The 54,315-nt window shown below is 66.4% G+C and carries 61 protein-coding genes and 5 tRNA genes; 57 read left to right on the plus strand and 9 right to left on the minus strand.

The genetic code is table 11. The annotated features are described in order from the left end of the window. Positions 1 to 282: 282 nt before the first annotated feature. The 6 genes from B0E52_RS01945 to wrbA form a co-directional block, all read right to left on the minus strand. Positions 283 to 774 (minus strand): asparaginase domain-containing protein, encoded by a 492-nt coding sequence (locus B0E52_RS01945; RefSeq protein ID WP_077481237.1) that lies wholly within the window; start codon positions 772 to 774, stop codon positions 283 to 285. A 57-nt stretch (positions 775 to 831) separates the two neighbouring features. After that, on the minus strand, positions 832 to 2,469 hold the full coding sequence (locus tag B0E52_RS01950; protein ID WP_077481239.1) for an acyl-CoA dehydrogenase family protein: 1,638 nt from the start codon (positions 2,467 to 2,469) through the stop codon (positions 832 to 834). Positions 2,470 to 2,552: 83 nt separating this feature from the next. After that, on the minus strand, positions 2,553 to 3,254 hold the full coding sequence (locus B0E52_RS01955; RefSeq protein WP_077481241.1) for a DUF4328 domain-containing protein: 702 nt from the start codon (positions 3,252 to 3,254) through the stop codon (positions 2,553 to 2,555). Between the two features lie 106 nt (positions 3,255 to 3,360). Then, positions 3,361 to 3,828, minus strand: coding sequence for a cupin domain-containing protein (locus B0E52_RS01960; RefSeq protein WP_077481243.1), 468 nt, complete (start codon positions 3,826 to 3,828; stop codon positions 3,361 to 3,363). A gap of 35 nt (positions 3,829 to 3,863) precedes the next feature. After that, on the minus strand, positions 3,864 to 4,202 hold the full coding sequence (locus B0E52_RS01965) for a DUF2069 domain-containing protein (protein WP_077481245.1): 339 nt from the start codon (positions 4,200 to 4,202) through the stop codon (positions 3,864 to 3,866). Then, complete coding sequence (gene wrbA, locus B0E52_RS01970; RefSeq protein ID WP_077481247.1) at positions 4,199 to 4,795, minus strand: NAD(P)H:quinone oxidoreductase; 597 nt, start codon at positions 4,793 to 4,795, stop codon at positions 4,199 to 4,201. The genes B0E52_RS01965 and wrbA overlap by 4 nt, the downstream gene beginning before the upstream one ends. A 67-nt stretch (positions 4,796 to 4,862) precedes the next feature. On the opposite strand from wrbA, the gene B0E52_RS01975 reads away from it, so the two are divergent. The 3 genes from B0E52_RS01975 to B0E52_RS01985 are packed head-to-tail and all read left to right on the plus strand — an operon-like array spanning position 4,863 to position 6,873. Continuing rightward, positions 4,863 to 6,131, plus strand: coding sequence for a YihY family inner membrane protein (locus tag B0E52_RS01975; protein ID WP_077481249.1), 1,269 nt, complete (start codon positions 4,863 to 4,865; stop codon positions 6,129 to 6,131). Continuing rightward, on the plus strand, positions 6,128 to 6,607 hold the full coding sequence (locus B0E52_RS01980; protein ID WP_077481251.1) for a TlpA disulfide reductase family protein: 480 nt from the start codon (positions 6,128 to 6,130) through the stop codon (positions 6,605 to 6,607). Before B0E52_RS01975 ends, B0E52_RS01980 begins: the two co-directional genes overlap by 4 nt. Continuing rightward, the gene (locus B0E52_RS01985; protein WP_077481253.1) at positions 6,607 to 6,873 is read left to right on the plus strand and encodes an acylphosphatase; all 267 of its coding nucleotides are present in this window, start codon (positions 6,607 to 6,609) and stop codon (positions 6,871 to 6,873) included. Before B0E52_RS01980 ends, B0E52_RS01985 begins: the two co-directional genes overlap by 1 nt. Positions 6,874 to 6,877: 4 nt before the next feature. Here B0E52_RS01985 and B0E52_RS01990 read toward each other — a convergent pair whose 3' ends face one another. The 3 genes from B0E52_RS01990 to hemA form a co-directional block, all read right to left on the minus strand. Beyond that, positions 6,878 to 8,980 carry a tetratricopeptide repeat protein gene (locus B0E52_RS01990; RefSeq protein ID WP_139351550.1) on the minus strand — a complete coding sequence of 701 codons (2,103 nt, stop codon included), beginning with the start codon at positions 8,978 to 8,980 and terminating at the stop codon, positions 6,878 to 6,880. 93 nt (positions 8,981 to 9,073) lie between these two features. Beyond that, a complete protein-coding gene (prfA, locus tag B0E52_RS01995) occupies positions 9,074 to 10,147 on the minus strand; it encodes a peptide chain release factor 1 (RefSeq protein ID WP_077481255.1) in 1,074 nt (357 codons plus the stop codon). 93 nt (positions 10,148 to 10,240) lie between these two features. Continuing rightward, complete coding sequence (hemA, locus tag B0E52_RS02000) at positions 10,241 to 11,509, minus strand: glutamyl-tRNA reductase (RefSeq protein WP_077481257.1); 1,269 nt, start codon at positions 11,507 to 11,509, stop codon at positions 10,241 to 10,243. 149 nt (positions 11,510 to 11,658) lie between these two features. On the opposite strand from hemA, the gene B0E52_RS02005 reads away from it, so the two are divergent. From B0E52_RS02005 to rplQ, 54 genes are all read left to right on the plus strand, one after another. Next, positions 11,659 to 13,374: a tetratricopeptide repeat protein gene (locus B0E52_RS02005; RefSeq protein WP_077481259.1), complete on the plus strand. Its 1,716-nt coding sequence runs from the start codon at positions 11,659 to 11,661 to the stop codon at positions 13,372 to 13,374. Next, complete coding sequence (lolB, locus tag B0E52_RS02010; RefSeq protein WP_077481261.1) at positions 13,371 to 13,976, plus strand: lipoprotein insertase outer membrane protein LolB; 606 nt, start codon at positions 13,371 to 13,373, stop codon at positions 13,974 to 13,976. The genes B0E52_RS02005 and lolB overlap by 4 nt, the downstream gene beginning before the upstream one ends. A gap of 27 nt (positions 13,977 to 14,003) precedes the next feature. Beyond that, the gene (ispE, locus tag B0E52_RS02015) at positions 14,004 to 15,401 is read left to right on the plus strand and encodes a 4-(cytidine 5'-diphospho)-2-C-methyl-D-erythritol kinase (RefSeq protein ID WP_077481263.1); all 1,398 of its coding nucleotides are present in this window, start codon (positions 14,004 to 14,006) and stop codon (positions 15,399 to 15,401) included. A 171-nt stretch (positions 15,402 to 15,572) separates the two neighbouring features. Then, positions 15,573 to 15,649, plus strand: a tRNA-Gln gene (locus B0E52_RS02020). Positions 15,650 to 15,706: 57 nt separating this feature from the next. After that, a complete protein-coding gene (locus B0E52_RS02025) occupies positions 15,707 to 16,645 on the plus strand; it encodes a ribose-phosphate diphosphokinase (RefSeq protein WP_077481416.1) in 939 nt (312 codons plus the stop codon). 212 nt (positions 16,646 to 16,857) lie between these two features. After that, positions 16,858 to 17,529 (plus strand): 50S ribosomal protein L25/general stress protein Ctc, encoded by a 672-nt coding sequence (locus tag B0E52_RS02030; RefSeq protein ID WP_077481265.1) that lies wholly within the window; start codon positions 16,858 to 16,860, stop codon positions 17,527 to 17,529. A 52-nt stretch (positions 17,530 to 17,581) separates the two neighbouring features. Beyond that, positions 17,582 to 18,166: an aminoacyl-tRNA hydrolase gene (gene pth / locus B0E52_RS02035; RefSeq protein WP_077481267.1), complete on the plus strand. Its 585-nt coding sequence runs from the start codon at positions 17,582 to 17,584 to the stop codon at positions 18,164 to 18,166. Between the two features lie 69 nt (positions 18,167 to 18,235). Continuing rightward, positions 18,236 to 19,327 (plus strand): redox-regulated ATPase YchF, encoded by a 1,092-nt coding sequence (gene ychF / locus B0E52_RS02040; protein WP_077481269.1) that lies wholly within the window; start codon positions 18,236 to 18,238, stop codon positions 19,325 to 19,327. 141 nt (positions 19,328 to 19,468) lie between these two features. Next, the gene (locus B0E52_RS02045; protein WP_254426670.1) at positions 19,469 to 19,891 is read left to right on the plus strand and encodes a GNAT family N-acetyltransferase; all 423 of its coding nucleotides are present in this window, start codon (positions 19,469 to 19,471) and stop codon (positions 19,889 to 19,891) included. 51 nt (positions 19,892 to 19,942) lie between these two features. Next, a complete protein-coding gene (locus B0E52_RS02050) occupies positions 19,943 to 20,443 on the plus strand; it encodes an acyl-CoA thioesterase (protein WP_077481273.1) in 501 nt (166 codons plus the stop codon). 82 nt (positions 20,444 to 20,525) lie between these two features. After that, positions 20,526 to 20,611: transfer RNA gene (locus B0E52_RS02055), tRNA-Tyr, on the plus strand. 75 nt (positions 20,612 to 20,686) lie between these two features. Then, positions 20,687 to 20,760 (plus strand) — tRNA-Gly (locus B0E52_RS02060). Between the two features lie 137 nt (positions 20,761 to 20,897). Beyond that, a tRNA-Thr gene (locus B0E52_RS02065) sits at positions 20,898 to 20,973 on the plus strand. Between the two features lie 61 nt (positions 20,974 to 21,034). Further along, positions 21,035 to 22,225 carry an elongation factor Tu gene (tuf, locus tag B0E52_RS02070; RefSeq protein WP_077481275.1) on the plus strand — a complete coding sequence of 397 codons (1,191 nt, stop codon included), beginning with the start codon at positions 21,035 to 21,037 and terminating at the stop codon, positions 22,223 to 22,225. 102 nt (positions 22,226 to 22,327) lie between these two features. After that, positions 22,328 to 22,403: transfer RNA gene (locus B0E52_RS02075), tRNA-Trp, on the plus strand. An 81-nt stretch (positions 22,404 to 22,484) separates the two neighbouring features. Beyond that, a complete protein-coding gene (gene secE / locus B0E52_RS02080) occupies positions 22,485 to 22,874 on the plus strand; it encodes a preprotein translocase subunit SecE (protein WP_077481418.1) in 390 nt (129 codons plus the stop codon). Positions 22,875 to 22,884: 10 nt separating this feature from the next. Next, positions 22,885 to 23,445 carry a transcription termination/antitermination protein NusG gene (gene nusG, locus B0E52_RS02085; RefSeq protein ID WP_077481277.1) on the plus strand — a complete coding sequence of 187 codons (561 nt, stop codon included), beginning with the start codon at positions 22,885 to 22,887 and terminating at the stop codon, positions 23,443 to 23,445. Between the two features lie 396 nt (positions 23,446 to 23,841). Next, positions 23,842 to 24,270 (plus strand): 50S ribosomal protein L11, encoded by a 429-nt coding sequence (gene rplK, locus B0E52_RS02090; protein ID WP_077481280.1) that lies wholly within the window; start codon positions 23,842 to 23,844, stop codon positions 24,268 to 24,270. Positions 24,271 to 24,273: 3 nt separating this feature from the next. Beyond that, entirely contained in the window at positions 24,274 to 24,981 is a 708-nt protein-coding gene (gene rplA, locus B0E52_RS02095; protein WP_077481282.1) for a 50S ribosomal protein L1, read from the plus strand. A 341-nt stretch (positions 24,982 to 25,322) separates the two neighbouring features. Next, positions 25,323 to 25,844 (plus strand): 50S ribosomal protein L10, encoded by a 522-nt coding sequence (rplJ, locus tag B0E52_RS02100; RefSeq protein WP_077481284.1) that lies wholly within the window; start codon positions 25,323 to 25,325, stop codon positions 25,842 to 25,844. 47 nt (positions 25,845 to 25,891) lie between these two features. Beyond that, entirely contained in the window at positions 25,892 to 26,263 is a 372-nt protein-coding gene (gene rplL, locus B0E52_RS02105) for a 50S ribosomal protein L7/L12 (protein WP_077481286.1), read from the plus strand. Between the two features lie 414 nt (positions 26,264 to 26,677). Then, positions 26,678 to 30,838 (plus strand): DNA-directed RNA polymerase subunit beta, encoded by a 4,161-nt coding sequence (rpoB, locus tag B0E52_RS02110; protein WP_077481288.1) that lies wholly within the window; start codon positions 26,678 to 26,680, stop codon positions 30,836 to 30,838. 89 nt (positions 30,839 to 30,927) lie between these two features. After that, positions 30,928 to 35,142: a DNA-directed RNA polymerase subunit beta' gene (gene rpoC / locus B0E52_RS02115; protein ID WP_077481290.1), complete on the plus strand. Its 4,215-nt coding sequence runs from the start codon at positions 30,928 to 30,930 to the stop codon at positions 35,140 to 35,142. A 178-nt stretch (positions 35,143 to 35,320) separates the two neighbouring features. Beyond that, positions 35,321 to 35,695 (plus strand): 30S ribosomal protein S12, encoded by a 375-nt coding sequence (gene rpsL / locus B0E52_RS02120; RefSeq protein ID WP_077481292.1) that lies wholly within the window; start codon positions 35,321 to 35,323, stop codon positions 35,693 to 35,695. Between the two features lie 67 nt (positions 35,696 to 35,762). Next, positions 35,763 to 36,230 carry a 30S ribosomal protein S7 gene (gene rpsG, locus B0E52_RS02125; protein WP_077481294.1) on the plus strand — a complete coding sequence of 156 codons (468 nt, stop codon included), beginning with the start codon at positions 35,763 to 35,765 and terminating at the stop codon, positions 36,228 to 36,230. 135 nt (positions 36,231 to 36,365) lie between these two features. Continuing rightward, positions 36,366 to 38,495, plus strand: a complete 2,130-nt coding sequence (fusA, locus tag B0E52_RS02130) for an elongation factor G (protein ID WP_077481296.1) — start codon at positions 36,366 to 36,368, stop codon at positions 38,493 to 38,495. Between the two features lie 152 nt (positions 38,496 to 38,647). Further along, positions 38,648 to 39,838 (plus strand): elongation factor Tu, encoded by a 1,191-nt coding sequence (gene tuf / locus B0E52_RS02135; protein ID WP_077481275.1) that lies wholly within the window; start codon positions 38,648 to 38,650, stop codon positions 39,836 to 39,838. A 435-nt stretch (positions 39,839 to 40,273) separates the two neighbouring features. After that, complete coding sequence (gene rpsJ / locus B0E52_RS02140; RefSeq protein ID WP_014402136.1) at positions 40,274 to 40,585, plus strand: 30S ribosomal protein S10; 312 nt, start codon at positions 40,274 to 40,276, stop codon at positions 40,583 to 40,585. Between the two features lie 20 nt (positions 40,586 to 40,605). Then, entirely contained in the window at positions 40,606 to 41,247 is a 642-nt protein-coding gene (rplC, locus tag B0E52_RS02145) for a 50S ribosomal protein L3 (protein ID WP_077481298.1), read from the plus strand. Positions 41,248 to 41,258: 11 nt separating this feature from the next. Beyond that, positions 41,259 to 41,861 (plus strand): 50S ribosomal protein L4, encoded by a 603-nt coding sequence (gene rplD, locus B0E52_RS02150; RefSeq protein ID WP_077481300.1) that lies wholly within the window; start codon positions 41,259 to 41,261, stop codon positions 41,859 to 41,861. Next, entirely contained in the window at positions 41,858 to 42,151 is a 294-nt protein-coding gene (gene rplW / locus B0E52_RS02155) for a 50S ribosomal protein L23 (RefSeq protein ID WP_077481302.1), read from the plus strand. Before rplD ends, rplW begins: the two co-directional genes overlap by 4 nt. A 17-nt stretch (positions 42,152 to 42,168) precedes the next feature. Next, positions 42,169 to 42,990, plus strand: a complete 822-nt coding sequence (gene rplB, locus B0E52_RS02160; RefSeq protein ID WP_077481304.1) for a 50S ribosomal protein L2 — start codon at positions 42,169 to 42,171, stop codon at positions 42,988 to 42,990. Positions 42,991 to 43,002: 12 nt separating this feature from the next. Beyond that, the gene (gene rpsS / locus B0E52_RS02165) at positions 43,003 to 43,275 is read left to right on the plus strand and encodes a 30S ribosomal protein S19 (protein ID WP_077481308.1); all 273 of its coding nucleotides are present in this window, start codon (positions 43,003 to 43,005) and stop codon (positions 43,273 to 43,275) included. Next, entirely contained in the window at positions 43,275 to 43,610 is a 336-nt protein-coding gene (rplV, locus tag B0E52_RS02170; protein WP_077481310.1) for a 50S ribosomal protein L22, read from the plus strand. The genes rpsS and rplV overlap by 1 nt, the downstream gene beginning before the upstream one ends. A 12-nt stretch (positions 43,611 to 43,622) precedes the next feature. Beyond that, on the plus strand, positions 43,623 to 44,384 hold the full coding sequence (gene rpsC / locus B0E52_RS02175) for a 30S ribosomal protein S3 (RefSeq protein ID WP_077481312.1): 762 nt from the start codon (positions 43,623 to 43,625) through the stop codon (positions 44,382 to 44,384). Positions 44,385 to 44,395: 11 nt separating this feature from the next. After that, positions 44,396 to 44,809 (plus strand): 50S ribosomal protein L16, encoded by a 414-nt coding sequence (gene rplP, locus B0E52_RS02180; RefSeq protein ID WP_077481314.1) that lies wholly within the window; start codon positions 44,396 to 44,398, stop codon positions 44,807 to 44,809. After that, positions 44,809 to 44,994, plus strand: coding sequence for a 50S ribosomal protein L29 (gene rpmC / locus B0E52_RS02185; protein WP_077481316.1), 186 nt, complete (start codon positions 44,809 to 44,811; stop codon positions 44,992 to 44,994). Before rplP ends, rpmC begins: the two co-directional genes overlap by 1 nt. A 12-nt stretch (positions 44,995 to 45,006) precedes the next feature. Continuing rightward, on the plus strand, positions 45,007 to 45,267 hold the full coding sequence (gene rpsQ, locus B0E52_RS02190) for a 30S ribosomal protein S17 (RefSeq protein ID WP_077481318.1): 261 nt from the start codon (positions 45,007 to 45,009) through the stop codon (positions 45,265 to 45,267). A gap of 15 nt (positions 45,268 to 45,282) precedes the next feature. After that, entirely contained in the window at positions 45,283 to 45,651 is a 369-nt protein-coding gene (rplN, locus tag B0E52_RS02195) for a 50S ribosomal protein L14 (protein ID WP_007513359.1), read from the plus strand. Between the two features lie 14 nt (positions 45,652 to 45,665). Then, a complete protein-coding gene (gene rplX, locus B0E52_RS02200) occupies positions 45,666 to 45,980 on the plus strand; it encodes a 50S ribosomal protein L24 (RefSeq protein ID WP_077481320.1) in 315 nt (104 codons plus the stop codon). Between the two features lie 11 nt (positions 45,981 to 45,991). Further along, the gene (rplE, locus tag B0E52_RS02205; protein ID WP_077481322.1) at positions 45,992 to 46,531 is read left to right on the plus strand and encodes a 50S ribosomal protein L5; all 540 of its coding nucleotides are present in this window, start codon (positions 45,992 to 45,994) and stop codon (positions 46,529 to 46,531) included. A 67-nt stretch (positions 46,532 to 46,598) separates the two neighbouring features. Next, positions 46,599 to 46,904 carry a 30S ribosomal protein S14 gene (gene rpsN / locus B0E52_RS02210; protein ID WP_077481324.1) on the plus strand — a complete coding sequence of 102 codons (306 nt, stop codon included), beginning with the start codon at positions 46,599 to 46,601 and terminating at the stop codon, positions 46,902 to 46,904. 216 nt (positions 46,905 to 47,120) lie between these two features. After that, positions 47,121 to 47,516, plus strand: coding sequence for a 30S ribosomal protein S8 (gene rpsH / locus B0E52_RS02215; protein ID WP_077481326.1), 396 nt, complete (start codon positions 47,121 to 47,123; stop codon positions 47,514 to 47,516). A 10-nt stretch (positions 47,517 to 47,526) separates the two neighbouring features. Beyond that, positions 47,527 to 48,054 carry a 50S ribosomal protein L6 gene (rplF, locus tag B0E52_RS02220; RefSeq protein ID WP_077481328.1) on the plus strand — a complete coding sequence of 176 codons (528 nt, stop codon included), beginning with the start codon at positions 47,527 to 47,529 and terminating at the stop codon, positions 48,052 to 48,054. A gap of 21 nt (positions 48,055 to 48,075) precedes the next feature. Then, positions 48,076 to 48,435: a 50S ribosomal protein L18 gene (rplR, locus tag B0E52_RS02225; protein ID WP_174575530.1), complete on the plus strand. Its 360-nt coding sequence runs from the start codon at positions 48,076 to 48,078 to the stop codon at positions 48,433 to 48,435. Between the two features lie 109 nt (positions 48,436 to 48,544). Then, positions 48,545 to 49,054, plus strand: a complete 510-nt coding sequence (gene rpsE, locus B0E52_RS02230) for a 30S ribosomal protein S5 (protein ID WP_077481330.1) — start codon at positions 48,545 to 48,547, stop codon at positions 49,052 to 49,054. After that, a complete protein-coding gene (gene rpmD / locus B0E52_RS02235; protein ID WP_077481332.1) occupies positions 49,047 to 49,244 on the plus strand; it encodes a 50S ribosomal protein L30 in 198 nt (65 codons plus the stop codon). The genes rpsE and rpmD overlap by 8 nt, the downstream gene beginning before the upstream one ends. Beyond that, on the plus strand, positions 49,244 to 49,681 hold the full coding sequence (gene rplO / locus B0E52_RS02240; protein ID WP_217316652.1) for a 50S ribosomal protein L15: 438 nt from the start codon (positions 49,244 to 49,246) through the stop codon (positions 49,679 to 49,681). The genes rpmD and rplO overlap by 1 nt, the downstream gene beginning before the upstream one ends. A 4-nt stretch (positions 49,682 to 49,685) precedes the next feature. Further along, entirely contained in the window at positions 49,686 to 51,008 is a 1,323-nt protein-coding gene (gene secY / locus B0E52_RS02245) for a preprotein translocase subunit SecY (protein WP_077481336.1), read from the plus strand. Positions 51,009 to 51,145: 137 nt separating this feature from the next. Further along, positions 51,146 to 51,502, plus strand: coding sequence for a 30S ribosomal protein S13 (gene rpsM, locus B0E52_RS02250; protein WP_077481338.1), 357 nt, complete (start codon positions 51,146 to 51,148; stop codon positions 51,500 to 51,502). A gap of 16 nt (positions 51,503 to 51,518) precedes the next feature. Then, positions 51,519 to 51,905: a 30S ribosomal protein S11 gene (rpsK, locus tag B0E52_RS02255; protein ID WP_007513384.1), complete on the plus strand. Its 387-nt coding sequence runs from the start codon at positions 51,519 to 51,521 to the stop codon at positions 51,903 to 51,905. 11 nt (positions 51,906 to 51,916) lie between these two features. Then, entirely contained in the window at positions 51,917 to 52,543 is a 627-nt protein-coding gene (gene rpsD, locus B0E52_RS02260) for a 30S ribosomal protein S4 (RefSeq protein WP_077481340.1), read from the plus strand. A gap of 15 nt (positions 52,544 to 52,558) precedes the next feature. Then, positions 52,559 to 53,557 (plus strand): DNA-directed RNA polymerase subunit alpha, encoded by a 999-nt coding sequence (gene rpoA / locus B0E52_RS02265; RefSeq protein WP_077481342.1) that lies wholly within the window; start codon positions 52,559 to 52,561, stop codon positions 53,555 to 53,557. 314 nt (positions 53,558 to 53,871) lie between these two features. Continuing rightward, positions 53,872 to 54,258 carry a 50S ribosomal protein L17 gene (rplQ, locus tag B0E52_RS02270; protein ID WP_077481344.1) on the plus strand — a complete coding sequence of 129 codons (387 nt, stop codon included), beginning with the start codon at positions 53,872 to 53,874 and terminating at the stop codon, positions 54,256 to 54,258. The last annotated feature ends 57 nt before the right edge of the window (positions 54,259 to 54,315 follow it).

Consider the following 54,315-nt stretch of genomic DNA (forward strand, 5'->3'; position numbering starts at 1 on the left):
CTGTTTGCGCTGGTCAACCTATGGATGGCGCGCGGGATACTGCTGCAACCGAGATAGGGTTGCTGCGTCCGCCGTGGCCTGAAAAGGCTGGCGGCGGCACGAAGAACATGGAATGGGGCTCGCGGGCGGGAGCATCTTGCCTGCCGCTGGCTCAAATACGCGCCGAGAGCATGAGGCGGTGATTGATCAGACCATCCTTAGAGCACCTTTTCCAAGACCCGTGATGCTTCAAGTCCCGCAAAAACAAGGGTCAGAGTACACCTTCCAAAGGCCCGTGGTGTTCTAGTTCTTCACTTCCTCGAACCGATTCTCCGCCCGGTTCTTGCGCACCTTGGCCGGATCCCACACGCGGCCGTTCATGGTGATGTAGACGCCGTCGGGCAGGGTCTGCACCGCGGCCACCGCGCAGCCGATGTTGAACACCGCGTCCGAACCCTGGAAGCGCGCGGGGTTCAGCGCGCCGGTGAGCACGATCACCTTGCCGGGGATGGTAGCCAGCACCTTCGCGGTTTCCACCATGGTGTCGGTGCCGTGGGTCACCAGCACGTGGCGGTGCGGTTGCGCCTCGATGGTGGAGCGGATCAGCGCGCGGTCCTCGTCGGTGACGTGCAGGCTGTCCTTGCGCAGGATCGGGATCACGTCGAACTGGAAGGCCACGCCGAGCTGGCCGAGGATCTCGCCGATCTGCGGCGCGCCGATCTTGTAGTCCGACTTGTCGTCGAAGTAGATCTTGTCGATGGTGCCGCCGGTGGTGACGATGGTGAGATGCTGCATGGTCGCTGCGCCGCAAGGGGAGTCCGCGCATTTTAGCGGGTTGCGTCCGTGTGGCGCTCAACCCAGCAACAGGCCCGTGTCATCCATGTCGATGTCGGCCAGCCGCAACAGGCCGTGGCCGAGGAAGCGGCGCAGCGCCGCCGCCGGACGCGTGTCGCCGCGCGCCTGCGCCCATGCAGCTTGCCGCGCCAGCAACGCCGCCGCCGCGCTGCGCGCGAGTGTGAGCGCCAGCCCGCGCGCACCGGCTTCCAGCGTGGCGCGATCCGTGGATGGCGCATCGAGATGGCCGGCGGCGGCATCTAGCGCGGCGTCGATCGCGAAGGCGGCGTGCGGATCGCCGCCTTGCAGCCAAGCGGCGACGACCGTGCGCAGCGCGCCGAGACCATCGCCCGCGAGTGCGCGCAGCGCGTCCAGCGACAGCACGTTGGTGGTGCCTTCCCAGATCGCGTACACCTGCGCGTCGCGCAGCAGCTGCGGCAGGCCGGTGTCCTCGATGTAGCCTTGGCCGCCGAAGCATTCCAGCGCCTCGGAACAGAGGCGCACCGCCAGCTTGCCCGTCCACAGCTTCGCCAGCGGCGTGAGCAGGCGCAGCAGCGCGGCCTCGTGCGGTGCCGCGCTGCCGTGCTCCACGCGGCCCAGCAACTGCGCCACCTCGAAGGCCAGCGCGAACGCGCTCTCGAACTCGGCCTGCATGTCCGCCAGCGTCTGTGCGTGCAGCGGTTGTTCGACCAGCGGACGGCCGAAGGCCTGCCGTCGTTCGGCATAGTCGCGGGCCAGCGCGATCGCCCGCGCCATGCTGGCGACGGCGCAGACCGCGTTCCACGTACGGGTGACGTTGAGCATCGGCGCCACCTGGCGCACGCCGTTGGCCAACTCGCCCAGCGGCCAGGCGAGCAGGCCGTCGAGGTGGATCTCGGCGGTGGGCAGTTCCTGCGTGCCCAGCTTGTCCTTGAGGCGGTCGATCACCAATTCCGGCTTGCGCTGCGCTCCGTCCATGGTCTCCACGTAGAACAGCGCCAGTGCACCGGAACCGTGGCCCGCGCCCTCGGGTCGCGCCAGCGCCAGCGCGGCCTCGCCCACCACGGCGGAGCTGAACCACTTGCGGCCGTGCAGCCGCCACTGGCCGTCGGCATCCTGTCGCGCCACGGTTTCGGTATGGCCCACGTCCGAGCCGCCGTGCGTCTCGGTCATCCATTGGCCGCTGAGCCAGAACGTGGCCGCGTCGCGCGAGAGGAAGTGCGGCAGCGCGCGTTCGATCAGTGCGCGATTGCCCGAAGCCTTCAGCGCCGTCGCCGCGCCGTCGGTCATCGCCAGCGGACAGGTATAGAACTCGCTGGCCACGTGGTAGAGGTAGACGCGGGCGAACTCCTCCAGCCGCGCGTGTTCGTGTGCCTCGTGGCCGCTGGCGAGCACGGCGTGGCGCGTGGTGATGTCGGAGCCTTCCTGCCACGCCGTGGTCAGCTCGATGCGATCCACGCGGCGTCCCCAGGCGTCCCATTGCGTGAGCACCGGCTTGCGCCGCGTGGTGACGGCGGCGCGCTGCCACGCCATCAGTGCGTAGTCGCCCAGCGCGTCGAGGTCGGACTCCAGCGCGGCGCGGCGTGCGGCGGGCAGGGCGCGATCCAGCAGCGCGTGCAGCAGGCGTTCGCCGCGCCAGGGATGCGACAGTTGCGGGGCGTCTTGCAGGAATTCCATGGGAGGCTCCAAGGATGGCCTGCCAGCAGTATAGGCAGGCTGCAGCGGGCCCCTGCGTGAAACCGATGCAGCCTGCGCGGGCCTTAGCCGGCGACTTCGGTCGTGAGCGTTGGCGCTGACGGAGGCGCGGCATGCATGGACTGCATCTGCCAGATCCGGGCGATCAACAGCGCAAAGGCCAGATTCAGCGGCATGTCGATGAGCGAACTCACCAGTTGCTCGGCATTGGTCAGCAACCAGCCTTCCGCCACGTTGCCATGGCGTGCCGTCATGCCGGCGTACGTGCCGATGAACCACGGGATGAGGAAACCCAGCAGCCACAGCAGCCACCAGAGGCGCAACAGGATTGGAGTGGCCTGTGTCTGTTGTTGCTGCGCTCCGGCGCTGGCCCGATGGATTTCCCGCATGGCCTGATACGGCTTCCAGAAATTCGCGATAGGGATGAAATACCAGCCCACGGCCCAACCGGGACTGGTCGTCATGCCCGTCGCATGGATTGCGTGCATGTTGGCGGCCGCGCGATAGATCCACACGGCGGCGAGGATGAGCGTTGCCAAGGCCACGATCATCACGGGGTAGCTGACAAACCCGCTGGCCCATGCACCGGAGTGGTCCGCAGCCTTGGCGCTCTCGGCGACGGCGACGCCCTGCGCGAGCAGGTGCCGAAACACCTTGCGCTGGTGGATGGCGCTGTCCAGCGAAAACAGTTCGATGACAACGCCGAGGTACAGCAGCCGACGCAACCACCGGGTCAACCACTCCAGGTTCCGCCAAGTGTGTTTCATGGTTCCCTCCGACTTCCTGTTCGTGTCGGGATGGTCCTGTCGCGGAGGGCGGTTGTCGAGATCCGTGCCGGCGAAACATCTTGCGCTGCAGGTTTGCGCGGGGCGGTCAGTCCGGCACGATCGCTTCGAAGTCCACCAGGTCGCCCTGCTCGCCGCGCACGTACAGGCGCTTGCGGCGGTGCGGGTAATCGCAGATGTCTTGTTCGAGCCGCTGGCCCGCCACCAGCAGCACAAGTGGGGCGTCGCCGGTGTTGGTGATCACGTGGGCCGGGCCGTTGCGTGCGAAGCCGAGGAAGTCGCCCGGGCCGATGGCGTGGGCCTGTTCGTCGATAAGCGCCTGCCCGTGCCCGGCCAGCACGTAGACGCATTCTTCCTCATAGTGATGGCGGTGGTATTCGCTGGAGTCGCGGCCGGGCATCAGCTCGATGCGATGGAAGCCGAATCCGGTGAGCCCGGTGGCATCGCCGAGCGACTTGCAGTGGCGCACCGCGTTGGCGTTTAGGCTGTGCGTGCTGACCACCGGCGTCATCGCCTCGATCTCGGCGGCCTTCAGCAGTGCGTGTGGCGAGGACATGCGGTTCTCCCGATCGATTGGTGGATGGGGCGGCATCAACGGCGCGGGCGCCGCACGCCTGCGCCCAGGGTGGCGATCAGCAGCAGGGTCAGCACGATTTCGATGATCGCCAGCGCGCGTTCGAGAGGCGCGCTCCACGCTTCGGCCACGCCATGGCAGAAGTAGAACAGCGCGAGGATGCCGACCCACAGCAAGGCGCGCCGTGGCTGGCGCAGCGCGGCGAGCGGCAGCAGCAGCGGGACCAGCGTGAGCGCCAACACCAGCGCCACCGGCATGCGCTGCGGCGGCAGCAGCCAGCCGTGCCAGGCCAGTTGCAGCGCGACGAGCGCGGCCCAGGCGGCGAGGCCGAGTTTTTGTTCGATCGGCAGGCTCATGCGGCGGCCAGCTTGCGCGCGGCGTCGGCGAGGCGGCGGCCCAGCGCGCGAGCCAGTTCGCGTTCGTGCTCGCTGATCGCGTTTTCGCCCTTGGCGCCGGCGACGTGGCTGGCGCCGTAGGGCGTGCCGCCGCTGTGCGTGGCGGTGAGCGCGGGCTCGGTGTACGGAATGCCCACGATCAGCATGCCGTGGTGCAGCAGCGGCAGTGCCATCGTCAGCAGGGTGGATTCCTGGCCGCCGTGCATGGTGCTGGTGGAGGTGAACAGCGCGGCGGGTTTGCCCACCAGCGCGCCGCTCGCCCATTCGGCGCCGGTGCCGTCGAGGAAGTGCTTGAGTGGCGCGGCCATGTTGCCGAAGCGGGTGGGGCTGCCCAGCGCGAGGCCGACGCAGTCGGCAAGATCCTGCCTGATCACGTAGGGCGCGCCGTCGTCCGGCACCGGCGGTTGCGCGATCTCGGTGACCGGCGCCACCGGCGGCACCTGGCGCAGGCGCGCGCGCATGCCGGGGATCTCCTCGATGCCGCGGGCGATCAGCCGCGCCAGCTGCGCGGTGTGGCCGTTGCGGCTGTAGTAGAGGACGAGAACGTCGTTCATGCGTGTGGGCGCCCGGCGGTGAATGCGCTAGTGTACGGGCGATCCCCGCGAGCCTGGCGAGCCGCTCATGAAACTCCGTTTCGACCGCGATCGCACGCGCAGTTTCGGCCGCTTCCTGTGGCAGCGCTTCGTCGACGACAAGTGCTTCGAGACCGCCGGTGCACTGTCCTACACCACCCTGGTGTCGCTGGTGCCCCTGATGGTGGCGGCGCTGGCGATGTTTTCGGCGTTCCCGGTGTTCGAGGGCGCCCGCGACACCTTGCTCGACTTCGTGTTCCACCATTTCGTGCCGGCGGCCGGCCACCACATCGAGCAGGCGATGCAGGGCTTTGCCAGCAACGCCAGCCAGCTCACCGGCATCAGCCTGCTGGTGATGCTGTTCAGCGCGATCTCGATGATGGTGAGCATCGAGGACAGGCTGAACCGCATCTGGCGCGTGCAGGCCCCGCGCCGCTGGAGCTCGCGGCTGCTGCTGTACTGGGCCGCGTTGACGCTGGGGCCGGTGCTGGTGGTGGGTGGTCTCGCGGTGAGTTCCTACCTCACGGCCATGCCGTTGCTGCAGGGAGCGGCAGTGTCGCTGGGGCTGGGCGAGCGTCTGCTGCGACTGGTGCCGCCCATGGTGACCTTCGTCACGCTGTGGCTGATGTACGTGCTGATCCCGAACCGGCACGTGTCGCGCCGCAATGCGGCGATCGGCGCCTTGCTGGGGGCGCTGCTGTTCGCGGTTGCCCGCTGGGGATTCCGCCTGTTCGTGCATGGCGGCCACGCCTATCAGCAGATCTACGGCGCGCTGGCGGCGATCCCGATTTTCCTGGCGTGGATCTACCTGTCGTGGATCATCGTGATCCTCGGTGCCTCGGTGGCGGCGGCCGTGTCCGCGTTCGAATACCAGCCGACCGCCGAGAAGCTGCCGCCCGGCAGCGAGCTGCTCGGCTTGCTGGTCGTGTTGCGGCACTGCGTGGACGCGCACCGCGCCGGCCGCAGCGTGGATCCGGCGGCACTGCGCGCGTGCGAGCCGCGCCTGCACAGCTTGGCGATCGCCGCGTATTTCGACGACCTGCACCGCGCCGGGTTGGTCCAGCGCGACGAGGCGGGCGCCTGGCGGCTGGCGCGCAGCCTGGACAGCACCGACCTGCGCCGCGTGTACGCGCACTGCGGCTACCGCCTGCCGCTGGACCCGGCGCGCGAGGCTGCGGCGCTGGGCTTGTCCCTGCCGGATGAACTGGTCGCCTTGCTGGACTCGCTCGCCGGTATGCTGGATGGCACGCTGGGCACCCGGCTGGATCGGGCCTATCCTGCCGCCACGTCCCCCGTTGCCGAGGAAACCACCCGATGAATGCCCGCAAATGGTTGGGGCTGTGCGTGCTTGCGCTGGCCGGCCTCGCGCCCGCCCATGCCGCGATGCCCGCGCATCCCGCGCTCCACATCACCACGCTGGACGGCAAGCCGTACGACCTCGCCGCCGAGCGCGGCCACTGGGTGATCGTGAACTTCTGGGCCACCTGGTGCGTACCGTGCATCAAGGAGATGCCGGACATCTCGCGCTACGTGGCCACGCACAAGGACGTGCGCGCGATCGGCCTGGCTTACGAGGACAGCGAGCCGGCCGACATCAAGGCCTTCCTCGCCAAGCATCCGGTGGTGTACCCGGTCGCCCAGGTCACGCTGGACAAGCCGGTGAAGGATTTCGACGAGCCGCGCGGCCTGCCCACCACCTACCTGATCGCCCCCGACGGCACGGTGGCGACGCACTTCATCGGCCCGATCGATGCCGCGAAACTCGACGCGGCGATAACCAAGGGCAAGCGCTGATGCCGACGGCGCGCTTCCTCGTCAGCGGCCGCGTGCAGGGGGTGTGCTACCGAGCCGGTACCCGCGAGCAGGCGCTGGGCCTGGGCGTGGCCGGTTGCGCGAAGAACCTGCCGGACGGGCGCGTGGAAGTGGTCGCCTGCGGTGCGGCGGAGGCGCTGGATGCGCTGGAGCACTGGTTGCGCCAGGGGCCGCCGGGTGCGAGGGTGGCGACCGTGGATCGTGCGGCGCTGCCCGATCAGTCGCTGCACGGATTCCGCATCGACTGATCGGCTACAAATCCAGATCCGCAGCCGGTCTCCCGCTGCGATACCTGGCGCTGATGGCCTTGAGCATGCGGCGGAAGTCGGCGGCGAAGCCTTGCATGTCGAACAGCGGATTGTTCGCGCGCTGCATGGCGAGGCGCAGGCGCAGCATGTCGAGCGCGTCGCGATCGTTGCCGTACAGCACGGCGGTGGCGACGAAGGCGGCTTCGTTCTCGCAGACGAGTTCCGGCATGTCCAGGTGATGGAGCAGGCTGGCGGCAACCCGGCCGGGGAAGCCGTGGCCGCGGCAGGTGAGCAGCGGACAACCCGCCCACAATGCATCGGAGGCGCTGGCGTGCGCGTTGCAGGGCAGCGTGTCCAGGAACAGGTCGGCGTGGTTGTAGCGTGCCAGGTACTCCAGGTGCGGCAGGCGCGGCAGGAAGACCAGCCGCTCCGGCGCGATGCCGGCGGCGGCTGCTGCGCCGCGCAGACGATCGTCCGCGCCTTCCGGGCCTGATCGCAGCCACAGCACGCTGTCGGGTACCTGCTGCAGGATTTTCATCATCCGCTGGAACGAGTTCGCGTTGAGCTTGTGGCTGCCGTTGAAGCACGCGAACACGGTGCCGTGTGCAGGCAGGCCGCATTCCGCACGCCCGGGCGGATGCCGCACGATGCGGCTGACGTCGCTGGGCTGGCAGCAGCGCGGCAGGCGCAGCAGCTTTTCGCGGACGTGGGGACGCATGCTGTCGGGCAGCATCACGGCATCGGCCAGCAGGTAATCCATCCAGGGCGCGCCCGACGTGCCGGGGCAGGCCAGCCAGTTCACCTGTACCGGCGCGGCGCGCAACGCCATCAGCTCGCCGTCATCCTTGCCGCCATGGCCGTTGAGGTCGACCAGGATCTCGATGCCGGCCGCGTGGATCCGCCGTGCCGTCTGCACCGGAGCTAGCGCCGAGACATCGTGCAAGCGGGCGGCGCTGGCCAGCCGGCGGCGGGTAGTGCCGCCGTCGTCCGGTGTCGTGGCGAACAGGTGGAGTTCCAGCGGCTTGCCGGGCAAGGCTTCGAGCAGCGCGACCACCAGCAGGCCGGTGGCGTGTTCGTTGAAGCCGTCGGCGACGAAACCCACGCGTATCGGCATGTCCAGCGCGGGCCGGGGGTGCGTGAAATCGAGCTGCCAGCGCAGCGGTGCAGTCCGCTGATCGACGGTGGCTGCCCAAGCCTTGGCGGCGCGCAGTTGCACCGCCGGTTCCAGCTCTTCGGCAAGCAGCGCGAACGGGTTGAGGATGGCATGGCCCGAGGCCGCTGCCTGCCGCAGGCGTTCGGCCAACGCGTCCAGTTCACGCCAGTCGCACAACCGGCGCCGCAGGAACACCAGCCGGCCCAGCGCCGGGATGTAATTCGGGTCCAGGCGCAGCGCGCGGTCATAGGCATCGGCGGCGGTTTCGAGCGTGCCCATTCGCTCCAGTATCCGGCCCGCCTCGCAGGGATATTGCGCGTTGCCTGGGTCGAGTCGTTCGGCCTGCAGCCAGGCGTCGAGGGCTTCCCGGGAGCGGCCCTGCATCTGCAGCACCTGCCCGAGCAGGGCGTGGGCGGCATCGGAGGAGGGCGCGAGCTGCAGCGCTTCGCGCACCCCTGCTTCCGCTTGCCTGGCGTGGCCGAGTTGCAGTTCGGCCTCGGCGAGTTCCAGGCACAGGCCCGGATGCTGCGGCATGGCTTGCAAGGCCAGGGCGAATGCCTCGCGGGCTTCCCCGTGGCGCGCGGCGGCCATCAGCGCGCTGCCGAGCATTTGCAGGGCCGCGGGATGGTTCGGCGAGTGGCGCAACATGGTACGCATGCGCTCGATGGCGTCGTCGGCGCGCCCCCCGGACAGCGCGATGGCGGCGAGGCTGCATTGCGTCTCGACGCTTTCGGGCGCCAGTTCCGCCGCGCGGACCAAGGCCATCTGCGCCTCCTTGAAGCGCCCCAGTTGCAGGAGGGCGGTGCCGTGCAAGCGGACCAGTTCCGCCGCCACGGGATACTGCAGGCGTGCGCCGGCGGCAAGATTCGCGGCGTCGGCAAAGGCGCCGTCCTGCAGCAGGACCGTCAGCCGGTTCAGTACGGCGTTGACATCGGCGAAGGATGTACTGGCCATGGCGCCACGCTAACCGAGCTCGCCAGCGTTGCCAAACGTCGGGGATAGGGCTGACAGGCCGGTGCCGCCTGCGCCGGGGCAATCAGGGCATCCTCAGGCGAGCGCCTTCAGTTCGTCGACCTGGTGCTCGCGGGTGAGCGTGTCGATCAGCTCGTCGAGGTCGCCCTGCATGATCTCGGGCAGGCGGTACAGGGTGAGGTTGACGCGGTGGTCGGTGATGCGGCCCTGCGGGAAGTTGTAGGTGCGGATGCGCTGGCTGCGATCGCCCGAGCCGACCTGCAGGCGGCGTTCCTGCGCCTGCGCCGCGGCTTGCTTGCCCTGCGCCTCGTCCAGCAGGCGCGCCTGCAGCAGGCTCATCGCGCGGGCGCGGTTCTTGTGCTGGCTGCGTTCGTCCTGGCACTCCACCACCGTTCCCGTGGGCAGATGCGTGATGCGGATCGCCGAGTCGGTCTTGTTGACGTGCTGGCCGCCCGCTCCCGAAGCGCGGAAGGTGTCGATCTTGAGGTCGGCGGGGTTGATCGCGATGGATTCGATTTCGTCCAGCTCGGGCAGGATCGCCACGGTGGCGGCCGAGGTGTGGATGCGCCCCTGCGACTCGGTTTCCGGCACGCGTTGCACGCGGTGCGTCCCGGATTCGAACTTCAGACGCGAATAAGCACCGCGGCCCTCGACGCGCGCCACGATCTCCTTGTAGCCGCCGTGCTCGCCTTCGTGTGCGCTGAGGATCTCCACTTGCCAGCGCCGCCGCTCGGCGTAGCGCGTGTACATGCGGAACAGGTCGCCCGCGAAGATCGCCGCCTCGTCGCCGCCGGTGCCGGCGCGCACTTCGAGGTAGAGGTTGGCCTCGTCACGCGGGTCCTTCGGCAGCAGCAGGAGCTGCAGCTCGCCGTCGAGTTCGGTCAGGCGGCTTTCCAGCCGTGCGATATCGTCGGCGGCCAGCTCGGCGAGTTCGGGGTCGTCGGTCATCGCGCGCGCATCGGCCAGCTCGCGCACGGCGCCTTCGTGCTCGCGCAGCGCGGCCACCACCGGTTCCAACTGGGCATATTCGCGCGACAGCTCGCGAAAGCGCGTGCCGTCGGCCAGCACGTCGGGCTGGGCCAGCAGCAGGCCGACCTCCTCGTGGCGTTCGGCAAGGGTTTCGAGTTTGCGGCGGATGGATGGCGTCATGGAGTCGTCGGTTGCGTGCGTAGGAGCGCACTCTGTGCGCGATTGCTCCTGGCTTCGATCGAAGCGCAAGGCATTCGCGCGCAGGGTGCGCTCCTACAGGTCAGGGTCTTGCGGATCGAGGTCGTACAACCGCCCCGCCGCATGCAGCAGATCCAGGTCGCCGGATAGCGCGGCTTCGCGCAGGCGCGCGCTGGGGTGGTGCAACAACTTGTTCGTGAGCGTGTGGGCGAGGAAGCCCAGCGCCTCGTCGGGCGACTTGCCGCGCGCGAGCATGGCGCGGGCCTTCTCCAGCACCTCGTCGCGATAGACCTCGGCGTGCTGGCGCAGGTCCAGCGCGGGATTGCGCAGGCCGAGCGCGCGGCGCCAAGCCATGTAGCGATCCACCTGCAGGTCGATGATCGCGTCGGCCTCGCGCGCGGCGGCGGCGCGCGAGCGGCGGTTGTCGTCGATCACCTGCTGCAGGTCGTCGATGCCGTACAGGTATACGTCGGGCAGCTCGGCCACCGCGGGTTCGATGTCGCGCGGCACCGCGATGTCGACCATGAACATCGGCTTGCGCCGGCGCGTGGCCAGTGCCTGCTCGACCATCGCGCGGGTGACGACGGGCTGGCGCGCGGCGGTGGAGGCGATCACCACGTCGGCCTCGGCCAGGTGTTGCGGCAGGTCGGCCAGCGCGATCGCGTAGCCGCCGTAGCGGCCAGCGAGGTCTTGCGCGGTCTCCAGCGTGCGGTTCGCCACGATCAGCCGGCGCGCCTGCTTGTCGGCGAGGTGGCGCGCGGCCAGTTCGATGGTGTCGCCGGCGCCGATCAGCAGCACGCAGGCTTCGCGCAGGTCGGCGAACACCTGCTCGGCGAGGCGCACCGCGGTGAACGCCACCGACACGGTGTGCGCGCCGAGACGGGTTTCCGTGCGCACCCGCTTGGCCACCGCGAAGGTGTGCTGCAGCAAGCGGTCCAGTGGCGCCTTCAGCGTGTGCGCGTCGCGCGCGAGCTGGTAGGCGTCCTTCACCTGGCCGAGGATCTGCGGCTCGCCCAGCACCATCGAATCCAGCCCGGTTGCGACGCGGAAAAGGTGGCGCGCGGCGTCCTGCTCGTCGTGGCGGTACAGGAACTCGTCCAGCTTGCCGGGAGTCAGACGATGGTGGCGGCTCAGCCACGCCAGCGGCAGTTGCTCGGCGCCGGCGGCCACGCCCACGTACAGCTCGGTGCGGTTGCAGGTGGACAGGATCATCGCCTCTTCCACGCCGGGTTCCTGCTGCAGTTCGTGCAGGGCGGCGGCGGTGGCTTCGGGGTCGAACGCCACCTGTTCGCGCAGGGTGACCGGCGCGGTGAGGTGGTTGAGCCCGAGGGCGATCAGCGGCATGGTGTGGCGAATCTTCCGGCGTGGGTCTGGCGGCGTAGGCTAAGCTTGTCGTCGAGGCGCCGTGGATACGGACACGGTCGTGGCGTGTTGGGCAGACGGACGGACAGACGGTGGTCAGTGTGCGAAGCAGGCGTTGCGGATTCAAGCAGATGCGGCATTTTACGGCAGCCGCGACGCTGATGCTCGGGCTGGTCGGCTGCGCCCAGGCGCCGCTGAAACCGGCCGCCAAATCGGCGGCGGCCGCGGCCCAGCCGCTGGCGCGGATGACGGTGGTGACGCCGGACGAGGATCACGACCTGCTCGCGCAGTTGCTGGCCGGCGAAATGGCGCTGGGCCACAGTGATCTGAAGACCGCCGCCGTCCATTACGGCAAGGCGATGGTGCTGGGCGACGATCCCGCGGTGGCCGAGCGCGCCGCGATGCTGGCGATCGCGACGCGCGATGATGCGGCCGCCGCACGTGCGCTGGACCGCTGGCAGGCGCTGGGCGCGAAGCCCGCGGCGATGGCGCAGGCGCGGGCCCAGCTCGCGCTGAATCGCGGCGACACCGCCGAGGCGCGGCGCCAGCTGGAGATCCTCGTCGGCAGCCACGACAAGAACGCCTGGCGCCAATTCGGCCAGGTGTTGCTGGGCGCGCGCGACCAGGCCCAGGCCGGGCAGCTGCTGGAGGGGCTGGCCACGCCGCAGCGCCTGCCTGCCGACCCGCAGGCCTGGCTGGCGATGAGCGAGCTGGGTGACAAGCTGGGTCGCCATGCCTACGCGCAGCACATCGCGGACGCCGCGCTGGCACGCTTCCGCAACAACGCCGAGGTGTATGCCTGGGCGGCGCAAATGAAGGCGCGCAACGGCGACGCCAAGGGCGCGCGCGCGCTGCTGCAGCAGGCGATCGCCAAGGCGCCCGACAACGTGCACCTGCGCCTGGTCTACGCCAGCATGCTCAGCGCGTCCGGCGATTACGCGGCGGCCGCGAAGCTGCTCGACCACGGCCCGCAGGACGCCGACACCTACCAGCTGCGCGCCGCGCTGGCGGCGCGCAGCAACGACACCAAGGCGCTGGCGGCGCTGTATCGCCAGCTGCAGCAGGCCGCACCGGACGTGCGCGAACAGAACGCCTTCCTGCTCGGCCAGCTGGCCGAGATGCAGCACCACGAGACCGAGGCGCTGGCCTGGTACGGCCAGGTCGGCGACGACGATCCGCATGCCTTCGACGCCGACCTGCGCAGCGCCGTGCTGCTGCAGGCGCAGGGCAAGAGCGGCGCGGCGCACGAACTGCTGGGCCAGATGCAGCTGGACTATCTCGACCAGCCGGCCCAACTGCGCCAGGCCTGGCAGCTCGACGCCGAGCTCTACATGCGCGAGCAGCACTACGTGCAGGCGATCAACGCATTCACCCGCGCGCTGCAGGTGGTGCCGAACGACCCGGGCCTGCTGTACGGCCGCGGCCTGGCCTACGCCGAGGCCGGCCAGACCGATCTCGCGGTGCAGGATTTCCGCAGCCTGCTCAAGCTCAAGCCCGACGACATCGACGCCAGCAACGCGCTGGGCTACACCCTGGTCGACGCGAACCGCGACCTGCCCGAGGCGGAGCAGCTGATCGCGAAAGCGCGCGCGGCGCGGCCGAATGATCCGGCGATCGCCGATTCCTGGGGCTGGCTGCAGTACCGGCTGGGCCATCTCGACCAGGCGGTGCAGGCGCTGCGCGGCGCGTGGCAAGCGGGCAAGGATGCCGATGTCGGCGTGCATCTGGGCGAGGCGCTGTGGGCGCAGGGCAACCATGCGGACGCGCGGCACGTATTCGACGAGGTGCACAAGATCGATCCGCACAACGCCAGCCTGCAAGGCGTGCTGAAGCGACTCCATCCATGAAGTCCCATCACCGGCTCCTCGCGGCGGCGCTGCCGCTGCTGCTCGCCGCCTGCGCGCCGCAGCTCGTGCGCATCAAGGGCGATGCCAGCCTGCTCAATGCGCAGGTCGCGCGCGAACACGCGCTGGCGCACACCGACCACTGGACGCTGGAAGGGCGGCTGGGCGTCTCCGACGGCCACACCGGCGGCAGTGGCGGTTTCACCTGGACCCAGGACGGCGACAGCTACCGCTTCGTGTTCCGCACGCCGATCACCGGCCGCAGCTTCGAGCTCAGCGGCGGCCCCGATGGCGCCCTGCTCGAAGGGTTGGACGGCGGCCCGCTGCAGGGCACCGATGCCGAGGCCTTGATGCGCCGCGCGCTGGGCTGGGAAGTGCCGCTGCACGATCTGCGCGCCTGGGTGCTGGGACTGCGCGCGGACAGCGGTCCGGCCGAGCTGGCGTTCGGCGACAACCAGTTGCCCTCGCTGCTCACCCAGGACGGCTGGACGGTGGATTACCGCGCCTGGGATACCGCGCGCCAGCCGGCGCTGCCCACCACGATCTTCGCCGCGCGGCCGCCGTACAAGGTGCGGCTGTCGGTGGAGAACTGGACGATCCGCTAGACTGCGCAGCCCGCCAGGGCCTCCCGCATGAGCTGCACCATCGTTCCCGCCCGCCTCGACCAGGCCGACACGCTGTGCGACATCGAGCGCGCCGCGCAGGAGCTGTTCCGTGGCCATCCCGCGTGGCCGTCATATGCCGCCGCGGCCATGGATGCGCAGGCGCTGGCTGAAGCGATCAGCGCGGGCCGCGTATGGGTGGCGCTGGACGAGGATGGCTGCGCCGTGGGCTTCGTGGGCGTGGAGATCGAGGACGGCGAGGTCGGCATCGCCGAGATCGACGTGCTTCCCAGCCACGGCCGGCGCGGCATCGGCGCAGCGTTGCTGGAGCATGCGTGCGCCTGGGCGGCCGAGTCGGGCTATCCGTCCGTGGTGCTGGGCACGCTTGCCGACGTGCCGTGGAACGCGCCGTTCTACGCGCGCCACGGCTTCGTGGCCATCGATCCGGGGCACTACACGCCGGCGCTGGCGGCGCACGCCGGGAGCGACCGCGAGCGCGGGTTTCCGATGCATCTGCGGGTCTTCATGCGACGCCGCCTGCAGCCATCGCCTGCCGGTTGGACGCGCTGGCCGGCGCCGGCCAAGCTCAACCTGTTCCTGCGCATCACCGACCGTCGCGCCGACGGTTACCACGAGCTGCAGACCGTGTTCCGTCTGTTGGACTGGGGCGACGAACTGCGCCTGCGCGTGCGCGCGGACGGCGAAATCCACCGCCTCACCGAGGTGCCCGGCGTGCCCGCGCAGGAGGATCTGGTGGTGCGCGCCGCACGGCTGCTGCAGGAGCAATCGGGCAGCGCGCTGGGCGCCGAGATCGAAATCGGGAAGCGCATCCCGATGGGCGGCGGCCTTGGCGGCGGCAGCTCCGACGCCGCCACCGTGCTGGTGGCGCTGAACCACTTGTGGTGCTGCGGGCTGGACGAGGACGCGCTGGCCGAACTGGGCCGGCGGCTGGGCGCCGACGTGCCGGTGTTCGTGCGCGGCCGTTCGGCCTGGGCCGAGGGCGTAGGCGAACGACTCAGCCCGCTGGCGCTGCCGCGACGGCACTACGTGGTGCTCGATCCGCACGCGCACGTGCCCACCGCGGCGCTGTTTCAAGCGCCTGAATTGACACGAAATGCGCCCCCGGCGACAATTTCGTCCTTTGTTTCGGGCGAAACGACGGAAAACGCCTTCACACCGGTGGTGCGCGCGCGCCATCCCGGCGTGGCGGCGGCGCTGGACTGGCTGGGTCGCCACGGGGCGGCAAGGCTTTCCGGCAGCGGCGGCTGCGTGTTCCTGGAAACGGCAACGCGCGAGCAAGCCGAAGCCGTGGCGACGCAGTGCCCCAAGGAATTCGGCGTTCACATGGCGAGCGGCGTGAACCGTTCACCTTTGCTGGCTGCGCTGAACCGTCACCGCGCGGTTGTCGCCGGAACAAAAACGGATTGACCAGGTGCCACCCCAAAGTGTCGCCGTTCCATCGGACAGTTCGGCCAGGATGGCCAGGATGGCCAGTAGAGCCTTCCGTCGCATGGACGTGGCGCAGTGAATATCGGGAAGTCCGGCCCGGACGGCCGGTGGAGCTTCCAGCCGCATGGATGTGGCGTAGTGAATGAATACTGGGGCGTCGCCAAGCTGGTTAAGGCACGGGATTTTGATTCCCGCATACGCAGGTTCGAATCCTGCCGCCCCAGCCATCCAGCAGCAGTTGCAGGTTACCGAGGAACACAAGCGTGGACAGGTCCAGCCCGATGATGCTGTTTACCGGCAAGGCGCACCCCGCATTGGCGGAGGACGTCGCGCATCGCCTCGGCGTGCCGCTGGGCAAGGCGCTGGTCAGCACCTTCAGTGACGGCGAGGTGCAGATCGAGATCGAGGAGAACGTCCGCAACCAGGACGTGTTCGTGCTGCAGCCCACCGGCGCGCCGAGCGCGAAGAACCTGGTCGAGCTGCTGGCGCTGGCCGACGCGCTCAAGCGCGCCTCGGCCGCCAGCGTCACCGCGGTGATCCCGTACTTCGGCTATGCGCGGCAGGACCGCCGCCCGCGTTCGGCGCGCGTGCCGATCACCGCGAAGCTGGTGGCGAAGCTGATCAGCACCGCCGGCGTCGACCGCGTGCTCACGGTGGACCTGCATGCCGAGCAGATCCAGGGCTTCTTCGACATCCCGGTGGACAACGTCTATGCCTCGCCGGTGCTGCTGGCCGACATCTGGCGCCACTTCAGCATGGACGACATGATCGTGGTGAGCCCGGACGTGGGCGGCGTGGTGCGCGCCCGCGCGCTGGCCAAGCGGCTGGACGACGCGGACCTCGCGATCATCGACAAGCGTCGCCCCAAGGCGAACGTGGCCACGGTGATGAACATCATCGGCGACGTGGCGGGCAAGACCTGCGTGATGGTGGACGACATCGTCGACACCGCCGGCACGCTGTGCGCCGCGGCCGCGGCGCTGAAGGAGCGCGGCGCGAAGAAGGTGGTGGCCTACTGCGTGCACCCGGTGCTGTCCGGCGCGGCGATGCACAACCTGGAGAATTCCCAGCTCGACCAGTTGGTGGTCACCAACACGCTGCCGCTGAGCCCCGAGGCCCAGGCCTGCGCGAAGATCCGCCAGCTCTCGGTGGCCGAGCTGCTGGCCGAAACGATCCGCCGCATCGCCTTCGGCGAGTCGGTGAGCTCGCTGTACGTGGATTGAGAATTTGGAAGTCCGCCCAGGATGGGCGGTTTTGATGTTCAGCTCTCTCGGCATGGATGCCGCGTGGAAATTTTGAAAGTTCGCCCAGGACGGGCGGTTTTGATGTACGGCTTTTCGCGGCATGGATGCCGCGTGGAAGTAACGGACTCCCCTGGTCGCGGGAGAGTCGCAATCCCACCGCAAGGTGGGTCAACCTCAAGGTAGTAAAAGAAATGGCACAGACTCATGAAATCAAGGCCGAAGGCCGCAAGGACGAGGGGAAGGGTGCGAGCCGCCGCCTGCGTCGCGCGAGCTTCGTTCCGGCCGTCGTCTATGGTGCGGGCCAGCCCGCGCAGAGCATCCAGATCGAGCACAACACCATCCTGCTCGCCGCCAAGCACGAGTGGTTCTTCTCCTCCGTGCTCGACCTGAACGTCGACGGCAAGGTGCAGAAGGTGCTGGTGCGCGACTGGCAGAAGCACCCGTTCAAGCAGCAGATGATGCACATGGACTTCCTGCGCATCGACGAGAACGCCAAGCTGCGCGTGAACGTGCCGCTGCACTTCCTGAACCAGGAGAAGTCCGACGCCGCCAAGACCTCCGGCGTGGTGATCTCGCACAACCTGACCGAAGTGGAAGTCTCCTGCCTGCCGCGGGACCTGCCCGAGTTCATCGAGCTGGACCTGGCTGACCTCAAGCCCGGCGACATCGTGCACCTCTCGCAGGTGAAGCTGCCCAAGGGCGTGGAGAGCGTGGCGCTGCACCTGGGTGCCGACCACGACATGACCGTGGTCACCGCGAATACGGTGAAGGAAGAGGTCGAGGAAGCGCCGGCCGACGCCGCCGCCGCGACCGAGGCCGCGCCGGCCGCGGCCGCCGCGCCGGCCAAGGACGCCAAGAAGTAAGCCGCTGCGACCCGCGTCCGTCAGGGCGCGGGTCGCACGCTTGCTGGCCGTCATGGCGGGTCTGCGACTCATCGTCGGGCTGGGCAATCCCGGCGCCGAATACCTCCGAACCCGGCACAATGCCGGGTTCTGGCTTGTGGACGCCCTCGTGGCGGGGCACGGTGCGCGCTGGGGCTTCGACGGCAAGCTGCACGGCGAGACCTGCAAGCTGCGCATCGGCGGCGAGAGCGTATGGCTACTCAAGCCCGCCACCTTCATGAACAAGAGCGGCATCGCGGTGGCTTCCGCGCTGCGCTACTACAAGATCGAACCTGCGGAATGCCTGGTCGCCCACGATGACCTGGATCTTCCTGCCGGCACCACGCGCCTGAAGTTCGACGGCGGCCATGGCGGCCAGAACGGCTTGCGCGACATCGTCGCCCACCTGGGCCACGGCAAGTTCCACCGCCTGCGCATCGGCATCGGCCATCCCGGCCACAAGGACCAGGTCACCTCGTGGGTGCTGGGCCGGCCCTCGGCGCCGGACGAGGACGCGATCCTCGACGGCATCGCCCGCGCGCTGGACGTGCTGCCGCTGACGGTGGACGGCCAGTTCGACAAGGCGATGCAGCAGTTGCATACCGCCGATGGCAAGTAGGTTTTCCTGACGCCGTTGCCGCTTTCGCGCAACGGCGCTCGCAACAGCACAAACGTTTCGGAGTTTTCCATGGGCATCAAATGCGGCATCGTCGGCCTGCCCAACGTCGGCAAGTCCACCCTGTTCAACGCGCTGACCAAGGCCGGCATCGCCGCGGCAAACTTCCCGTTCTGCACGATCGAGCCGAACGTGGGCGTGGTGCCGGTGCCCGACCCGCGGCTCAATGCGCTGGCGGCCATCGTCAATCCGCAGAAGGTCATTCCCACGGCGGTGGAGTTCGTCGACATCGCCGGTCTGGTCGCCGGTGCCTCGAAGGGCGAGGGACTGGGCAACAAGTTCCTCGCGCACATCCGCGAGGTGGACGCGATCGCCCATGTGGTGCGCTGCTTCGAGCACGGCGACATCGTGCACGTGGCCGGCAAGGTCGATCCCATCGCCGACATCGAAACCATCGACACCGAGCTGGCGCTGGCCGACCTGGAGTCGGTGGAGAAGGCGCTGAACCGTGCCGAGCGCGCCGCCAAGGCGAACGACAAGGAAGCGCTGGCGAAGAAGCCGGTGCTGCAGAAGCTCGCTGCCACGCTCAACGAGGGTCGGTCGGCACGCAGCGCGAAGCTGGACGAGGAGGAAAAGGCGCTGGTGCGCGACCTGTTCCTGCTCACACTGAAGCCGCTGATGTACATCGCGAACGTGCTGGAAGACGGCTTCGAGAACAACCCGCACCTCGACGCCGTGCGCGCCCGTGCCGCGGAGGAGGGTGCCGAGGTGGTGCCGGTGTGCGCCGCGATCGAGGAGGAGCTGGCCCAGCTCGACGACGCCGACCGCGACGAGTTCCTCAAGGACCTCGGCCTGGACGAGCCGGGACTCAACCGCGTGATCCGCGCCGGCTACAAGCTGCTCGACCTGCAGACCTATTTCACCGCCGGCGTGAAGGAAGTGCGCGCCTGGACGATCAAGCGCGGCTTCACCGCGCCGCAGGCCGCGGGCGTGATCCACACCGACTTCGAACGCGGCTTCATCCGTGCCGAGACGGTCGGCTACGACGACTTCATCCAGTACAAGGGCGAGCAGGGCGCGGCGCAGGCCGGCCGCCTGCGCAAGGAAGGCAAGGATTACGTGGTCAAGGATGGCGACGTGCTGCACTTCCTGTTCAACGTCTGAGACGCTGCCGCCAGGGCGGCATGCGCCGTCGCTGAGTGGTCCGTGCGAGGATGCGCGCCACTCGGTAGTGCAGGGTGGAGCATGGCGGAGGCAGTGCTGCGGATCCGGTTGGGACGTCCCGCGGACGCCCGCGCGGTGAGTATGCTGGTGCGCCGCGTGACGCGGCGCTGGATCGTGCCCGACCAGCCGCGCGAGGCGGGCTTGGCGCTGTTGTCACGGCAAGGTGCGGCGGACCAGCGCCAGCACATGGCCGAAGGCCATCGTTTCCATCTCGCCTGGCTCGGCGGCACTTTGGTGGGCGTGGTGGCCATGCGTGACGACAGCCATCTCACCCAGCTCTTCGTCGGCACCCGCTACCACGGGCGTGGCATCGCGCGGCGACTGTGGCAACGCGCGATGGCCGACGCGGTGCGTCGCGCCGGCACGCGTCGCTTCACGCTCAACGCCTCGCGCTGCGCGGTACCGGCCTATCGCCGGCTGGGTTTCGTGGCCACCGGGCCGGAGCGGTTTTCGCCGAACGGCGTGCTCACCACGCCGATGCTGCTGGAATGCGCGCCGGCCTGATACCCGGCGAGGCATAATGCCGGTCCCCCAGTCGCAGCAACCGAGGCGCGCATGCCAGGCCAGCAGCACGAAGTCACGTTCCGCTTTCTCGCCCAACCCACCGACGTCAACTTCGGCGGCAAGGTGCACGGCGGCATGGCGATGAAGTGGATCGACCAGGCCGGTTACGCCTGCGCGGTGGCGTGGAGCGGGGCGTACTGTGTCACCGCCTCGGTCAGCGGCATCCAGTTCGTGGCGCCGATCCTGATCGGCGACCTGGTGACGGTGCGGGCGCGGCTGATCCACACCGGCACCAGCAGCATGCACATGGCGGTGGATGTGCTGGCCAGCGACCTGCGCAAGGACGAGCGGCGCCTGGCAACCAGCTGCGTGATGGTGTTCGTGGCGCTGGACGCGCCGGACGGCAAGCCCACCCCGGTGCCGCGTTGGGAGCCGCGCGACGACGCCGAACGCCAGCTGCAGGCGCATGCGCGGCGGTTGCAGGAGCTGTCGCGCGAGATGGGGCAACTGGTGGATGCGCGAGGTGGCGAAAACCGTCGCGATCAGGGCTGAAAACCCGTTGCGAGTCGCGCCTGCGCGCGCCGAAGGGTGTTGACAGTCGACGGGTCGATCCACACAATACGCGTTCTTTGTTGGAGGGATACCCAAGCGGCCAACGGGGGCAGACTGTAAATCTGCTGGCTTACGCCTTCGGTGGTTCGAATCCACCTCCCTCCACCAGTCGACTCGCGCAAGTTGCGATTGGGCTGGTCCGCCGAGTCGGCGTGGCCGATCCGGCAACGGGCTCCGCGCAGGGCGGGAGTAGTTCAATGGTAGAACCTCAGCCTTCCAAGCTGATGGTGCGGGTTCGATTCCCGTCTCCCGCTCCATTGCGCTACTCCAGGCCGCCCTCCATGGCGGCAAGAGGAAACAGCCCTGGCCTCGTCGAGGGTTGTTGAAAATTTGAAGAGCCTTGCACGGATGCAGGTTTGTTCTTTGCCATCATGGAGGATGGCCGAAAGTCTCCGCTCATGTAGCTCAGTCGGTAGAGCACTTCCTTGGTAAGGAAGAGGTCACAGGTTCGATTCCTGTCATGAGCACCATCACTGTTGCTCGCCCGTTCCGGGCGGTTTTCCTCTCACTGACTCCACCGGGATTCTGGTCATGGCAAAGGGCAAGTTCGAGCGCACCAAGCCCCACGTGAACGTGGGCACGATCGGTCACGTGGACCACGGCAAGACGACGCTGACGGCGGCGCTGACGAAGGTCGGTGCGGAGCGTTTTGGCGGTGAATTCAAGGCCTACGACGCGATCGACGCGGCGCCGGAAGAGAAGGCGCGCGGCATCACGATCTCGACGGCGCACGTGGAATACGAATCGCCGGTGCGCCACTACGCGCACGTGGACTGCCCGGGTCACGCCGACTACGTGAAGAACATGATCACGGGTGCGGCGCAGATGGACGGCGCGATCCTGGTGTGCTCGGCCGCCGATGGCCCGATGCCACAGACGCGCGAGCACATCCTGCTGTCGCGCCAGGTGGGCGTGCCGTACATCGTGGTGTTCCTGAACAAGGCCGACATGGTGGACGACGCCGAGCTGTTGGAGCTCGTCGAGATGGAAGTGCGCGAGCTGCTGTCGAAGTACGACTTCCCGGGCGACGACACCCCGATCATCAAGGGTTCGGCGCTGAAGGCGCTCGAGGGCGACCAGAGCGAGATCGGCGTGCCGGCGATCATCCAGCTGGTGGACGCGCTGGACAGCTACATCCCGGAACCGGTGCGTGCGATCGACAAGCCGTTCCTGATGCCGGTGGAAGACGTGTTCTCGATCTCGGGCCGCGGCACCGTGGTGACCGGTCGTATCGAGCGCGGCGTGATCAAGGTTGGTGACGAAATCGAAGTGGTCGGCATCCGTCCGACCCAGAAGACCACCGTGACCGGTGTGGAAATGTTCCGCAAGCTGCTGGACCAGGGCCAGGCGGGCGACAACGCCGGTCTGCTGCTGCGCGGCCTGAAGCGCGACGACGTGGAGCGCGGCCAGGTGCTGGCGAAGCCGGGCACGATCACCCCGCACACCGACTTCGAGGCCGAGGTGTACGTGCTGTCGAAGGACGAGGGCGGCCGTCACACGCCGTTCTTCAAGGGCTACCGCCCGCAGTTCTACTTCCGCACCACCGACGTGACTGGTGCCTGCCAGCTGCCGGACGGCGTGGAGATGGTGATGCCGGGCGACAACGTGAAGATGGTGGTGAGCCTGATCCACCCGATCGCGATGGACGAAGGCCTGCGTTTCGCGATCCGCGAAGGCGGCCGCACCGTCGGCGCCGGTGTGGTGGCCAAGGTCATCAAGTAACATACGACGGGATTCGGGAGGCGGGATTCGGGATGCGGAGGGCGCCACGCTCTCTCGCTTAGGCCGAATCCCGAGTCTCGAATCCCGTATCCCGTTTTACCTACGCCAGTAGCTCAATTGGCAGAGCAGCGGTCTCCAAAACCGCAGGTTGGGGGTTCGAGTCCCTCCTGGCGTGCCATCTTCCCGAGGATCGATGACGGATGACGGCGGACCGGACGCTTTCCAGGTTCCGGTGACCGATGACATCCGCAGACTGCACATGAACACCAAGGCAGAACAGCCCAAGGGCACGACCGCCGCCGATATCGGCAAACTGGTGCTGGCCGCCGTGATCCTGGTGGCCGGCGTCGTGGCCTACTCCTGGTTCAGCAACGACGCCAGCGTGCCGCCGGTGGTGCGCCTGCTGGGCGTGCTGGCGGCGCTGGTGATCGCACTGGCGATCGCCGCATTCACCGCGCTGGGGCGTCGCGTGCGGCACTTCCTCGCCGAATCGCAGTTCGAAATGCGCAAGGTGGTCTGGCCGACTCGCGACGAGACGATCAAGACCACCGGCATCATCCTCGTCGTGGTCATCATCCTGTCGCTGCTGCTGGGCCTGATCGACCTGATCCTGAAGTCGGTCATTCTCGACTGGCTGCTCAAGCTGTGAGGGCAATGCCATGAGCAAGCGTTGGTATGTGGTGCACGCCTATTCGGGCTTCGAGAACCAGGTGAAGCGGGCGCTCTCCGAGCGCATCGTGCGCGCCGGGATGGAGGAGAAGTTCGGCGAGGTGCTGGTGCCGACCGAGGAAGTGATCGAGATGCGCGGCGGCCAGAAGCGCCGCAGCGATCGCAAGTTCTTTCCCGGTTACGTGCTGGTGCAGATCGAAACCAATACCGAGGGCAAGGCGCCGCGCATCGACGACGAGTGCTGGCACTTGGTCAAGGAAACGCCCAAGGTGATGGGTTTCATCGGCGGCACCGCCGACAAGCCGCTGCCGATCCGCGACAGCGAGGCCGATACCATCCTGAGTCGCGTGCGCGAGGGCGTGGAAAAGCCCAAGCCCAAGGTGCTGTTCGAGCCGGGCGAAATGGTGCGCGTCACCGAGGGCCCGTTCAACGACTTCAACGGCGTGGTCGAGGAAGTCAACTACGAGAAGAGCCGCCTGCGCGTGGCGGTGCTGATCTTCGGCCGCTCCACGCCAGTAGAACTGGAATTCGGGCAAGTCGAAAAGGCCTGATCTGGCGATATCGTTCGGGCGGAGCAGCATTGCACCGCACGTTCGCCTCCTCTCCCCTCCGGGGAGAGGATTGAGGTGAGGGGCCGGGGCTTGCGTAGAGATTGATTCGAAGCGCTCCTCCGGTCCGGCGTCAAAGCCAGCTTGACCCCTCATCCGGCCCTTCGGGCCACCCCGGACCGAATCCGGGGCAGGCGCTTCTCCCCGGAGGGGAGAAGGGAGTTCGGCATGGGGCTTGCTAGAGGGCTGGTCAATCCTTATACTGCACGGTTCCCGCCGGGGTCTTACGACCCGGCGTGTCCGTGTTTCAGGAATCCGCGGGAGCGCGGTTTCCCCTCTCAACCAGGGACGTTGCATGGCGAGGAGCCGCAAGGCGCCTGAACTCGCGAGGAAAATCCAATGGCAAAGAAAGTAGTTGGCTACATCAAGCTGCAGGTCAAGGCCGGTCAGGCCAACCCCAGCCCGCCGGTGGGTCCGGCGCTGGGTCAGCGCGGTCTGAACATCATGGAGTTCTGCAAGGCGTTCAACGCCGCCACGCAGAAGATGGAGCCGGGTCTGCCGATTCCGGTGATCATCACCGCGTATTCCGATCGCAGCTTCACCTTCATCACCAAGACCCCGCCGGCCACGATTCTGATCAAGAAGGCCACCGGCGTCGCCAAGGGTTCGTCGAAGCCGAACACCGACAAGGTCGGCAAGATCACCCGCAAGCAGCTCGAAGACGTCGCAAAGCAGAAGGAGCCGGATCTGACGGCTGCCGATCTGGACGCCGCGGTGCGCACCATTGCCGGTAGCGCGCGCAGCATGGGCCTGGTGGTGGAGGGTTAAGACATGGCAAAGATCACCAAGCGTATGAAGGCCGCCCAGGCGGCAGTGCAGCCGGGCAAGGTCTACGGCCTGGAAGAGGCCTTGAAGATCGTCAAGGACAACGCCAAGGCGAAGTTCGCCGAATCCGTCGACGTGGCCGTGCGCCTCGGCATCGACGCGAAGAAGTCGGACCAGGGCGTGCGTGGCTCCTCGCTGCTGCCGCACGGCACCGGCAAGACCGTCAAGGTCGCCGTGTTCTGCCCGGCCGGCGAGAAGGCCGAAGCCGCCAAGGCCGCTGGCGCCGACGCGGTCGGCATGGACGACCTGGCCGAGCGGATGCAGGGCGGCGACCTCGACTTCGGTCGCGTGATCGCCACGCCGGACGCGATGCGCGTGGTCGGCAAGCTGGGCCAGCTGCTCGGCCCGCGCGGCCTGATGCCGAACCCGAAGGACGGCTCGGTCACCGCCGACGTCGTCACCGCGGTGAAGAACGCCAAGGCCGGCCAGGTGAAGTTTCGCAACGACAAGGCAGGCATCATCCACGCCACCATCGGCAAAGCCACGTTCGAGGCCGCGCAGCTCGCGGACAACCTCAACGCGCTGGTCGCCGACCTGCTGAAGGCCAAGCCGGCCACGGCCAAGGGCCAGTTCCTGCAGAAGGTGGCGCTGTCGTCCACGATGGGCGTCGGCGTTGCCGTCGATACCGCGTCGCTGAATATCGCGGCCAAGTAAAGAAGTGTTTTCCCGCGCGGCCGGTTGCCGCGCGGGTCGTTTTTGAGGGCAGCCCCGATCGCATGGTCGAGGCAGCCGTCAAAGACCGCAGGCGCGGTCAGCGCGCGACGACGACGGGCAGGGAGCTCGCTCTTGGCAGGGAATCGCCGTCGTCGCCAGCCCGGTCGCTTAATCGGATGCCCGTCATCCGGCCTGCGCAGATGGTGACGCCCCCACTGGAATGATTCGTCGTTCTGGAAAGGCCACCACCCGGGACGCCCCGCGTCCCCGACGTCACGGACGGCGTCGCCCAGGACCGCAAGCGGCAGGAGCCGTGAGCGGAGTTCATTTGGAGGAGTGCAATGGCTCTCAATCTGTCCCAGAAGCAAGAAGTAGTCGCCGAGCTGGCAGAAGTCGCCGCGAAGGCCCACTCCCTGGTCGCTGTCGAGTACGCGGGCACCACGGTCGAGCAGATGACCGCGATGCGCAAGAAGGCCCGCGAAACCGGTGTGTTCCTGAAGGTTGTCAAGAACACGCTGGCGTCGCGTGCCGTGGCGGGCACCGGGTTCGAGGTCGTCAAGGACGTCCTGACCGGTCCGCTGCTGTACGCATTCTCGACCGAGGAGCCCGGCGCCGCCGGTCGCCTGATCAAGGAATTCGCCAAGAGCAACGACAAGCTGAAGGCGCGCGTCGTCTCGGTGGAAGGCAAGCTGCTGCCGGCCGCGCACGTCGACGTGCTGGCCTCGCTGCCGACCCGTGACGAGGCGCTGGCCATGCTGGCCCGCGTGCTGGCCGAGCCGGCCGCGATGTTCGCCCGCGCCGTCAAGGCCGTGGCCGACAAGCAGGGCGGTGGCGAAGCCGCCGAAGCCCCTGCGGCCGCCTGATCCCGACGACGTATCCGTAACGAATCCATTTCCAGAGGTAAATCAAAATGTCCCTGAGCAACGAACAGATCGTTGAAGCCGTCGCCGCCAAGTCGCTGATGGAAGTGATGGAGCTGGTGAAGGCCATCGAAGAGAAGTTTGGCGTTTCCGCCGCTGCCCCGGTCGCAGTCGCCGCCGCCGGCGGTGCCGCTGCCCCGGCTGCCGAAGAGCAGACCGAGTTCGACGTGATCCTGAAGAGCGCCGGCGACAAGAAGGTCGACGTGATCAAGGCCGTCCGCGCGATCACGGGCCTGGGCCTGAAGGAAGCCAAGGACCTCACCGAGGCCGGTGGCGTCGTGAAGGAAGCTGCTTCGAAGGAAGACGCCGCGAAGTTCAAGAAGGACCTGGAAGCTGCTGGCGCCACGGTCGAACTGAAGTAATCGGCGCTCTTGCGCGCCGTCAGTCAGACCTAGCGCAAGCCAAGCCTGGGGGCGAAAGCTCCCGGGCTTTGGCCGCTTCAAGAGCCAGGCGCGGCACTCGCCGCGCCGCGGGCCAGGATGGCCCGCCGTGGATCAGGCGCTCGCGCCTGATCCAGCGGAGTCCGCAGCGGGCCAGGAAGGCCCGTCGCAGCTCAGGCGCATAGCGTCTGAGCTGGCGGAGCCCACCTTTGGTGGGCGAGTCTGGAATGGGCAGGAGCCCATTTCAGGCATATCAAGCACGGACGCTTTGGCTTTGGGGTATGGCGGTTAGGAATTCAGAACACCGAGTTCAAAACCGCGATCCCCCAGATCCAAGCATCCCCATTCAGCCGGTGCGTGCACCACCGGCGTCACTGCGAACCGAGGCGTCAACCCATGACCTACTCGTTTACCGAGAAGAAGCGCATCCGCAAGGATTTCGGCAAGCGGCCCCCCGTGCTGGGCGTGCCCAACCTGCTGACCATCCAGACTGATTCCTACCGGGAATTCCTGCAGGAGCACGTCGCGCCCAAGAAACGCGAGGACAGGGGTCTGCATGCCGCCTTGAAATCGGTGTTCCCGATCGTGAGCTACTCGGGCAACGCCGCGCTGGAGTATGTCGAGTACCGCCTCGGCGAGCCTGGTTTCGACGAGCGCGAGTGCCGCAACCGCGGCATGACCTTCGGCGCGCCGCTGCGCGTCACCGTGCGCCTGGTGATCTACGACAAGGACAGCCCGGCCTCGAAGAAGGCCGTGAAGTACGTCAAGGAGCAGGAGGTCTACATGGGCGAGATCCCGCTCATGACCGACACCGGCACCTTCATCATCAACGGCACCGAGCGCGTCATCGTCTCGCAGCTGCATCGGTCGCCGGGCGTGTTCTTCGACCACGACCGCGGCAAGACGCACAGCTCGGGCAAGCTGCTGTTCTCCGCGCGCGTGATTCCCTATCGCGGCTCCTGGCTGGACTTCGAGTTCGATCCGAAGGACGCGCTGTTCACCCGCATCGACCGTCGCCGCAAGTTGCCGGTGACCGTGTTGCTGCGCGCGCTGGGTTACTCGAACGAGGAGATGCTGGCGATCTTCTTCGAGCACAACGTGTTCCACCTCGGTGCCAAGGGCGGCACCACGCTGGAGCTGGTCGCCGAGCGCCTGCGCGGCGAGACGCTGTCGTTCGACCTCGCGATCGGCGGCAAAGTGCTGGTGGAAGCCGGCAAGCGCATCACCGCGCGTCACGTGCGCCAGCTCGCGGCAGAGAACATCACCGCGCTGGAAGTGCCGGACGACTATCCGGTCGGCCGCATCCTGGCCGCCGACATCGTCGACGCCAAGACCGGCGAACTGCTGGCTGCGGCCAACGACGAGATCACCGCCGAGCAGCTCGAGGCATTCCGCAAGGCCGGCATCGAAACGGTGCCGACGCTTTACGTGAACGACCTGGACCGCGGCGCCTACATCTCGCACACCTTGCGCATCGACAACACCAAGACGCCGCTGGAGGCGCTGGTGGAGATCTACCGCATGATGCGCCCGGGCGAGCCGCCGACAAAGGACGCCGCCCAGAACCTGTTCTTCAACCTGTTCTTCACCTTCGACCGCTACGACCTGTCGGCGGTCGGCCGCATGAAGTTCAACCGCCGCGTGGGCCGCAAGGAGATCCTCGGTCCGGGCGTGCTGTACGACCACAAGTACTTCGGCGACCGCAAGGAAGAGGCATCGCAGGCGCTGGTCAAGGCGCAGGGCGAAACCTCCGACATCCTCGACGTGCTGAAGGTGCTGATCGAGATCAAGAACGGCCACGGCACCGTGGACGACATCGACCATCTCGGCAACCGTCGCGTGCGCTCGGTGGGCGAGATGACCGAGAACACCTTCCGCATCGGCCTGGTGCGCGTGGAGCGCGCGGTGCGCGAGCGCCTGAGCCTGGCCGAGGCCGACGGCCTCACCCCGCAGGACCTGATCAACGCCAAGCCGGTGGCGGCCGCGGTGAAGGAGTTCTTCGGCTCCTCGCAGCTCAGCCAGTTCATGGACCAGAACAACCCGCTGTCGGAAGTGACGCACAAGCGCCGCGTCTCGGCGCTGGGGCCGGGCGGCCTGACCCGCGAGCGCGCCGGCTTCGAGGTGCGCGACGTGCATCCGACCCATTACGGCCGCGTCTGCACCATCGAGACGCCGGAAGGCCCGAACATCGGCCTGATCAACTCGCTCGCCGTGTACGCGCGCACCAACCAGTACGGCTTCCTGGAGACGCCGTACCGCGAAGTGGCGAACGGCAAGGTCACCAACAAGGTGGACTACCTGTCGGCGATCGAGGAAGGCGACCACGTGATCGCGCAGGCGAACTCGCCGCTGGACAAGCACGGCGCCTTCGTCGAGGAATTCGTCTCCTGCCGCTTCCGCGGCGAGTCCGAGTTGCGCCCGGCCGCCGAGGTCGACTATATGGACGTCTCGCCGATGCAGACCGTGTCGGTGGCGGCGGCGCTGGTGCCGTTCCTGGAGCACGACGACGCGAACCGCGCGCTGATGGGCGCGAACATGCAGCGCCAGGCCGTGCCGACGCTGCGTTCGCAGACTCCGCTGGTGGGTACCGGCATCGAGCGCGCGGTGGCGCGCGACTCCGGCGTCACCGTTTCCGCCAGGCGCGGCGGCGTGATCGACCAGGTCGACGCGGGCCGCATCGTAGTGCGCGTGCACGAGGACGAGGTGGGCGAGAACGACGCCGGCGTCGACATCTACACGCTGACCAAGTACACCCGCTCCAACCAGAACACCAACCTCAACCAGCGCCCGCTGGTGAACGTGGGCGACGTGGTGGCGAAGGGCGACACGCTGGCGGACGGTTCCTCGACCGACCTCGGCGAGCTCGCGCTCGGCCAGAACATGCTGATCGCGTTCATGCCGTGGAACGGCTACAACTTCGAGGACTCGATCCTGCTGTCCGAGCGCGTCGTGCAGGAAGATCGCTACACCTCGATCCACATCGAAGAGCTGGCCTGCGTCGCGCGCGACACCAAGCTGGGCGCCGAGGAAATCACCGCCGACATCCCGAACGTGGGCGAGCAGGCACTGGCGCGTCTGGACGAGAGCGGCATCGTCTACATCGGCGCCGAGGTGAAGGCGGGCGACATCATGGTCGGCAAGGTCACGCCGAAGGGCGAGAGCCAGCTGACGCCCGAAGAGAAGCTGCTGCGCGCGATCTTCGGCGAGAAGGCGAGCGACGTGAAGGACAGCTCGCTGCGCGTGCCGCCGGGCATGGACGGCACCGTGATCGACGTGCAGGTGTTCACCCGCGACGGCATCGAGAAGGACAAGCGCGCCAAGCAGATCGAGGAAACCGAGATCAAGCGCATCCGCAAGGATTTCGACGACCAGTTCCGCATCCTGGAAGGCGCGATCTACAACCGCATGCGCACCCAGCTGGTCGGCCAGAGCGCGATGAGCGGCCCGGGCGGCCTGAAGCGCGGCGCCGAGATCACCGACGCCTACCTCGACGGCCTTAAGAAGGACGACTGGTTCAAGATCAACGTCAAGGACGAGGCGGTCACCGAGTTCCTCGAGCGCGCGGCCGAGCAGGTCAAGCGCCACAAGGAGGAGTTCGACAAGCGCTTCAAGGAGAAGCAGGGCAAGATCACCCAGGGCGACGACCTCGCGCCGGGCGTGCTGAAGATGGTCAAGGTGTTCCTGGCCGTGAAGCGCCGCATCCAGCCGGGCGACAAGATGGCCGGCCGTCACGGCAACAAGGGCGTGGTCTCCAACGTGGTGCCGGTCGAGGACATGCCGTACATGGCCGACGGCAACTCGGTGGACATCTGCCTGAACCCGCTGGGCGTGCCTAGCCGTATGAACATCGGCCAGATTCTCGAGGTGCATTTGGGCTGGGCCGCCAAGGGGCTGGGCCGGAAGATCCAGCAGATGCTGGAGGCGCAGGCCAAGGTCAAGCAGGTGCGCGAGTTCCTCGACCAGATCTACAACCACCACGTCGCCGGCGCGGTGCAGCATGTCGACCTGAAGTCGTTGACCGACGAGGAAATCCTCGCGCTGGCGAACAACCTGCAGCAGGGCGTGCCGATGGCCACGCCGGTGTTCGACGGCGCCGAGGAAACCGAGATCAAGGCGATGCTGAAGCTGGCGGATCTCCCCGAGTCGGGCCAGACCACGTTGTACGACGGCCGCACCGGCGAGGCGTTCGATCGTCCGGTGACCGTGGGCTACATGCATTACCTGAAGCTCAACCACCTGGTCGACGACAAGATGCATGCGCGCTCCACCGGCCCGTACTCTCTGGTCACCCAGCAGCCGCTGGGCGGCAAGGCGCAGTTCGGCGGCCAGCGTTTCGGCGAAATGGAAGTCTGGGCGCTGGAAGCCTACGGCGCGGCCTACACCCTGCAGGAAATGCTGACGGTGAAATCCGACGACGTGCAGGGCCGCAACCAGATGTACAAGAACATCGTCGACGGCAACCACGAGATGGCGGCGGGCATGCCGGAATCCTTCAACGTGCTGGTGAAGGAAATCCGCTCGCTCGGTATCGATATCGATCTGGAAGAAGTGAAGTGAGTTGAGGAGGAGGCGCGGAGCGAACCATCGCTCTGCGCACTCCCGATTCTTGATTCTCCATTCCCTATTTCCGATCTTCGGAGACATCCATGAAAGACCTGCTCAACCTCTTCAACCAGCAGCGCGAAACGCGCGATTTCGACGCGATCAAGATCGCGCTGGCCTCGCCGGAACTGATCCGCTCCTGGTCGTACGGCGAAGTGAAAAAGCCGGAGACGATCAACTACCGCACCTTCAAGCCCGAGCGCGATGGCCTGTTCTGCGCCGCGATCTTCGGCCCGGTGAAGGACTACGAGTGCCTGTGCGGCAAGTACAAGCGCATGAAGCACCGCGGCGTGGTGTGCGAGAAGTGCGGCACCGAGGTGACGCTGGCCAAGGTGCGCCGCGAGCGCATGGGCCACATCGAGCTGGCCAGCCCGACCGCGCACATCTGGTTCCTGAAGTCGCTGCCCTCGCGCATCGGCCTGATGCTGGACATGACCCTGCGCGACATCGAGCGCATCCTGTACTTCGAAGCCTTCGTGGTGATCGATCCGGGCCTGACCGCGCTGGAGCGCGGCCAGCTGCTGAGCGAAGACCAGTACCTGGAAGCGGTGGAAGAGCACGGCGACGAGTTCGACGCCCGCATGGGCGCGGAAGCGGTCTATGAGCTGCTGAAGTCGCTGGACCTGCCGGGCGAAGTGATCCGCCTCAAGGAAGAGATCGCCTCCACCAATTCCGAGACCAAGCTGAAGCGCCTCACCAAGCGCGTGAAGCTGATCGAGGCGTTCCTGGAATCCGGCAACAAGCCGGAGTGGATGGTGCTGACCGTGCTGCCGGTGCTGCCGCCGGACCTGCGCCCGCTGGTGCCGCTGGACGGCGGCCGCTTCGCGACCTCCGACCTCAATGACCTGTACCGCCGCGTCATCAACCGCAACAACCGCCTGAAGCGCCTGCTCGAACTCAACGCGCCCGACATCATCGTGCGCAACGAGAAGCGCATGCTGCAGGAATCGGTGGACGCGCTGCTCGACAACGGCCGCCGCGGCCGTGCCATCACCGGCACGAACAAGCGCGCGCTGAAGTCGCTGGCCGACATGATCAAGGGCAAGCAGGGCCGCTTCCGCCAGAACCTGCTCGGCAAGCGCGTGGACTACTCCGGCCGCTCGGTGATCACCGTGGGCCCGACCCTGCGCCTGCACCAGTGCGGCCTGCCGAAGAAGATGGCGCTGGAGCTGTTCAAGCCCTTCATCTTCGCCAAGCTGCAAGCCCGTGGCGAAGCCACCACGATCAAGGCCGCCAAGAAGCTGGTCGAGCGCGAGGAAGGCCAGGTCTGGGACATCCTGGAAGAGGTGATCCGCGAGCATCCGGTGCTGCTGAACCGCGCGCCGACCCTGCACCGCCTCGGCATCCAGGCGTTCGAGCCGAAGCTGATCGAAGGCAAGGCGATCCAGCTGCATCCGCTGGTGTGTACCGCGTTCAACGCCGACTTCGACGGCGACCAGATGGCGGTGCACGTGCCGCTGTCGATCGAGGCGCAGCTGGAAGCGCGCGCGCTGATGATGTCCACCAACAACATCCTCAGTCCCGCCAACGGCGAGCCGATCATCGTGCCGACCCAGGACGTGGTGCTGGGCCTGTACTACATGACCCGCGAACTGGTGAACGCGAAGGGCACCGGCATGGTGTTCTCCGGCATCAGCGAGGTGCGCCGCGCCTATGACAACCGTGCGGTCGAACTGCACGCCAAGATCAAGGTGCGCCTGAGGCAGGTGCATATCGCCGCCGATGGCGCCCGCAGCGAGGAAATCAAGCTGGTCGAGACCACCGTGGGTCGCGCGCTGCTCGCCGAGATCCTGCCGGAAGGCCTGCCGTTCCAGCTGGCCAACACCGAGCTGACCAAGAAGGCGATCTCGCGCCTGATCAACGCCAGCTACCGCCGCCTGGGCCTGAAGGAAACCGTGGTCTTCGCCGACCAGCTGATGTACACCGGCTATCGCTTCGCTACGCGTGCCGGCATCTCGATCGGCATCGACGACATGAAGATCCCGGGCGAGAAGAAGGCGATCCTGGAAGAGGCCGAGAAGGAAGTCGTCGAGATCCAGCAGCAGTACCAGTCGGGCCTGGTCACCGCCGGCGAGCGCTACAACAAGGTGGTCGACATCTGGTCGCGCACCAACGAGCTGGTCGCCAAGGCGATGATCGACGGCATCGGCACCGAGACGGTGACCGACAACGAGGGCAAGCAGGTCGCCCAGAAGTCGATGAACTCGCTGTACATCATGGCCGACTCCGGCGCCCGTGGTTCGGTGGCGCAGATCCGCCAGCTGGCCGGCATGCGCGGCCTGATGGCGCGTCCGGACGGCTCGATCATCGAGACCCCGATCAAGGCCAACTTCCGCGAAGGCCTGAACGTGCTGCAGTACTTCAACTCCACGCACGGCGCCCGCAAGGGCCTGGCGGATACGGCGCTGAAGACCGCGAACTCCGGTTACCTCACCCGCCGTCTGGTGGACGTGGCGCAGGACGTCGTCGTCACCATGGACGACTGCGGTACCGAGGAAGGCCTGGTGATGCAGCCGATCGTGGAAGGTGGCGACGTGGTCGAGCCGCTGCGCGACCGCGTGCTGGGCCGCGTGGTGGTCGAGGACGTCTACGCCCCCGGCAACGACGACCAACCGATCGTCGAGCGCGACACCCTGCTGAACGAGGCACTCGTCGAGAAGCTGGACAAGGCCGGCGTGCAGTCGATCAAGGTGCGTTCGCCGATCACCTGCGCCGCCAGCCACGGCGTGTGCAAGCTGTGCTACGGCCGTGACCTGGCTCGTGGCCACCTGGTCAACATGGGCGAGGCCGTGGGCGTGGTCGCCGCGCAGTCGATCGGCGAGCCCGGCACCCAGCTGACCATGCGTACCTTCCACATCGGTGGCGCGGCTTCGCGTGCCGCGGCGGTGGACAACGTGACGGTGAAGACCACCGGCACGCTGAAGTTCAACAACCTGAAGACCGTGCAGCACGCCCAGGGCCATCTGGTCGCGGTGTCGCGTTCGGGCGAGGTGTCGGTACTCGACGCCAATGGCCGCGAGCGCGAGCGCTACAAGGTGCCTTACGGCGCCACCATCGCGGTGAAGGACGGCGCACCGGTGAAGGCTGGCCAGACCGTGTCGAACTGGGATCCGCACACCCACCCGATCGTCACCGAGGTGGCCGGCGTAGTGCGCTTCATCGACTTCCTCGATGGCGTCACCGTGCAGAGCCAGACCGACGAACTGACCGGCCTGGAGTCGGCGGTGGTCACCGATCCGAAGCGCCGCGGCACCCAGGCCAAGGATCTGCGCCCGATCGTGCGCCTGGAAGATGCCAAGGGCCGCGAGCTCAAGCTGCCGGGCACCGACATCGCCGCGCAATACTTCCTGCCGGCCGGCGCGATCGTGTCGATCCAGAATGGCGCCGCGGTGGGCGTGGGCGACGTGGTCGCGCGTATCCCGCAGGAAACCTCCAAGACCCGCGACATCACCGGCGGTCTGCCGCGCGTGGCCGACCTGTTCGAGGCGCGCAAGCCGAAGGAGCCGGCAGTGCTGGCCGAGCGTTCGGGCGTGGTCAGCTTCGGCAAGGACACCAAGGGCAAGCAGCGCCTGATCATCAAGGACGTCGACGGCAACGAGCACGAAGAGCTGATTCCGAAGTGGCGTCAGGTCATCGTGTTCGAGGGTGAGCATGTGGAGAAGGGCGAGACCGTGGTGGACGGCGAGCCCAGCCCGCACGACATCCTGCGCCTGCTGGGCGTGGAGCCGCTGGCCTCGTACCTGGTCAAGGAAATCCAGGACGTCTACCGCCTGCAGGGCGTGAAAATCAACGACAAGCACATCGAGGCGATCATTCGCCAGATGCTGCGCAAGGTCGAGATCATCGAGGCTGGCGACAGCCACTACCTGCGTGGCGAGCAGGTGGAGCGCGTGCGCATCAACGCCGAGAACGAGCGGGCGGAAGGCAAGGGCGAGCGTCCGGCCGAGTACCAGTCGGTGTTGCTGGGCATCACCAAGGCCTCGCTGGCGACCGAGTCGTTCATCTCGGCGGCCTCGTTCCAGGAAACCACCCGCGTCCTCACCGAGGCGGCGGTCCGAGGCACGCGCGATACCTTGCGAGGCCTGAAGGAAAATGTTATCGTCGGCCGTCTGATTCCCGCGGGTACCGGCTTGGCGTATCACGCCTCGCGTCGCAGCCAGGGCGGCCTGACCGCCTCGGAACTGGAGACGCTCTCCGGTACCGCTTCCGCCGTCTCGTTCGCCGAGGCGCCGGCCGGCAGTGAAAGTGGTGTCGAGTAAGCCCGTTCCGGGCGCTGCTCGCTAGACATACGAAATGAGGTGCACGGAGGCACCTCGTGTTCGGGTCATGGAAGGCGGGACGTTGGCTTGTCTGTGACAGGCCGTCCGTGTTATATTCCCGCTTCTTGGCAGACCGAGCTTGTTCGGGCTGCCTTTATGTTTTCAGGAAAGGCTTCGCATGGCGACTATCAACCAGCTGGTGCGCAAATCCCGCAGCCCGAAGAGCTACAAGAGCGATTCGCCTGCTCTGCAGAACAGTCCGCAGCGTCGCGGCGTCTGCACACGCGTTTACACGACCACCCCGAAAAAGCCGAACTCGGCCCTGCGCAAGGTTGCCAAGGTGCGCCTGACCAATGGCTACGAGGTGATCAGCTACATCGGTGGCGAAGGCCACAATCTGCAGGAGCACTCGGTGGTGCTGATCCGCGGCGGCCGCGTCAAGGATCTGCCGGGCGTGCGCTACCACACGGTGCGCGGCAGCCTCGATTGCGCCGGCGTCACCAAGCGTCGCCAGTCGCGCTCGAAGTACGGCGCCAAGCGTCCGAAGGCCTAATTGAGGAGCGCGGTCAGGACGGCCGCTTTTCTTGGGGCATGGATGCCTATTCAAAGAGACAATAACTATGTCGCGTAAAGGTTCCCATCCCGCCCGTGTGGTGCTGCCCGACCCGAAGCACGGCAGCCAGCTGATCGCCCGCTTCATCAATATGGTGATGAAGAGCGGCAAGAAGTCGGTGGCCGAGAGCATCGTCTACGGCGCGCTGCAGCATCTGGGCGAGAAGCACGCCGAGCCGGTGGCTCTGGTCGAGAAGGCGCTGAACAACGTCGCGCCTGCCGTCGAGGTGAAGTCCCGTCGCGTCGGCGGTGCCACCTACCAGGTGCCGGTGGAAGTGCGTCCGGGTCGCCGCATGGCGCTGGCGATGCGCTGGGTGATCGAGGCTGCGCGCAAGCGCGGCGAAACCTCGATGCCGCGCAAGCTGGCCGCCGAGTTGCAGGAAGCTTCCGAGAGCCGTGGTGGCGCCGCCAAGAAGCGTGAGGAAACTCATCGCATGGCGGAAGCCAACAAGGCCTTCTCGCACTACCGCTGGTAATCGGCGGTGGTTGCGCCGCCCGCTGATGCGGGCGGCGCCAGACAAGCCGGCACACGTGCCGGATTTTTTCATGACCAGAGCGGCCCGGATGGCCGCCATTGCCCATTCGGGGATGGATCTCCGTCGGATACGACCATGGCACGCACCACTCCCATCGAGCGCTATCGCAACTTCGGCATCATGGCTCACATCGATGCCGGCAAGACCACGACCACGGAGCGCATCCTGTTCTACACCGGCGTCTCGCACAAGATCGGCGAGGTGCACGACGGTGCGGCCACGATGGACTGGATGGAGCAGGAGCAGGAGCGCGGCATCACCATCACTTCCGCCGCCACCACGGCGTTCTGGAAGGGCATGGATGGCTCGATGGACCAGTACCGCTTCAACATCATCGACACCCCCGGGCACGTCGACTTCACCATCGAGGTGGAGCGGTCGCTGCGCGTGCTCGACGGCGCGGTGTTCGTGCTGTGCGCGGTCGGCGGCGTGCAGCCGCAGTCCGAGACCGTGTGGCGCCAGGCCAACAAGTACAAGGTGCCGCGCCTCGCATTCGTCAACAAGATGGACCGCACCGGTGCGAACTTCGACAAGGTGGTCGGCCAGCTGAAGTCGCGCCTGGGCGCGCACCCGGTACCGATGGTGGTGCCGATCGGTGCCGAGGACAACTTCGAAGGCGTGGTCGACCTGCTCAAGATGAAGGCGATCGTGTGGGACATGGCGTCCCAGGGCATGAAGTTCGAATACGCGGATATCCCGGCGAACCTCAAGGACAAGGCCGACGAGGCGCACAGCTTCATGGTCGAGTCCGCGGCCGAGGCCAGCGAAGAGCTGATGAACAAGTACCTCGAGGAGGGTTCCCTCAACGAGGACGAGATCATCGCGGGCCTGCGCCAGCGCACCCTGTCCAGCGAGATCATTCCGGTCTATTGCGGCACCGCCTTCAAGAACAAGGGCGTGCAGGCGATGCTCGACGCGGTGGTGCACCTGCTGCCGTCGCCGCTGGATCGTCCGCCGGTGACCGGCATGGACGAGAACGACCACGAGGCGACCCGCAAGGCGGATGACGCCGCGCCGTTCTCCGCGCTCGCGTTCAAGATCATGACCGACCCGTTCGTCGGTTCGCTGACCTTCTTCCGCGTCTACTCGGGCGTGCTGAATGCCGGCGATGCCGTCTACAACCCGGTGAAGTCGAAGAAGGAGCGTATCGGCCGCATCCTGCAGATGCATGCGAACGATCGCCACGAATTGAAGGAAGTCCGCGCGGGCGACATCGCCGCCGCGGTCGGCCTGAAGGACGTGACGACCGGCGACACGCTGTGCGCACAGGATCACATCATCACCCTGGAGCGCATGACGTTCCCGGAGCCGGTGATCTCGATGGCGGTGGAGCCGAAGACGAAGTCCGACCAGGAAAAGATGGGCGTCGCGCTGGGCCGCCTGGCCGCCGAGGATCCGTCCTTCCGCGTGCGCACCGACGAGGAATCCGGCCAGACCATCATCTCGGGCATGGGCGAGTTGCACCTCGACATCATCGTCGACCGCATGCGCCGCGAGTTCAACGTCGAGGCCAACGTCGGCAAGCCGCAGGTGGCGTATCGCGAGACGATCCGCTCCAGCGACGTCAAGTCCGACTACAAGCACGCCAAACAGTCCGGTGGCAAGGGTCAGTACGGCCACGTGGTGATCGAGTTGTCGCCGATCAGCGAAGCCGATCGTGCCGACGAGAAGCTGGCGCCGCAGATCAAGAACGATTTCCTGTTCCTCAATGAGATCAGCGGCGGCGTGATTCCGAAGGAATTCATTCCGTCGGTGGAAAAGGGTCTGCGCGAAACCATCACCAGCGGTCCGCTGGCCGGTTTCCCGGTGGTGGGCGTCAAGGTGAAGCTGGTGTTCGGTTCCTACCACGACGTCGACTCGTCCGAAATGGCGTTCAAGCTGGCTGCCTCGATGGCGTTCAAGCAGGGCTTCGCGAAGGCCTCGCCGGTGCTGCTCGAGCCGATCATGAAGGTCGAGGTGGTGACGCCGGAGGATTACGTAGGTGACGTGATGGGCGACATGAGCCGTCGCCGCGGCATCCTGCGCGGCCAGGAAGACACGCCGTCGGGCAAGACCATCGACGCGTTCGTCCCGCTGGGCGAGATGTTCGGTTACGCCACCACCATCCGTTCGCTGACCCAGGGTCGCGCGACCTTCACGATGGAGTTCGACCACTACGCCGAGGCGCCGAACAACATCGCCGAGCAGGTCGTCAAGAAGGCGTAACGCTTGCGGCCGTCCCGGCCGCAAGCAAAATAAGTACAGCGGTTTTCCAGTGTTGTGCTTTTGAGAAAACAGTGCGACCCGTGTGGTCGCGTAATTGAAACGACGCGGCAATCGCCGCACTGACAGAAAGTTCTATCCAGAGGTCTCAAGTCATGGCAAAGGGCAAGTTCGAGCGCACCAAGCCCCACGTGAACGTGGGCACGATCGGTCACGTGGACCACGGCAAGACGACGCTGACGGCGGCGCTGACGAAGGTCGGTGCGGAGCGTTTTGGCGGTGAATTCAAGGCCTACGACGCGATCGACGCGGCGCCGGAAGAGAAGGCGCGCGGCATCACGATCTCGACGGCGCACGTGGAATACGAATCGCCGGTGCGCCACTACGCGCACGTGGACTGCCCGGGTCACGCCGACTACGTGAAGAACATGATCACGGGTGCGGCGCAGATGGACGGCGCGATCCTGGTGTGCTCGGCCGCCGATGGCCCGATGCCACAGACGCGCGAGCACATCCTGCTGTCGCGCCAGGTGGGCGTGCCGTACATCGTGGTGTTCCTGAACAAGGCCGACATGGTGGACGACGCCGAGCTGTTGGAGCTCGTCGAGATGGAAGTGCGCGAGCTGCTGTCGAAGTACGACTTCCCGGGCGACGACACCCCGATCATCAAGGGTTCGGCGCTGAAGGCGCTCGAGGGCGACCAGAGCGAGATCGGCGTGCCGGCGATCATCCAGCTGGTGGACGCGCTGGACAGCTACATCCCGGAACCGGTGCGTGCGATCGACAAGCCGTTCCTGATGCCGGTGGAAGACGTGTTCTCGATCTCGGGCCGCGGCACCGTGGTGACCGGTCGTATCGAGCGCGGCGTGATCAAGGTTGGTGACGAAATCGAAGTGGTCGGCATCCGTCCGACCCAGAAGACCACCGTGACCGGTGTGGAAATGTTCCGCAAGCTGCTGGACCAGGGCCAGGCGGGCGACAACGCCGGTCTGCTGCTGCGCGGCCTGAAGCGCGACGACGTGGAGCGCGGCCAGGTGCTGGCGAAGCCGGGCACGATCACCCCGCACACCGACTTCGAGGCCGAGGTGTACGTGCTGTCGAAGGACGAGGGCGGCCGTCACACGCCGTTCTTCAAGGGCTACCGCCCGCAGTTCTACTTCCGCACCACCGACGTGACTGGTGCCTGCCAGCTGCCGGACGGCGTGGAGATGGTGATGCCGGGCGACAACGTGAAGATGGTGGTGAGCCTGATCCACCCGATCGCGATGGACGAAGGCCTGCGTTTCGCGATCCGCGAAGGCGGCCGCACCGTCGGCGCCGGTGTGGTGGCCAAGGTCATCAAGTAAGTATCGTTGTCCCGGCAGCCTGCTGCCGGGACAGCTCCGTCGTTGACCCGAGCCGATGGGTCGAATCGCGACGGGGAGAGAAGGGAGGTCGCTTCGATTTCGCCCCTCTTCACTAAATCCAGATTTACCGTTATACTTCGCAGCTCACTTGCCAGACGAATGATTTTCGACTGGCTCACAGCGAAATGAGGCGCAGGAAGTGCTTCGAGTTCGCAGGCCGTGGACGGCCACCGCATTCGGCGTAGTTTCGGGTCGATCCCGCCGCCACGCCACTGCGCAGCAGGATTTGCGCCAAGCGAGCCACTACGTGCTCGCTTGGCGTTTTTCAGGTCGGGATCGCCAGGTGCGGCCCCGATGGTTCCAGAGAGCAGTGCGATGCGGTGAGAAGCCGCCTCGTTGCACAGTCAAGTTCTTTTGATAACAGGACACGGTTTTATGGCGAACCAGAAGATTCGCATCCGCCTCAAGGCGTTCGATCATCGCCTGATCGACCGCTCGGCCAGCGAGATCGTCGAGACGGCCAAGCGCACCGGTGCCACGGTACTCGGTCCGATTCCGCTCCCGACCAAGATCGAGCGTTACACCATTCTGGTGTCGCCGCACGTCGACAAGGATGCCCGCGACCAGTACGAGACCCGTACCCACAAGCGCGTGCTCGACATCGTCGACCCCAACGACAAGACCGTGGACGCGCTCATGAAGCTTGATCTCGCCGCTGGCGTCGATGTTCAGATCAAGCTCGGTTGAGCGACAGACAGGATACGAAGATGAGTATCGGACTGGTAGGCCGCAAGTGCGGCATGAGCCGGCTCTTCACTGAAGACGGGCGTTCGATTCCGGTGACCCTTATCGAGGCCACCCCGAATCGCGTCACCCAGCTGAAGACGGAAGACAATGATGGCTACAGCGCGGTGCAGGTCGCGGCGGGCGTGAAGCGCGCCAGCCTGCTGACGGCGCCGCTGAAGGGCCATTACGCCAAGGCCAAGGTGGAGCCGGGCCGCGGCTTGTGGGAGTTCCGCGTGGCCGCCGAGGATCTCGGCAAGTACAGCGTGGGCGCGGAGATCAAGGCCGAGGAGGTGTTCTCGGTCGGCCAGATCGTCGACGTCGCCGGCGTCTCGAAGGGCAAGGGCTTCCAGGGCACCATCAAGCGCTGGAACTTCAAGATGGGCGACGCGACGCACGGCAACTCGCTGTCGCACCGCGCGCCGGGTTCGATCGGCCAGCGTCAGACGCCGGGTCGCGTGTTTCCCGGCAAGAAGATGTCCGGCCAGATGGGTAACGTGAATCGTACCCAGCAGGGTCTGGAAGTGGTCAAGGTCGACGCCGAGCGTCATCTGATCGCGGTGAAGGGCGCTGTCCCCGGTGCGACCGGTGGCGACGTCGTGATCCGTCCGACCACCAAGGGTTGAGGAGAGACGCCATGGAACTGAATGTCATTGGCGCCAAGCCGCTCAGCGTGTCGGACGAAGTGTTCGGCGGCGAGTTCAAGCAGGCCCTGATCCACCAGGTGGTGGTTGCGTACCAGGCCGGCGCTCGCGCCGGCACCAAGGCGCAGCTGTCGCGTGGCGAGATGTCGGGCACCACCAAGAAGTTCAAGAAGCAGAAGGGCGGCGGCGCCCGTCACGGTGACTACCGCGCCCCGATCTTCGTGGGCGGCGGCGTGACGTTTGCCGCGAAGCCGCGCAGCTTCGAGCAGAAGGTCAACCGCAAGGCCTATCGCGTGGCGATCCGCTCGATCCTGGCCGAACTGAACCGCCAGGGTCGCATCAAGGTGGTCGAGAGCTTCGGCGTCGACCAACCCAAGACCAAGGCGATGATTGCCAAGCTCGCCGAACTCGAGGTGTCCGGTCGCGTGCTGCTGGTTTCCGAGGATGCCAGCGAGGCGCTGTACCTGGCCGGGCGCAACATCCCGTACCTGCATGTGCTGGACGTGATGGCGCTGAATCCGGTCAGTCTGGTCGGTTCCGACCACATCGTCATGACCGTCGATGCCGTGAAAAAGATCGAGGAGTGGCTGGCATGAGCAACGAACGCATTCTCGACACGCTGCGCGCGCCGCACATCTCCGAGAAGTCGGCTCGCGTCGGCGAGCACAACCAATACGTTTTCGTGGTGGCCCCCGAGGCGACCAAGGCCGATGTCCGTGCGGCGGTGGAGCAGATGTTCGACGTCAAGGTCGAGCAGGTGAACCTCGTCAACAGCAAGGGCAAGGTCAAGTCCTTCCGTTTCCGCGCTGGCAGCCGCCAGGGCAAGCGCAAGGCTTATGTGCGTCTCGCCGATGGCCAGTCCATCGACGTGTCGGCCAAGGCCTGAGCCAGGAGTTCTTCGAGATGGCACTAATCACCCACAAGCCGACCTCGCCGGGTCGCCGTGACGCGGTCAGCGTCCGCACGGAAGGCCTGCACAAGGGCGCGCCGCACGCGGCGTTGACCGAGGCGCAGTCCAAGACCGGCGGCCGCAACCACTTCGGTCGCATCACCACGCGTCATCGCGGCGGCGGTCACAAGCAGCATTACCGCATCATCGACTTCAAGCGCGACAAGGAAGGCATTGCCGCCAAGGTCGAGCGCATCGAGTACGATCCGAACCGCACCGCGCACATCGCGTTGCTCTGCTACGCCGACGGCGAGCGCCGCTACATCATCGCGCCGAAGGGCGTGCAGGTGGGCGACCGCCTGCTGTCCGGCCACGACGCGCCGATCAAGGCCGGCAACTGCCTGCAGCTGCGCAGCATCCCGGTGGGTTCCACCATCCACTGCATCGAGATGAAGCCGGGCAAGGGTGCGCAGATCGCCCGTTCCGCCGGCGCCTCGGTGCAGCTGGTGGCCCGCGAGTCCGGCTACGCCACGCTGCGCCTGCGTTCCGGCGAAATGCGCCGTGTGCCGGTCGAGTGCCGCGCCACGATCGGCGAGGTCGGCAACGGCGAGCACAGCCTGAAGAAGCTCGGCAAGGCCGGCGCCAAGCGCTGGCTGGGCATCCGCCCGACCGTGCGCGGCGTGGTGATGAACCCGGTCGACCATCCGCACGGCGGTGGTGAAGGCCGTACCTCCGGCGGCCGTCATCCGGTCAGCCCGTGGGGCACGCCGACCAAGGGTTACAAGACCCGCAACAACAAGCGCACGCAGCAGTTCATCGTGCGTCGCCGCAAGTAACAGGAACCCGACATGCCACGCTCTCTGAAGAAAGGTCCGTTCGTCGACCTTCACCTCGCCAAGAAGGTGGAAGCCGCGGTTTCCGCCAACAACAAGCGTCCGATCAAGACCTGGTCGCGCCGCTCGATGATCCTGCCCGAAATGGTGGGCCTGACCATCGCCATCCACAACGGCCGCCAGCACGTGCCGGTGCTCGTCAACGAGAACATGGTCGGGCACAAGCTCGGCGAGTTCGCGGTGACGCGTACCTTCAAGGGCCACGTCGGCGACAAGAAGGGCAAGTGATGAGCACCGAAGCCAAAGCGATCCTGCGCAGCGCCCGCATTTCGGCGCAGAAGGCACGCCTGGTGGCTGACCTGGTCCGCGGCATGCCCGTGGGCCGAGCCAGCGACGTGCTCCAGTTCACCAACAAGAAGGCCGCAACCCTTGTCCGCAAGGTGCTGCTGTCGGCCGTCGCCAACGCCGAGAACAACCTCGGCGCCGATGTCGACGAGCTGAAGGTCGCGCGCATCTTCGTGGACGAAGGTCCGGCGATGAAGCGCATGTATGCCCGGGCCAAGGGTCGCGGTTCGCGCATCCTGAAGCGCACCAGCCACATCACCGTGGTCGTCGGCGAGTAAGAGGAGAAGACGATGGGTCATAAAGTTCATCCCACCGGTATCCGCCTCGGCATCGCCAAGGACTGGAACGCCAAGTGGTACGCCAACAAGGGCGACTACGCGAAGTATCTCGTGGCGGACATCAAGGTCCGCGAGATGCTGAAGAAGAAGCTGGCTGCCGCCGGCATCTCGAAGATCCAGATCGAGCGTCCGGCCAAGACCGCGCGCGTGACGATCCACACCGCCCGCCCGGGCGTGGTGATCGGCAAGAAGGGCGAGGACATCGAGAAGCTGCGCAAGGAAGTCAGCGACCTGATGGGCGTCCCGACGCACATCAACGTCAACGAAGTGCGCAAGCCCGAGCTCGACGCCCAGCTGGTGGCCGAGTCGATCGCGCAGCAGCTGGAACGCCGCATCATGTTCCGCCGCGCGATGAAGCGCTCGGTGGGCAACGCGATGCGCCTGGGCGCGCTGGGCATCAAGATCAACGTCTCCGGCCGTCTGAACGGCGCCGAGATCGCTCGCTCCGAGTGGGCGCGCGAAGGTCGCGTGCCGCTGCATACCCTGCGTGCCGACATCGACTATGGCACCGCCGAGGCCAAGACGCAGTACGGCATCATCGGCATCAAGGTGTGGGTCTACAAGGGCGAGATCTTCGACGTGACCCAGATCGGCCAGGAGCCCAAGGACGAGTCCCCGGCGCCGTCGCGCCGCGAGGGTGGCGAAGGCCGTCGTGACCGTGAACCGCGTCGTGACCGTGATGGCGAAGGCCGTCGCGAGCGCGCGGCGAAGTAAGGAGAGTTGCCATGTTGCAACCCAAGCGAACCAAATTCCGCAAGCAGTTCAAGGGCCGCAACGACGGTCTGGCGCAGTGCGCCAACCTCGTTAGCTTCGGCGAGTTCGGCCTGAAGGCGACCACCCATGGTGCGCTCACTGCGCGCCAGATCGAGGCCGGCCGCCGTTGCATCACCCGCTTCGTGAAGCGTGGCGGCAAGTTGTGGATCCGCGTGTTCCCGGACAAGCCGATCACCAAGAAGCCGATCGAAGTGCGTATGGGCGCCGGCAAGGGCGGCGTGGAGTTCTGGGTCGCCCCGATCCAGCCCGGTCGCATGCTATATGAAATCGAAGGCATCGACGAAACGTCGGCGCGCGAGGCGTTCCGCCTGGCCGCTGCCAAGCTCTCGGTGCAGACCCAGTTCGTGACCCGGGCGGTGATGTGATGGCCATCAAAGATCTGACAACCAAGTCGGCCGACGAGCTGAAGTCGCACCTGCTGGACCTGCGCAAGGAGCAGTTCAACCTGCGCATGCAGAAGGGTGCCGGCCAGCTCAGCCAGCCGCATCAGCTGCGCCGCGTCCGGCGTGACATCGCCCGCACGAAGTTCGTGCTCGGCGCGAAGAAGTAAGGGAGCGCCGAGATGAGCGACAACCAGAAGCAGGCGCGCACCCTCGAGGGCCGCGTCATCAGCAACAAGATGGACAAGACGGTCACCGTCCTGATCGAGCGCCAGGTGCAGCATGGCCTGCTGGGCAAGATCGTGCGCCGGTCGACCAAGCTGCACGCGCAGGACGACCTCGGCGCGAACGAGGGCGACCTGGTGCGCATCGCCGAGTGCCGTCCGCTGTCCAAGACCAAGCATCACCGCGTGGTCGAAATCGTCGTCCGCGCGGCTGTCTAATAGGAGGGTGCAGACATGATCCAGATGCAAAGCACGCTCTCCGCGGCGGACAACAGCGGCGCCAAGGAACTGATGTGCATCAAGGTGCTCGGCGGCTCCAAGCGCCGTTACGCCGCGATCGGTGACGTGATCAAGGTCACCGTGAAGGATGCCATCCCCCGCGGCAAGGTGAAGAAGGGCGAGGTGTACAACGCCGTGGTGGTCCGTACCGCCAAGGGTGTGCGCCGTCCCGATGGCTCGCTGATCCGTTTCGACGGCAATGCAGCGGTGCTCCTCAACAACAAGCTCGAGCCGATCGGCACCCGTATCTTCGGGCCGGTCACCCGCGAGCTGCGCAGCGAGAAGTTCATGAAGATCGTCTCGCTCGCGCCCGAAGTGCTCTGAGCGGAGTCAAGAACATGAACCGTATCCGCAAGGGTGATCAGGTCCTCGTGATCACCGGCAAGAACAAGGGCCAGCGCGGCGAAGTGCTGCGTGTCGCGGACGACCGCGTTTACGTCTCGAACGTGAACCTGGTCAAGCGCCACACCAAGCCGAATCCGCAGGCCAACCAGGCCGGCGGCATCGTCGAGCGTGAAGCCTCGATCCATCTCTCCAATGTGCAGCTGTTCAACCCCGCCTCGAACAAGGGTGAACGCGTTGGCACCAAGACGCTCGCTGATGGGCGCAAGGTCCGCGTGTTCCGTTCGACTGGCGAGGTCGTGGACGCGTAAGGATTAATGACATGACGCGCCTTGAGACGTTTTACAAAGAGCAGGTAGTGCCGAAGCTCACCGAGAAGTTCGGCTACCAGAACGTGATGCAGGTTCCCCGCATCACCAAGATCACGCTGAACATGGGCGTGGGCGAAGCGGCCGGCAACAAGAAGATCCTCGAGAACGCCGTGGCCGACATGGCGAAGATCTCGGGCCAGAAGCCGATCACGACCAAGGCGCGCGTTTCCGTGGCCTCGTTCAAGATCCGCGACGGCTGGCCGATCGGCTGCAAGGTCACCCTGCGCCGCGCGCAGATGTTCGAGTTCCTGGATCGCCTGATCAACATCTCGCTGCCTCGCGTCCGCGACTTCCGCGGCGTCTCGGGCCGCGCCTTCGACGGCCGTGGCAACTTCAACTTCGGCATCAAGGAACAGATCATCTTCCCGGAAATCGACTTCGACGCGGTCGACGCGATGCGCGGCATGGACATCGCCATCACCACCACGGCGAAGACCGACGCCGAGGCCAAGGCGCTGCTGGAAGCCTTCAGCTTCCCGTTCCGTAACTAAACGATCATCCGTGATCGAGAAAAACCGGCCATCCATGGCCGGACTTTTCAAAAGAGAGCATTAACACATGGCAAAGACCTCGATGGTCAACCGCGACATCAAGCGGACCAAGCTCGTCCAGAAGTACGCCGCCAAGCGCGCCGAACTGAAGGCGATCGTGCTGAGCCCCACCGCCTCCTACGAGGAGAAGATGGAAGCGCAGAGCAAGCTGCAGAAGCTGCCGCGCGACGCCAGCCCGACCCGCCAGCGCACCCGTTGCGCGCTGACCGGCCGTCCGCGCGCCGTGTACGCCAAGTTCAACCTCGGCCGCAACAAGCTGCGCGAAGCCACCATGCGCGGCGACGTGCCCGGCCTGCGCAAGGCCAGCTGGTAAGACCCTAGCTGGGGCAGGGCGGGCCCCGCCCGACCCGATGCGGCGACAGTCTTTGAGGGCTGCCGTCGTCGGCGCACACCAGCGCCGGTATTCGCAAGGCCGGAAAAAGCTGCTATAGTCGGCGGTCTGCGCAACGCAGGCTGACGCCTTGTCGGCATCACAATCTAGAAGATTTCCGGTTTTATCGGATATCGGTGCACTCTGAAGGATGTTTTCATGAGCATGACTGATCCCATCGCCGACATGTTTACGCGTGTCCGCAATGCCCAGCTGATGGGCAAGCCGACGGTACGCATGCCGTCGTCCAAGCTGAAGGTGGCGATCGCCAACCTTCTCAAGAACGAAGGCTACATTCTCGACGCGCAGTCCTCCCAGGCGGAGGGCAAGCCGGTGCTCGAGCTCAAGCTGAAGTATTTCGAAGGCCGTCCGGCCATCGAGTCCATCTCCCGCGTCAGCCGTTCCGGCCTGCGCATCTACCGCGGCAAGGATGAACTGCCGAAGGTGCTCGGCGGTCTGGGCATCTCGATCATCTCGACGTCCGCCGGTCTGTTGACCGACGCACAGGCTCGCTCCAAGGGCCTGGGCGGCGAAGTCATCGGCCAGGTCGCCTAAGGAGCCGACGATGTCACGTGTTGCCAAGAAGACGATCAACCTGCCGAAGGGCGTGGAGCTGAAGGCTGCGGCCGACGGCATTTCCGTGAAAGGCCCGAAGGGCACCCTGGCCATCCATGCGCTGCCTGGCGTGTCGGTCAAGGTGGACGGCGAAGCCGTCAACATCCAGCTGGCCGAAGGCGCCGACGACAAGTTCGGCGGCACCGCACGCGCGTTGCTGGCCAACATGGTCAAGGGCGTGTCCGAGGGTTACGAGCGCAAGCTGGAGCTGGTCGGCGTGGGTTACCGCGCATCCATGGCCGGCAAGTCGCTGAACCTGAGCCTGGGCTTCTCGCACCCGGTGGTGTTCGAGGCGCCGGCCGGCGTCACGCTGGAAACCCCTACGCAGACGGAAATCCTCATCAAGGGTGCCGACAAGCAGGTGGTGGGCCAAGTGGCCGCCAAGATCCGCGCCTTCCGCGCGCCGGAGCCCTACAAGGGCAAGGGCGTGCGCTATGCCGGCGAGAAGATCACCCTGAAGGAAGCAAAGAAGGCGTAAGCCGATCCGCTTTCGAGGAACATGACGATGAACAAGAACGAATCCCGCCTGCGTCGCGCCAAGTCCACGCGCTCGCACATCCGCAAGCTCGGCGTGGCGCGTCTGTCGGTGCACCGCACCGGCCAGCACCTCTACGCCCAGGTGTTCGCCGCCGACGGCCAGAACGTGGTGGCAGCTGCCTCCACCGTGCAGAAGTCGGTGGCCGAAGGCCTGAAGGGCACCAAGAATCTCGAGGCCGCTGCTGCGGTGGGTAAGGCTGTTGCCGAGCGTGCGCTGGCTGCCGGCGTGGAGTCGGTGGCGTTCGACCGCTCCGGCTTCCGCTTCCACGGTCGCATCAAGGCGCTGGCCGATGCGGCCCGCGAGGCCGGCCTGAAGTTCTGACGATCGGGGCGGGATTCCTCGAATCCCGTCCTCCATCAGCGACACACAACAACAAGCGGCGCAGCCGCAAGCAAAAGTCCCGGATGGTCCGGGCACACGGAATCGAGAAATGTCTTCCAACGATCGCGAAAATTCCGACGGCCTGCTGGAAAAGCTGATTGCCGTCAACCGCGTGGCCAAGACCGTGAAGGGTGGCCGCCAGATGAGCTTCACCGCGCTGACCGTGGTCGGTGACGGCGAGGGCAAGGTTGGCTTCGGCTATGGCAAGGCGCGTGAAGTGCCGGTCGCCATCTCCAAGGCGATGGAGCGTGCCCGCCGCCAGATGGTGAGCATCGACTTGAACAACGGCACCCTGTGGTACGCCATCAAGGCCAACCACGGCGCGGCCCGCGTCTACATGCAGCCGGCCTCCGAAGGTACCGGCGTGATCGCCGGCGGCGCCATGCGCGCGGTGCTGGAAGTGGTGGGCGTGAAGAACGTGCTGGCCAAGGCGGTCGGTTCGCGCAACCCGATCAACCTGGTGCGCGCCACCATCAAGGGCCTGCAGGCGGTTGCCTCGCCGAAGCAGATCGCCGCCAAGCGTGGCAAGACCGTGGACGAGGTGCTTGGCAATGGCTAAGAAGAACGAAACCGCCGGCACCGTGCGCGTGCGCTTGGTGAAGGGCCTGCGTGGCGTGCAGGCGCGGCATCGTCTCAGCGTCAAGGCGCTGGGCCTGAACAAGACCAACGATGTCCGTGAGCTGAAGGACAGCCCGCAGGTGCGTGGCCTGATCAACACGGTCTACTACCTGGTCCGGGTCGAGGAGTAATCATCATGCGTCTCAACGACATCAAGCCCGCCGCTGGTTCGCGCAAGACCAAGCTGCGCGTCGGTCGCGGCATCGGTTCCGGCCTCGGCAAGACGGCCGGTCGCGGCCACAAGGGTCAGCACGCCCGCGCCGGCGGCACCCACAAGTACGGTTTCGAAGGCGGCCAGATGCCGCTGCAGCGTCGCCTGCCCAAGGTCGGCTTCCGTTCCAAGCTGAAGGCCGAGAGCCAGCAGGTGTTCCTGTACCAGCTGGCCAGCCTCAAGGTCGACGTGATCGACGCCATCGTGCTGCACCAGGCCGGCCTGATCGACAGCAACGCCAAGAAGGTGAAAGTGGTGCTGAAGGGCGAAATCGGTCGTGCGGTGAAGTTGTCGGGTCTGCTGGCCACGGCCGGCGCCAAGGCAGCCATCGAGGCGGCCGGCGGCAGCGTGGAGTAATCGCGTGGCCAAGGCCAACGGCAACGCACTCGGCAAGCTCGGCAAACTGACCGAACTGCGTCAGCGCATCTTCTTCGTGATCGGTGCGCTGGTGGTGTTCCGTCTCGGTTCGTTCATCCCCGTGCCGGGCGTGAACCCCGACGCGATGAGCAACCTGGTCAACGGCAACGGCCTGATGGACATGTTCAACATGTTCTCGGGCGGTGCGCTGGCGCGCTTCTCGGTGTTCGCGCTGGGCGTGATCCCGTACATCTCGGCGTCCATCGTGATCCAGATGATGGGTTCGGTGATCCCGAGCCTGCAGGCGCTGCGCAAGGAAGGCGAGTCCGGCAAGCGCAAGATGACGATGTACACGCGCATCGGCACCGTAGGTCTGGCGCTGTTCCAGTCCTTCGGCATCGCGGTGGCGCTGCAGAAGCAGGTCGCGGCGGGCGGTGCGCCGGTGGTGTACACCCCGGGCTTCGGCTTCGTGCTGGCCTCGGTGGTGGGCTTGACTGCCGGCACCATGTTCCTGATGTGGCTGGGCGAGCAGATGACCGAGCGCGGGATCGGCAACGGCATCTCGCTGCTGATCTTCGCCGGCATCGTGGCGGGCCTGCCGGGCGCGGTGGTGCACACCCTGGGCATGTCCAGCAACGGCGAGCTGTCGGTGCTGATGCTGCTGATCGTGTTCGCGATCGTGCTGGGTGTCACCGCGTTCTGTGTGTTCATGGAGCGCGCGCAGCGGCGGATAACCGTCAACTATGCGCGGCGTTCCGGCGGCCAGCGGGCTTACCAGAACCAGAGCTCGAACCTGCCGCTGAAGATCAACATGTCGGGCGTGATCCCGCCGATCTTCGCGTCCAGCCTGCTGATGTTCCCGGCCACCGCGGTGAGCTGGTTCGGCACCGGCCACCAGGCACGCTGGCTGCAGGACCTGACCCAGGCGCTGAATCCGGGTGAGCCGCTGTACGACATCGTCTATTCGGTGCTGGTGATCGGCTTCGCGTTCTTCTACACCGCGATCGTGTTCAACGCGGACGAGACGGCGGACAACCTCAAGCGTTCCGGCGCGCTGATTCCGGGCATCCGTCCGGGTCGCGCCACGGCCAGCTACATCGATGGCGTGATGACCCGTTTGACCGGCGTCGGCGCGCTGTACCTGGTGCTGGTCTGCCTGGTGCCGTCGTTCATGCAGAAGTTCTGGCACGTGCCGTTCTATTTCGGCGGCACCTCGCTGCTGATCGTGGTGGTCGTGGTGATGGATTTCACGGCCCAGGTGCAGGCGCATCTGGTCAGCCACCAGTACGAAAGTTTGCTCAAGAAGGCCAATCTCCGCCGCAACTAGTGGCTGCTGGGCGCGGGAGATGGGTCGAAAACCCGGAGGGCCGGGCGGCGTTGGGCGCCGCAGGGCTTTCCTGACAAGTTGATTCAAGATAGAATTGCGCGTTTACCGCGCACGAAACGCATCGGAGAAAGTACATCATGGCGCGCATCGCGGGTGTCAATTTGCCGGTCCAGAAGCATGTCTGGGTTGGCCTGCAGAGCATTTTCGGCATCGGCCGCAGCCGGGCCAAGAAGGTCTGTGCGGACGCTGGCGTGGTTCCCACCACCCAGATCAAGTCGCTGAGTGAAGGCGAAGTGGAAAAGCTTCGCGCGGAAATCGCCAAGTATGTCGTGGAAGGCGACCTGCGCCGCGAAGTGGGCATGGCGATCAAGCGCCTGATGGATCTGGGCTGCTATCGCGGTCTGCGCCATCGTCGCGGCCTGCCGGTGCGCGGCCAGCGCACGCGTACCAACGCACGCACCCGCAAGGGCCCGCGTCGCGCCATCAAGAAGTAATTAGGTAACTACGCACATGGCAAAGCCAGTCAAGACCAAGAAGAAGATCAAGCGCGTTGTCACGGATGCCGTGGCCCACGTGCAGGCCTCCTTCAACAACACGATCGTCACCATCACCGATCGGCAGGGCAACGCTCTGTCGTGGGCGACTGCCGGCGGCGCGGGTTTCCGCGGTTCGCGCAAGTCGACCCCGTTCGCCGCCCAGGTCGCCGCCGAGAAGGCCGGTCGTGCCGCCGGCGACTACGGCGTGAAGACCGTGGAAGTGCGCATCAAGGGCCCGGGCCCGGGTCGTGAGTCGGCCGTGCGTTCGCTGAACGCCTTGGGTTACAAGGTGCTCAACATCATCGACGTCACGCCGATTCCGCACAACGGCTGCCGTCCCCCCAAGAAGCGTCGAGTCTAAGGAGCACAACCATGGCACGTTATCGTGGAGCTACCTGCAAGCTCGCCCGCCGCGAAGGCGCCGACCTGAGCCTCAAGAGCCCGGCACGCGCGATCGACTCCAAGTGCAAGCTGGAGAACAAGCCCGGCCAGCATGGCGCGAACAAGCGCATGCGCATGTCCGACTACGCCGTCCAGCTGCGCGAGAAGCAGAAGGTCAAGCGCATCTACGGCGTGCTCGAGCGCCAGTTCAGCAACTACTACTCGAAGGCGTCGACCCTCAAGGGCAACACCGGCGAGAACCTGCTGCGCCTGCTCGAAAGCCGCCTGGACAACGTCGTCTACCGCATGGGTTTCGCGGTCACCCGCGCCCAGGCCCGCCAGCTGGTCGCCCACAAGGCGATCCTGGTCAACGGCAAGAAGGTCAACATCCCTTCCTACCAGGTCAAGCCGGGCGACGCGATCGCGCTGACCGAGCGTGCCCGCAGCCAGCTGCGCGTGCAGGAAGCGGCGACCGTGTTCGACACCATGGACCTGCGTCCGGGTTGGGTCGAGGTCGACAGCAAGAAATTCGAAGGCACGTTCAAGACGGTGCCGGATCGCGGCGACCTGCCGTCCGACATCAATGAAGCATTGATCGTCGAGCTTTACTCGAAGTAATCACCGGAGCTCTGCATGGCAGTTTCGTCAACTAGCGTGCTGCGGCCACGCGGCCTCAGCGTCGAACAGCTCGGAGCCAATCGCGCCAAGGTGGTGGTCGAGCCGCTCGAGCGTGGCTTCGGTCACACCCTGGGCAACGCGCTGCGTCGCGTGTTGCTTTCCTCGATCCCCGGCAGCGCCATCGTCGAGGTCGAGATCGACGGCGTGCTGCACGAATACACCACCCTCGAGGGCCTGCAGGAGGACGTGATCGAAGTCCTGCTGAACCTCAAGGATGTGGCGATCCGCCAGCACACCGGCGACGAGGTCACCCTCACCCTGTCCAAGAAGGGCAAGGGCGTGGTCACGGCCGGCGACATCGTCGTCGACCACTCGGTGGAAATCATCAACCCCGAGCACGTGATCTGCCACCTGACCAAGGACATCGCGCTCAACATGCGCCTGAAGGTGCGTCGCGGCGTGGGTTACCAGCCGGCCAGCTCGCGCATCCATCCAGACGACGAGGCGCGTCCGATCGGCCGTCTGCAGCTCGACGCGTCGTTCGCGCCGGTGCTGCGCGTGGCCTACGAAGTGGACGCGGCTCGCGTCGAGCAGCGCACCAACCTCGACAAGCTGGTGCTGGACATCGAGACCAACGGCACCATCGGTGCCGAGGACGCGGTGCGCAAGGCGGCCGAGATCATCAACGACCAGCTGTCGGTGTTCGGCGATTTCTCGCGTCGCGAGAGCGCCACCGACAAGGCCGAGAAGAGCGGTTTCGACCCGCTGCTGCTGCGCCCGATCGACGATCTGGAGCTCACCGTGCGTTCGGCGAACTGCCTGAAGGCCGAGAGCATCTACTACATCGGCGACCTGGTGCAGAAGACCGAGGTCGAGCTGCTGAAGACGCCGAATCTGGGCAAGAAGTCGCTCACCGAGATCAAGGACGTCCTCGGCTCGCGCGGTCTGGCCTTGGGCATGAAGCTGGAGAACTGGCCGCCGGCCGGTCTTTCCCACGGCATGCAGTTGGGTTGATGAGTTACTAGTGCGATCGTCCCTGATCGCTGTGTAGCGAGACATCGGCCAAGGCGTGCATAGCGCCTTGGCCGAACGTCAAAAGCGGCCACCCATGGCCGCGGCGTAATTTTTGCGATCGTCCATGATCGCTACGCCATGCGCGTTCGGTGGGCACATGTCGTGTGTTGTCGCCGGGCGCCAGAAGCGGCCATCCATGGCCGCACTCTGAATAGAAGCCCGTATCACCAAGGGCCTCATCAGCGGGCAACCGCGGGAAGCTGGACACAATCGCCGGCTTTTCATAACAACAGACCTGTAGAGAGTATTCCGCCATGCGCCACATGAAATCCGGTCGCAAGCTCAACCGCACCAGCGCCCACCGTGAAGCGATGTTCAAGAACATGGCTTCGTCGCTGTTCAAGCACGAGCTGATCCGTACCACCCTGCCGAAGGCCAAGGAACTGCGCCGCGTCGCCGAGCCGCTGATCACGCTGGCCAAGACCGACGGCGTCGCCAATCGCCGCCTTGCGTTCGCGCGTCTGCGCGACAAGGAAGCGGTGGGCAAGCTGTTCGTCGAGCTGGGCCCGCGTTACCGCGAGCGCCCCGGCGGCTACCTGCGCATCCTGAAGTGCGGCTTCCGCGACGGCGACAACGCCCCGATGGCGTATGTCGAGCTGGTCGGCCGCCCGCAGGCTGCCGAGGCCGCCGACGCCGAGTAAGCGCCGTCGCAGTCGGACATCCAGACGTCCAAACGAAAACCCCGGTCAGGCAGCTGA

The sequence above is a fragment of the Rhodanobacter sp. C06 genome, assembly GCF_002001105.1.
In the GTDB taxonomy this organism is placed as follows: domain Bacteria; phylum Pseudomonadota; class Gammaproteobacteria; order Xanthomonadales; family Rhodanobacteraceae; genus Rhodanobacter_A.

Bases quoted from the DNA above. Each gene is read 5' to 3' on its own strand.
- B0E52_RS01945 (WP_077481237.1), bottom strand. From the start codon at position 774: ATGCAGCATCTCACCATCGTCACCACCGGCGGCACCATCGACAAGATC.
- B0E52_RS01950 (WP_077481239.1), bottom strand. From the start codon at position 2,469: ATGGAATTCCTGCAAGACGCCCCGCAACTGTCGCATCCCTGGCGCGGC.
- B0E52_RS01955 (WP_077481241.1), bottom strand. From the start codon at position 3,254: ATGAAACACACTTGGCGGAACCTGGAGTGGTTGACCCGGTGGTTGCGT.
- B0E52_RS01960 (WP_077481243.1), bottom strand. From the start codon at position 3,828: ATGTCCTCGCCACACGCACTGCTGAAGGCCGCCGAGATCGAGGCGATG.
- B0E52_RS01965 (WP_077481245.1), bottom strand. From the start codon at position 4,202: ATGAGCCTGCCGATCGAACAAAAACTCGGCCTCGCCGCCTGGGCCGCG.
- wrbA (WP_077481247.1), bottom strand. From the start codon at position 4,795: ATGAACGACGTTCTCGTCCTCTACTACAGCCGCAACGGCCACACCGCG.
- B0E52_RS01975 (WP_077481249.1), top strand. From the start codon at position 4,863: ATGAAACTCCGTTTCGACCGCGATCGCACGCGCAGTTTCGGCCGCTTC.
- B0E52_RS01980 (WP_077481251.1), top strand. From the start codon at position 6,128: ATGAATGCCCGCAAATGGTTGGGGCTGTGCGTGCTTGCGCTGGCCGGC.
- B0E52_RS01985 (WP_077481253.1), top strand. From the start codon at position 6,607: ATGCCGACGGCGCGCTTCCTCGTCAGCGGCCGCGTGCAGGGGGTGTGC.
- B0E52_RS01990 (WP_139351550.1), bottom strand. From the start codon at position 8,980: ATGGCCAGTACATCCTTCGCCGATGTCAACGCCGTACTGAACCGGCTG.
- prfA (WP_077481255.1), bottom strand. From the start codon at position 10,147: ATGACGCCATCCATCCGCCGCAAACTCGAAACCCTTGCCGAACGCCAC.
- hemA (WP_077481257.1), bottom strand. From the start codon at position 11,509: ATGCCGCTGATCGCCCTCGGGCTCAACCACCTCACCGCGCCGGTCACC.
- B0E52_RS02005 (WP_077481259.1), top strand. From the start codon at position 11,659: ATGCGGCATTTTACGGCAGCCGCGACGCTGATGCTCGGGCTGGTCGGC.
- lolB (WP_077481261.1), top strand. From the start codon at position 13,371: ATGAAGTCCCATCACCGGCTCCTCGCGGCGGCGCTGCCGCTGCTGCTC.
- ispE (WP_077481263.1), top strand. From the start codon at position 14,004: ATGAGCTGCACCATCGTTCCCGCCCGCCTCGACCAGGCCGACACGCTG.
- B0E52_RS02025 (WP_077481416.1), top strand. From the start codon at position 15,707: ATGCTGTTTACCGGCAAGGCGCACCCCGCATTGGCGGAGGACGTCGCG.
- B0E52_RS02030 (WP_077481265.1), top strand. From the start codon at position 16,858: ATGGCACAGACTCATGAAATCAAGGCCGAAGGCCGCAAGGACGAGGGG.
- pth (WP_077481267.1), top strand. From the start codon at position 17,582: ATGGCGGGTCTGCGACTCATCGTCGGGCTGGGCAATCCCGGCGCCGAA.
- ychF (WP_077481269.1), top strand. From the start codon at position 18,236: ATGGGCATCAAATGCGGCATCGTCGGCCTGCCCAACGTCGGCAAGTCC.
- B0E52_RS02045 (WP_254426670.1), top strand. From the start codon at position 19,469: ATGCTGGTGCGCCGCGTGACGCGGCGCTGGATCGTGCCCGACCAGCCG.
- B0E52_RS02050 (WP_077481273.1), top strand. From the start codon at position 19,943: ATGCCAGGCCAGCAGCACGAAGTCACGTTCCGCTTTCTCGCCCAACCC.
- tuf (WP_077481275.1), top strand. From the start codon at position 21,035: ATGGCAAAGGGCAAGTTCGAGCGCACCAAGCCCCACGTGAACGTGGGC.
- secE (WP_077481418.1), top strand. From the start codon at position 22,485: ATGAACACCAAGGCAGAACAGCCCAAGGGCACGACCGCCGCCGATATC.
- nusG (WP_077481277.1), top strand. From the start codon at position 22,885: ATGAGCAAGCGTTGGTATGTGGTGCACGCCTATTCGGGCTTCGAGAAC.
- rplK (WP_077481280.1), top strand. From the start codon at position 23,842: ATGGCAAAGAAAGTAGTTGGCTACATCAAGCTGCAGGTCAAGGCCGGT.
- rplA (WP_077481282.1), top strand. From the start codon at position 24,274: ATGGCAAAGATCACCAAGCGTATGAAGGCCGCCCAGGCGGCAGTGCAG.
- rplJ (WP_077481284.1), top strand. From the start codon at position 25,323: ATGGCTCTCAATCTGTCCCAGAAGCAAGAAGTAGTCGCCGAGCTGGCA.
- rplL (WP_077481286.1), top strand. From the start codon at position 25,892: ATGTCCCTGAGCAACGAACAGATCGTTGAAGCCGTCGCCGCCAAGTCG.
- rpoB (WP_077481288.1), top strand. From the start codon at position 26,678: ATGACCTACTCGTTTACCGAGAAGAAGCGCATCCGCAAGGATTTCGGC.
- rpoC (WP_077481290.1), top strand. From the start codon at position 30,928: ATGAAAGACCTGCTCAACCTCTTCAACCAGCAGCGCGAAACGCGCGAT.
- rpsL (WP_077481292.1), top strand. From the start codon at position 35,321: ATGGCGACTATCAACCAGCTGGTGCGCAAATCCCGCAGCCCGAAGAGC.
- rpsG (WP_077481294.1), top strand. From the start codon at position 35,763: ATGTCGCGTAAAGGTTCCCATCCCGCCCGTGTGGTGCTGCCCGACCCG.
- fusA (WP_077481296.1), top strand. From the start codon at position 36,366: ATGGCACGCACCACTCCCATCGAGCGCTATCGCAACTTCGGCATCATG.
- tuf (WP_077481275.1), top strand. From the start codon at position 38,648: ATGGCAAAGGGCAAGTTCGAGCGCACCAAGCCCCACGTGAACGTGGGC.
- rpsJ (WP_014402136.1), top strand. From the start codon at position 40,274: ATGGCGAACCAGAAGATTCGCATCCGCCTCAAGGCGTTCGATCATCGC.
- rplC (WP_077481298.1), top strand. From the start codon at position 40,606: ATGAGTATCGGACTGGTAGGCCGCAAGTGCGGCATGAGCCGGCTCTTC.
- rplD (WP_077481300.1), top strand. From the start codon at position 41,259: ATGGAACTGAATGTCATTGGCGCCAAGCCGCTCAGCGTGTCGGACGAA.
- rplW (WP_077481302.1), top strand. From the start codon at position 41,858: ATGAGCAACGAACGCATTCTCGACACGCTGCGCGCGCCGCACATCTCC.
- rplB (WP_077481304.1), top strand. From the start codon at position 42,169: ATGGCACTAATCACCCACAAGCCGACCTCGCCGGGTCGCCGTGACGCG.
- rpsS (WP_077481308.1), top strand. From the start codon at position 43,003: ATGCCACGCTCTCTGAAGAAAGGTCCGTTCGTCGACCTTCACCTCGCC.
- rplV (WP_077481310.1), top strand. From the start codon at position 43,275: ATGAGCACCGAAGCCAAAGCGATCCTGCGCAGCGCCCGCATTTCGGCG.
- rpsC (WP_077481312.1), top strand. From the start codon at position 43,623: ATGGGTCATAAAGTTCATCCCACCGGTATCCGCCTCGGCATCGCCAAG.
- rplP (WP_077481314.1), top strand. From the start codon at position 44,396: ATGTTGCAACCCAAGCGAACCAAATTCCGCAAGCAGTTCAAGGGCCGC.
- rpmC (WP_077481316.1), top strand. From the start codon at position 44,809: ATGGCCATCAAAGATCTGACAACCAAGTCGGCCGACGAGCTGAAGTCG.
- rpsQ (WP_077481318.1), top strand. From the start codon at position 45,007: ATGAGCGACAACCAGAAGCAGGCGCGCACCCTCGAGGGCCGCGTCATC.
- rplN (WP_007513359.1), top strand. From the start codon at position 45,283: ATGATCCAGATGCAAAGCACGCTCTCCGCGGCGGACAACAGCGGCGCC.
- rplX (WP_077481320.1), top strand. From the start codon at position 45,666: ATGAACCGTATCCGCAAGGGTGATCAGGTCCTCGTGATCACCGGCAAG.
- rplE (WP_077481322.1), top strand. From the start codon at position 45,992: ATGACGCGCCTTGAGACGTTTTACAAAGAGCAGGTAGTGCCGAAGCTC.
- rpsN (WP_077481324.1), top strand. From the start codon at position 46,599: ATGGCAAAGACCTCGATGGTCAACCGCGACATCAAGCGGACCAAGCTC.
- rpsH (WP_077481326.1), top strand. From the start codon at position 47,121: ATGAGCATGACTGATCCCATCGCCGACATGTTTACGCGTGTCCGCAAT.
- rplF (WP_077481328.1), top strand. From the start codon at position 47,527: ATGTCACGTGTTGCCAAGAAGACGATCAACCTGCCGAAGGGCGTGGAG.
- rplR (WP_174575530.1), top strand. From the start codon at position 48,076: ATGACGATGAACAAGAACGAATCCCGCCTGCGTCGCGCCAAGTCCACG.
- rpsE (WP_077481330.1), top strand. From the start codon at position 48,545: ATGTCTTCCAACGATCGCGAAAATTCCGACGGCCTGCTGGAAAAGCTG.
- rpmD (WP_077481332.1), top strand. From the start codon at position 49,047: ATGGCTAAGAAGAACGAAACCGCCGGCACCGTGCGCGTGCGCTTGGTG.
- rpsM (WP_077481338.1), top strand. From the start codon at position 51,146: ATGGCGCGCATCGCGGGTGTCAATTTGCCGGTCCAGAAGCATGTCTGG.
- rpsK (WP_007513384.1), top strand. From the start codon at position 51,519: ATGGCAAAGCCAGTCAAGACCAAGAAGAAGATCAAGCGCGTTGTCACG.
- rpsD (WP_077481340.1), top strand. From the start codon at position 51,917: ATGGCACGTTATCGTGGAGCTACCTGCAAGCTCGCCCGCCGCGAAGGC.
- rpoA (WP_077481342.1), top strand. From the start codon at position 52,559: ATGGCAGTTTCGTCAACTAGCGTGCTGCGGCCACGCGGCCTCAGCGTC.
- rplQ (WP_077481344.1), top strand. From the start codon at position 53,872: ATGCGCCACATGAAATCCGGTCGCAAGCTCAACCGCACCAGCGCCCAC.